The sequence below is a fragment of the Clostridium sp. HCP1S3_C6 genome, assembly GCF_052066735.1.
GTDB lineage: Bacteria > Bacillota > Clostridia > Clostridiales > Clostridiaceae > Clostridium.
Genome location: NZ_JBQHRN010000001.1, coordinates 115,344 through 173,014, shown reverse-complemented (window position 1 = coordinate 173,014; position 57,671 = coordinate 115,344). Strand labels below are relative to the sequence as shown.

Below are 57,671 nucleotides of genomic sequence, written 5' to 3'. Positions count from 1 at the left end.
ATATTATCTTAACATTATCGCCTCCTTTTTGAATGATTATTGTATTATGTAACCTTAGGTGTTTTAGTTGTAACATTAACTCCATCTTGATTATTTAATTTTATTTCTCCTTTGTTTTTGTTTCTGCCTTGCTGATTAGCTCCGAAGCAGAAACATCTAATCCTTTTGCTATTTTTTGAATTGTTTCTATCGTTGGATTAAGATTATTCCCATTAACAATCTCACTTAATGTTGTTTGTGCTATACCACCATTTTTAGAAATTCTGTAAAACGATATTTTCTTTTTCTTTGCAATTTCTTTTATTGCTTTATTTAATGCCATTTCATCACCTCCATTTTTTCGTATCGCTCCGACAAAAAATACTATACTATTTCGTATTAATTAAGTAAACCTTAGTAATACGACAAAATTTAATATTATATGTCGAATACTTCATTTTACTTTAGTATTCTTAACTTATCTTTACTTTTCAACTTTTTCGTGGTATACTTCGATATATAGAAGTAATAGATATAAAAAAGATGGTGATTGGTATGTTTGATAGGCATAGAATTATTAAAATAATGGAATATAAAGGCTTGACTAAATATGGTCTTTCAAAGCTTTCAGGAATATCTCAAACAACAATTGGAGATATACTTGGTGGTAAGAAAGTAAGCCCTAAAGTCGATACTTTAGAGCGTATTGCGAAAGCTTTAGATGTGCCAGTAACATCGTTTTTTGTAGAAGACAACATGCAAGAAATAGAAGATACATTTAAAGAACTTTCTGATGAAAACAGAATATTTTTTAGTGAATATGAAAAATTAAACCCAAAAGCAAAAAAACAAATGTACCAAATTTTAAAAACCTTTAATGAAGAAACCGAAGAATAAATAGTAAAGAAGGTATGTTTATGGGGGAAGAATTGAAATATGCCACTATGTTGGTACACTGTGGAGAATTACGAATTGAATATATAGATATGGATACCAGTTTTACTGGTTCACTTACAGAAAAAAATGACCAATATGTAATGATTTTGAATAGCAGATTGTCGGCAGAATACAATTTTAAAAAATTACTACATGAAATTAAACATTTAAAACACATAAAAAGTAAATTAAACAATCACTTATGTGAAGAAGAAGCTAAAAACTTTGAAAGTTACCCAGTTGATTATAGCCAGCTGGTTAATTTTATAGATTGATTAGAACATATGTTTGTAAAGGAGGTTTTTTATTATGGCAGTAAAGACAAATTACAAAATGAACGGTAAAGAATATTACCGAATATCTGCAAGCTTTGGTAGAAATGCAGAAGGTAAATTAATTCGTAAATATTTCTATGGGAAAAACAAAAAAGAAGCCGAGCAAAAATTAGAAGAATATAAAAAAAGCATAGAGAGTGGAATAAAACCCATTAAAAATTTATTTCTAGCCCCTACAATGCACACTTGGTTGTTTGAAGTAGTAAATATATCTAATAAGATAAAACCCTCTACATTTGAACGATATGAAGGTTTATATCGTAACTATATAAAAACTTCTAGTTTAGCTAGAGTAAATATAAAAGATATTACTTCCCTACAGATACAGAAATATTATAATAATTTATTTAAAAAAGAAAATAAAACTACAAGTCAAATAAATAGTGTAAATAAATTATTAAAACATTTTTTCTTTTACTGCATCAAGGAAGATTACATTTTAAAAAATCCATGTTCTAATGTAGAGATACCAGGCAAAACGGAATATAAAGAAAAAGAAATTGATGTATTTAATGATGATGAAATAAAAGCTATTGTATGCTCTACAGAAAAGAAATTAATACGATATATAGCAACTGTATGTGTTTGTACTGGCTTAAGGCGTGGAGAGTGTCTAGGGCTTAAATGGAGTGATTTAAATTATAATACTATGGAGATATGTGTTAATAGAAGTGTTAAAACCGTGGGTAAATTTAAAGATAACGGGGATAAGTATTATGAAACAATAGTACAGTTCCCAAAAACAAAAAATTCTGTTAGAACAATTCCACTTCCAGCAAGTTTAATAAATACATTTAAAGAACTGAAAGTACTTCAAAATGAAAATATTTTAAAAGCTGGAGATAGTTATAATAAATCTAATAAGGATTTTATTTTTTTATCTGCAGATGGGAATTTAATAGATAATTCTAATTTAAGTAGAGCATGGAAAAGATTTTTGAAAAGATTAAATATTAAATATATAAAATTCCATGCATTAAGACACACTTATGCTACAAAACAATTTGAAGCAGGATTACCTCTCAAAACTGTATCAGTTCTTTTAGGACACTCTGACATAAGCGTAACTGCAAATATATACACTCATGTTATGAAAAAAGAAAAGGAAAAAAGTATTGATATAATTACTAATGTGTTAAAAATGTGTTAAAACTCTTAGGAAAGTATAAATACAAATTTATTAACCTTAGATATACCAATACTTTTTGGTGCTCCTAGAGGGATTTGAACCCACTACTTCAGGATTCGAAGTCCTGCACTCTATCCAAATGAGTTATAGGAGCATATTCTTTTAATCAATATATAACTTTCTCATTAATTATATATTATAAACAAGAGTACTTCAATATTTTACAATTAATAAACAATAGATTGTTTCTCATTTAAATGTTATAATTAATCAAAAACTAAAAAAGAATTGATTTTTATGACGTATATACAATTATACAATTCGCCACTTGGAATAATTTATATAAAAAGTGATGGCAAAGTTGCTACTTATAATGATATTGCTAAAAAAATAGCTGAATATAGAGGAATAAAAAAAATGTCAGCTCAAGCTGTAGGCGGTGCTGTAGGTTGGAATCCTATTTGCATCATTATTCCTTGTCACAGAGTTATTGGTTCAAATGGAAATTTAATAGGTTATGGTGGAGGTCTAAAAAATAAAGAAAAGCTTTTGCAACTAGAAAAAATTTATTAACAAAATTATTTTATATAAAATTATATAAAACAAAAACTCATAAACTTTTTAAAGTTTATGAGTCAATCTTGTATGGAGCAGGTAGTGGGAATCGAACCCACCTTTCCAGCTTGGAAGGCTGGAGTATTACCGATATACGATACCTGCTTAAATGGTGCAGATGAAGGGAATCGAACCCCCATGCCCGAAGGCGCTAGATCCTAAGTCTAGTGCGTCTGCCTAGTTCCGCCACATCTGCTTGTGGTGGCTTACCGGGGAATCGAACCCCGGACACCTTGATTAAAAGTCAAGTGCTCTACCGACTGAGCTAGTAAACCATATAAATGGCAGGGATAGCAGGATTCGAACCTACGAATGCTAGAATCAAAATCTAGTGCCTTACCGCTTGGCGATACCCCTGCGTGGGGTGAGTAATGGGACTCGAACCCATGACAACCAGAACCACAATCTGGCGCTCTACCAACTGAACTATACTCACCATGGTGCGTGTTAAGGGATTCGAACCCCTGGCCCACGCCTTAGAAGGGCGTTGCTCTATCCAGCTGAGCTAAACACGCTTAGATTATTATTAAATAATCTTTATGGAGCAGGTAGTGGGAATCGAACCCACCTTTCCAGCTTGGAAGGCTGGAGTATTACCGATATACGATACCTGCTTATTTGGAGCGGAAGACGGGACTCGAACCCGCAACATCCACCTTGGCAAGGTGGCGCTCTACCATTGAGCCACTTCCGCATAAATAAAATATATATGGTGCAGATGAAGGGAGTCGAACCCCCACGCCTAAGGCGCTAGATCCTAAGTCTAGTGCGTCTGCCAATTCCGCCACATCTGCATATATATTTTGGTGGCTTACCGGGGAATCGAACCCCGGACACCTTGATTAAAAGTCAAGTGCTCTACCGACTGAGCTAGTAAACCATGTAAATGGCAGGGATAGCAGGATTCGAACCTACGAATGCTAGAATCAAAATCTAGTGCCTTACCGCTTGGCGATACCCCTGCGTGGGGTGAGTAATGGGACTCGAACCCATGACAACCAGAACCACAATCTGGCGCTCTACCAACTGAACTATACTCACCAAAAGAATGGTGCGCCATCACAGGTTCGAACTGTGGACACCCTGATTAAGAGTCAGGTGCTCTACCAACTGAGCTAATAGCGCATATGGTGCGTGTTAAGGGATTCGAACCCCTGGCCCACGCCTTAGAAGGGCGTTGCTCTATCCAGCTGAGCTAAACACGCTTAGATTATTATTAATAATCTTTTGGAGCAGGTAGTGGGAATCGAACCCACCTTTCCAGCTTGGAAGGCTGGAGTATTACCGATATACGATACCTGCTTATTTTCTTTTAATTAATAATAATATTTGGAGCAGGTAGTGGGAATCGAACCCACCTTTCCAGCTTGGAAGGCTGGAGTATTACCGATATACGATACCTGCTTACTTGGAGCGGAAGACGGGACTCGAACCCGCAACATCCACCTTGGCAAGGTGGCGCTCTACCATTGAGCCACTTCCGCAATTAAACAAAAAAAACACATTGTTTAATTATTATGGTCGGGGTGACAGGTCTCGAACCTGCGACCTCATGGTCCCAAACCATGCGCGCTACCATCTGCGCCACACCCCGATATTTGGTGCGTGTTAAGAGATTCGAACTCCTGGCCCACGCCTTAGAAGGGCGTTGCTCTATCCAGCTGAGCTAAACACGCATACTCTTAACATTGACAACATTTGTTCTTTTCGATGAGAACGAATATTATTTTAATACACTTCTTTTTCATTGTCAAGACTTTTTTTGAAAAAATCTTGTATTGGTCGGGGTGACAGGTCTCGAACCTGCGACCTCATGGTCCCAAACCATGCGCGCTACCATCTGCGCCACACCCCGAAAACTTACATACGTCCTAACAACAATGACTATTCTACCGTATGTAAATTAATTCGTCAATACTTTTTTTATATTTTTTTTATTATTTTATTTCTTTTAGATAAACACTAGGTTTTCTGCCTTCTTCTACTTCTATAAAACCTATTGATCTTTGACTATTTCTAGGTAATGAAGCACTGCCAGGATTCATTAATATCATATTTTCTTCTTCTAAAATAATACTTTCATGAGTATGTCCAAATAAAACTATATCCGCCATAACCTCCTTACCTTTGTAAAATATATTAGTTAAAGAACTCTTTACGCTATAATTATGCCCATGTGTAATAAATATAGTTTTTTCATCTAATCTTATTATTTCTTCATTAGGATATTTAGTTGAAAAATCACAGTTACCTCTAACTACGTATACTTTCCCCTTAAACCCTTTAGATATATATTCAGCGTCATCTACATTATCGCCTAAATGTATTAAGATATCAGCCTTCTTTATCATTTCTTTAACCTTATCTATATATATTTGTATCCTATGTGTATCACTAACAACAGCTATTAACATAAAATCACCTATCCTATGTTCAATATATTTAGATATATTAGATATATCTTTTTATAATTATCTTAAGTTTATCTAATGCAGCCCCTCTATGACTTACAGAATTTTTTTCTTCCATTGACAACTCTGCAAAAGTCTTTTTTAATGGTTCATAATAAAATAATGGATCATATCCAAAACCATCAATGCCATTTAATTTATTTAAAATTATTCCTTGTGCTTCTCCCCTTATACTTTCATATTTACCACTACAATCAATAATTGATATTTGACAGACAAACTTTGCCTTTCTTTTTTCTAAAGGTACACCTTTTAATTCTTCTAATAACTTTTCATTGTTTTTCCTATCATCACCGTGAACTCCAGAATATCTTGCAGAATATACACCTGGAGCTCCTTTTAAATATTCTACTTCAAGTCCAGAATCATCAGCCATTATTATAAAATTATCCTTTCCTTGTTTTTTTAAATATTTAAAAATTTCTTGAGCCTTTTTCTTTGAATTTTCTTCAAATGTTTTTCCATCTTCTTCTACATCTATAAATATATTTTCTTCTTTTAATGACTTTATATCAATATTAATATCCTTTAATATGTTTTTTATCTCTAAAATTTTATGCTCATTATTACTAGCAATTATAAGCTTTTTCATTTTATTCATCCTCTCCAGTTCCTATCCATAATCCATCCATTTTCAATGAATCTTTTTGAATTTGTATCATTTGTCTGATACCTTTTTCTCCCAAATCAATAAGCTCATTTAATTCTTCCCTGCTAAATGGATTTTCTTCCCCTGTACCTTGAATTTCAACAAACTTTCCCTCTTCAGTCATAACTATATTCATATCAACTTTTGCATTTGAATCTTCAACATAACACAAGTCTAATATTTTTTCATCTTTAAGAATTCCAACACTAGTTGCAGCTAAGTATGTTCTTATAGGATATATTTTAAAATTTTTTTTCTTATGAAGCTTATTTACAGCATCAACCATTGCAATAAATGCCCCACAAATAGACGTAGTTCTTGTACCACCATCTGCCTGTATAACATCGCAATCAACCCATAACGTTCTTTCACCTAATGCTTTTAAATTTACTATTGATCTAAGTGCTCTTCCTATTAGTCTTTGGATCTCCATATTTCTTCCATCTATCTTGAGTCTTGCAATGTCTCTTACTTTTCTAGTTCCTGTAGCTCTTGGAAGCATATTGTATTCTGCAGTAATCCATCCAGATCCACTACCTTTTAAAAATGGCGGTACCTTTTCCTCAACTGAAACATTACATAATACTTTTGTATCTCCAACTTCAATAAAAACAGAACCTTCTGCATATTTTGTATAATGTCTAGTAATTTTAACATGTCTTATTTGATCATTTTTTCTTCCATCGACTCTCACATTTATCACACTCCAAAATAATAATTACCTTGTTTATAGTATTATATTCTTATTTATTATCAAATAATATATACCATTTAATCTTTTACTTTTATGAATTATTTTGTTATTTAAAAATATAATTATATAAGCAATATTTATGAGGTGAATACTATTTGAAATATATTGGTCCATACTTTAGAATGAATAACCTTTCTAAAGATAATATTAAAAGTCAACTTTTTTTTCTATCAAAAGAATCCTTAAAAACAATACTATTAAACTCAAAATGTGGCATTGAACTAGATAAAAAAGCTAACCTTACAAATGATATTAACATACAAAATAAAATTTATCCACTTGCATGCATATATAGGAAATCCTCCCCAACACTTATTAATACTAAATCCTCAAAATCTTTTGATCAATCTACAATAAAGAAAGAAATAATCCCTCAATCAAATGCACTAATGACTTTATGTACTCTTGAATTAAGCACATATTATAAATTTTATGAAGATAATGACAGAAAAAATTCTTCTCTTAAAAATTTATATATTTCCTTATGTAAAGATCAACTTGATTTTTACTATAATAATTTAAGGAATGATGAAGGATTATTTATTTCAAAAAAAAATTCTATTGATGCTAATGTTAATTCTTATTCATTAATAAATTTAAATGATAATTTTAAATTTTCTGACCAAGCTTTTATGATGGTTACTTACTATTTGTATTCTAAAATAGGGAATGATAAGGAATCAGACGATTATAAGAATTTTTCCCTTGAAATATTTAATATGTTTGTAAACTATAAATATGAACTTTATAGTTTATCCTTTGATGAATGTGTAAAAATACTTTTTTGTTTTAATTTAATGTATAATTATTCTTCTATAAATGAATGCACAGATATGATAATTGATTTATGTGATTTATGTATTGAAAAATTTAATTCAAAAAATCATTATGCATCGTGTATTGATTATACAGCTTTACTTGCTATATGCTTAAATGATTCTTATAAAATAACAAAAATAGATTCATTTCTTGAAGTAAGCAAAAGCATACTTCAAGAATTTAAAAAGATGTATGATGAAAAGAATAATATTTTTATAAAACCACCTAAAAATGAAGCAAAAAAGAACAAAAAAGAAATTAAGTACTCCTGTACTGAAATAGCTTTGTATTTTTTAGCTGTTCTCATTTTAGACGAAGACATGGGAAACAACATTTTTAATAAAATTACCCTTTCTAATATGTATAAAAAGATTATCATAGATTCATCAATAATATGTAGCTTTCCTGAAGCACCAACTTTAGATGAAATAGAAAGATATAGAAAACTTTCACTTTTGTCTGATGATATGCTCGAAGAGATAAGTTTCAGAATGCCACGATGCAATTCTCCAAAACATACTTCTCTTGCTCCTGTCTTTATTAAAAGTATAACTTACAACAGAAAAAAAGGCACTTTCTCTGTTAAACATAAAGTATTTGATAGTAATAAAAATTTTCTGATTTTCTTTTTGATTATTTACTATTTAAAAGATAATATTATATCTCAAATGAACTTTACTTAAATATGATTTTATTGAGGCTTATATAAAACATTTATATAGGCCTCAAATTCAATGCTTTTGCATATTTAGAAAATCAAAAGCGCCATAAAAATCTAGTTTAAAGTTGGTTATTTTTCTAGAAACTGCAATATTATTATTATAAAAAAATAAGGGTCTTATAAGACAATTGTTGAACAATTCATCATTATTACTTTCACTTTCTAAAAACAAGTCTTCAGAATACATATAAATATCATATCTTTTTATTAATTCATTATCATTCATTTCTTCAGAAGTTCCTAAATAATAATTAACCACAATGTTATACTTATCCTCAAAATATTTTTTTATATATTCAATCCAATATCTATTTTCAGGATTATCCTCTGCTAAAATGCTTATTTTGTTTATATCATTATTATAATCAATACTATTCATAATTACTTTTCTGCTTTGTATTATATTTATATTATTTTTTTCTTGAATGTTATAAGAACATTCAGCTGGCTCTATATAGTACATATTTTCATTAACGTAATTAGTAATACTTGTATATAACATCTTATATATATTGCATCTTTTATTAAATTCTAATGTATTATTGAATTGTGTAATCATCACTCTATTTGAAATATTAGTAAACAATTCATTTTTATCTTTTAAAGACGCTAAATAATCTTTTGGAGGTTCTATAATTATATCCCTTTTGCCTATTTGATAATCTGCCATGGCAAATTCACTAGACTCATCTTTTTTTAATATAATACATTCTATATTATTTTTAGAATTAGAATACTTATTTTTATATATAATCATCTCATTATTATCTGCATAATCAATAGAATACTCACCTGAAAATAATATTTTTTTATTATTCAAAGTAATATTCTCCCATAGATTTAATGATTTTCTTAGTTTGTATTGAATTTTTGTTAATTCATCTAAAAAATTATTATTAGGAACATTAAGTCGTATTTTTAGTATATTATTTTCATATGTAATCCCTGTATTTTCAAAAGTACATTTTTTATTTCTATAATCAGTTATTCCAAAAACATCAAGTAATGCTTTTATATTTTGTTCTTCTTCATAATCTGATAACTCCTTAAAAAAATCAACAAAATCCTTTGCAGATATTTTACTGCCATTACTAAAATAGCAATCATCTTTTATCTTAATAAGATATTCAATGCCATTATCCTTTATTTCATAACTTTCAGCTAAATCAGGTATAATATTTCCTTCATAATCCTTTAAAAAAAGTCCTCTTGATGTAGCACAAATAATATTATTATCGTGTATAGTAAAATTGTCTACACATTTTAAATTCACCTTTATATCACTTACAGAATAAACTATACTTTCATCCTTAAATTCAGAATCAGCATCTCTTATTTCAACATGATTTGTTACAAAATATATACCTACCAAAATGCATACTATAATAAATATTATATAAATAACAACCTTCTTCATAAATATCTCCAATTATTTTTACTAATAATTCTTTCCAATTCAAAAATTTATATTCATATGATATAATAACTTTTATATATAATAATTTTATGGAGGTATAATATGTCTATTTTGTTAGGTGCAACTTGCATTATTGCTATGATATTTATGACCGTTTTCACATTTATAGGAATATGGTTATTTATAGTAGCTCTAAAAGCATTTAATCAACTTAAATATAAAAATTATATTTTAGAAAAAATGTATGAAAAAATGGATTTTCAAAAAGAAACAAATGAAAAAATGACTTTTGATGAATTTAAATATTACCTTGATATGACTAAAGAAAATGAAGAAAATAAAATTCAATATAATTCAGGAAAAATAAATAATATAAAAGACTTTGAGAAAATAAGATAGGGTTGCTATTAAAATAGTAACCCTAAAAAAATGCATTTTAGTATAAAAAATGGAGATAATAATCAATTTATTACTTAACGTAATACAAAATTTATTACTTAACGTAATACAAAATTTATTACTTAACGTAATAAATTGAATATATAATTATAAAGCAAAATAAAGCACTAAATAAAAAATATAATAACCTTCTCTTTCCTTTTTCAAAAAGCAAAAAACGTATTGCAAGTAAAGCCATTGTAACAGAAAGGCTTACTTGTATAGGAAGATATGAATTAAATATCATATCCACATACAAAAACTGATATGATGTTAAAAAAGTACATATTATCATAATACATGTTATCCATGCAGCAATGTTGGTTAATATATTAATTATTTTTTTCACTTTACTCACCTTTTATCTTTTCAAAATCTTCTTCTGAAAGTACTGTTATTCCTAAATCCAATGCTTTTGTAAGTTTTGAACCAGCTTCAGCGCCAGCTATAACGTAATCAGTTTTTTTACTTACACTTCCAGAAACCTTTGCTCCAAGTAATTCCAATGTTTCTTTAATTGAAGTTCTTGAATAGTTCTCAAGTGTTCCTGTAACAACAACAGTTTTACCTGAAAATTTACTTTCTTCTATTTGAGCCTCTTCATAATGAGGTTTTACTCCAAGTTCTAATAACTCTTTAATTATACTTAAAACTTTATCTTCTTTAAAAAATTCCATTATAGATTTTGCTACTATATCACCTATATCTGAAACCTTAGTTAAATCATCAATATTTGCTTCTTTTAAGGCATCTAATGATTTAAATTCTTTTGCTAAATCCTTTGCTGTTTTTACACCTACATTTGGTATCCCAAGAGCATAAATAAATGCATGTAATTCAGGAGCCTTACTATTTTCTATTGCATCAAGAAGATTTTGGGCTTTCTTCTCACCAAACTTTTCTAATGTTAATAAATCTTCTTTTTTCAATTTGTATAAATCTGATATAGATTTAATGTTAAGTTTTTCAAACAACTGTTCAGCTGTTTTTTCAGAAAATCCTGCAATATTCATTGCTTCTCTTGATGCATAATGTACTATGCTTTTTACCATTTGTGGTTTACACGAAAGAGTATTTTCACAAAAATAATGTGCTCCATCTAATATAACATGACTGCCACAGGCTGGACATAAAACAGGTGGTTTTATTTCCTTTGAACCCCTTAAAGTATCTTTTACTACTCCCATAATTTCAGGTATAACATCATTAGAACGACGTACAAATACATCTGCACCTATTCTTACACCTTTTCTAATTATATCATCCATATTATTTAAAGTAGCTCTCTTTACTGTAACACCTGCAAGCTCTACTGGTTCTAATATTGCAACTGGTGCAACTCTTCCGCTTCTTCCTATATTCCATTCTACATCTAAAAGCTTTGTTGTAGCTTCTTGTGCCTCAAATTTATATGCAATTGCCCATTTAGGAAATTTTATAGTATAGCCTAATAATTCTCTTGTTCTAATATCATCAATTGCTATTACAAGTCCATCTATATCATAATTCAAGTCAAATCTTATACTTTTTATATAATCTATTTCTTTTTCAATTTCCTGAACATTTTTACAGACTTTTAAATAATCGTCTACTATAAAACCTTTTTCTTTTATAAATTTCATCATTTCTAAATATGATTTAAATGGTGTACCTTCATTATATCCTATATCATAGAAAAAAGCTGAAAGATTTCTTCTTGCTGTTTCCTTTACATTTAAATTTCTAAGAGCACCTGCTGCTCCATTTCGTAAATTTTTAAGAGGTTCTTTTGCTGTTTTATTATATTTTTCAAAGGCTTCTGTAGTCATAACAGCTTCTCCATGTACTTCAATTACATAGTCATTATTTATTTTTAATGGTACTGATTTAATAGTTTTTACTTGAGGAGTAACCTCTTCTCCTATTTCTCCAGTGCCCCTTGTAGCTGCAACTTCAAGAATTCCTTTTTCATTATATGTTAAATTTATTGTAAGTCCATCAAATTTTTTAGTAAGAACATATTTAAGATCTGGTAAATTTTCTCCCTTTGCCCTCATTTCTTCTACAAATTTTATATTTCTATTATGCCATGCCTTTATTTCTTCAAGACTTTGAGCCTTATCCATACTCCAAAGTCTTCCTTGATGCTTATATTTTTTAAATCCTTCTAAAACTGTATCTCCAACTCTTAATGTAGGTGAATAATCAAGTACATAATTTTCTTTTTCTTCTAATTCCTTTAACTCATCATATTTTTTATCATATTCTTTATCAGTTACAGATGGATTATCTAATGAATAATATTCATAAGAATACTTATTTAATTCATCTACTAATTCATGAATTCTTTTTATATTTTTATTGTCGTTCACCTTTGTGCCTCCTAAATTAAATATATTTTATTATACCATTTTTAGCTTTGCAAAGGATAGCATAAGAGTTTTTACACCTTGCCTGTCAAATGCAATTGTTAATTTTTTATCCTTTCCTGCTGGCACTACTGATACAACAGTCCCTATTCCAAATTTATCATGTTTTACCTTCATACCCATTGTCACCTTATCTGATGTAAGAACTTCAGAATCATCTAAATTACTGCTAGAATTTACATTACTACTTAATTTTTCTGTATAAAGATATCCTGCAGCTGACCTTTGATTTCTAAGACTATGCGGATTGTTATATGCAGAAGGTTTTCTAAAACTACTATTTGAAGTATTGTTTTCCATAGATCTTTCATTTATATATTCACGTAATTTCAAATCTATTTCAGATATAAATTGAGATTGACTATAGCTTACAGTTCTACCAAATACTCTTCTAACTTCTGCTGATGTAATATAAAGCTTCTCCTTTGCTCTTGTAATAGCAACATAACATAATCTTCTTGCTTCTTCCATCTGACTTTCACTTTGTAAATCTGAAAGACTTGGAAATAATCCATCCTCCATTCCAACCATAAATACAATAGGAAATTCAAGTCCTTTTGCACTATGAACTGTCATAAGCACAACAGAACCTTCTCCCTCTTCCTCTTCTTCTAGCTTATCAGTGTCTTGAACTAGTGAGACTTTTTCAAGATATGCAGATAAAGATTTATCTTCACTAGTTTTTTCAAAATCAACAGCATCAGAAACTAATTCTTTTAAGTTTTCAATTCTGCTTTTGTCTTCTATTTCTTTTGAATTTTCAAGTTCATGCATGTAGCCTGTATCTTCTAATATTGTTTCAATAAGCTGTGATACTGGTATTGTTTCTGATAAATCAATAAAATTATCCATAAGTTCAGTAAATTTAGATAAAGTTGATGTATTTCTTGATGTTAATGTAGGAATATTACCAGCCTCTACTAAACCATCCCATAAATTTAACCCATACTCATCTACAAAATCTTGAACCTTTGTAACTGTAGCATTTCCAATACTTCTTTTGGGTACATTAATAATTCTTTTTAAACTTATATCATCCTGAGGATTTAAAATAACCTTTAAATAACATAAAATATCTTTTATTTCTTTTCTATCGTAGAATTTTGTACCTCCTACTATTTTATATGCTATACCTCTTCTTCTAAGAGATTCTTCAAATATACGTGATTGAGCATTTGTTCTGTAAAGAATAGCAAAATCATCATATTTTCTTTTTTCTTTTAATTTTAAATCTGCTATAACCTTTGAAACAAAATCTCCTTCTGATTTATCATCAAAAGCTCTATAAATTTTAATTTTATCTCCTGACTCCTGTTCAGTTCTAAGGACCTTGCTTTTTCTATTGGCATTATTCTTTATTACTGTATTTGCTGCCTGCAAAATATTATCCTTAGATCTATAATTTTGCTCAAGCTTTATTACCTTTGCATTAGGATAATCTTTTTCAAAATCAAGTATATTAGATACATCCGCTCCTCGCCACATATATATACATTGATCATCATCTCCTACAACACAAAGATTTTTATACTTTGCTGCAAGAAGTTTTACAAGTTCATATTGTGCTCCATTTGTATCTTGATACTCATCAACCATGATATATTGAAATTTTCTTTGATAAAATTCAAGTATATCTGAATTTTTCTTAAAAAGCTCTACTGTTTTTGAAATTAAATCATCAAAATCCATGGCATTATTTTCTTTTAATTTCTTTTGATACATTAAATATACATCTGCAATTTTATTTTCTCTAAAGTTACTTTCAAATTCCCTTTTAAAACTTTCTGGACCTTGCATTTTATCCTTTGCTCTACTGATTTTACCCATAACTTCTCTAGGATTTATATCTTTATCATTAATATCTAGTGATTTCATACATTCTGTTATTAATGTTTTTTGATCTGAAGAATCATATATAGTAAAATTTTTCTTATATCCTAAGTGTTCTATTTCTCTTCTTAATATTCTTACACATGTAGAGTGAAAAGTTGATATCCACATATCTTCCGCCTTATCACCTACCAATTTTTTTACTCTGTCTTTCATTTCTTTAGCAGCTTTATTAGTAAATGTAATTGCCAAAATTTTGTATGGATATATTCCTAAATCTTCAATCATATGAGCCATTCTATATGTAAGAACTCTTGTTTTTCCTGATCCTGCACCAGCTAATATTAATACCTGCCCATCTATAGTAGTTGCACCTTCATACTGTTCTTTATTTAATAGTAATTTTAAATCCAATTTAACTCATTCCTCCACAAATATAATGAATATTATTATAACACATTTATATATTTTTTATTTTACCATAATTAAATTCCATTTTTTCTTTATTTTTTTCTAATATTAGATTAAAATTAATAGTATTAGTAAAATGTACAGCATTGCTGTTTTTATATTTAAAATAATTAAGAGAGGTTGAAGTTATGACAACAGAAATTAATTCTTCAAATTTTATAAAAAACATAATTAAAGAAGACTTAGAAAACGGAAAAGTAAAAGAAGTTATTACTCGTTTTCCACCAGAACCAAATGGCTACTTACATATTGGCCATGCAAAATCAATATGCCTTAATTTCCAAGTAGCAGATGATTTTAATGGCAAAACAAATTTAAGATTTGATGATACTAACCCAATTAAAGAAGACACAGAATATATAGAATCTATAAAAGAAGATGTAAAATGGTTAGGCTTTGAATGGGATAATTTATTTTATGCATCAAATTACTTTGATACAATGTATGAAAAGGCACTACTACTTATTAAAAAAGGAAAAGCTTATGTATGTGATTTAACTCCTGAAGAAATGAAAGAATACAGAGGTACATTAACAAAGCCAGGAAAAGAAAGTCCTTACAGAAATAGAACTGTAGAAGAAAATTTAAAATTATTCCAAGAAATGAAAGATGGAAAATATAAAGATGGTGAAAAAGTTCTTAGAGCAAAAATAGATATGGCTTCTCCTAACATAAATATGAGAGATCCTATAATTTACAGAATTGCTCACATTACTCATCATAATACTGGTGATAAATGGTGCATATATCCTATGTATGATTTTGCCCATCCTTTAGAAGATGCTATAGAAGGTATTACTCATTCTATTTGTACATTAGAATTTGAAGATCATAGACCTCTATATGACTGGATAATTAATGAATGTGAAATGGAAAATATTCCTCACCAATATGAATTTGCAAGACTTAACATTACAAACACAGTAATGAGTAAAAGAAAATTAAAAGCATTAGTAGATAACAACATAGTAGATGGTTGGGACGATCCTAGAATGCCTACTATATCAGGACTTAGAAGAAAAGGATATACTCCTGAATCAATAAGAAATTTCTGTAGTGCTATAGGCGTTGCAAAAAATTCTTCAACTGTAGATGAACAAATGCTTGAATATTTTATAAGAGAAGATTTAGATCCAAAGGTTCCAAGAGCTATGGCTGTTTTAGATCCACTAAAACTTGTTATTACAAATTATCCAGAAGGACAAAGTGAACTTCTTCCAATAGAAAACAATCCAAAGGATGAAAATGCAGGCGTTAGACAAGTTTCTTTTTCTAGAGAACTTTATATAGAAAGAGAAGACTTTATGGAAGAACCTCCAAAGAAATACTTTAGATTATTTCCTGGAAATGAAGTAAGACTTAAAGGTGCTTACTTTGTAAAATGTACTGATTTTATTAAAGACGAAAATGGAAAAGTAATTGAAGTTCACTGCACATATGATCCGGAAACAAAAAGTGGTAGTGGTTTTACAGGAAGAAAAGTAAAAGGAACTCTTCACTGGGTAGATGCAAATTCTGCACTTAATGCAACATTTAAGTTATTCGAACCATTAATTTTAGATGATGTTCCAGAAAATGAAGGCAAGGATTTCTTAGATCAAATTAATCCAAATTCATTAACTGTATTAAAAGGATTTATTGAACCTTCTGTTAAAAATGCTAAAGGTAATGATAAATACCAATTATTTAGACATGGATATTTTAATGTAGATCCTAAAGACTCAACAGAAGATAACTTAGTATTTAATAGAATTGTTTCACTTAAAAGTTCATTCAAACTTAAATAATAAAAATAGCTATGCATTAAAATTTCTAATGCATAGCTTTATTTTTATTAAAAATCTACTTTAGTTCCATAATAAGTGCAATTATATAATTTTTCCATAGTTTCATCATCTATTTTTCTAGGATTAGATCCTGTACATGCATCTAAAACAGCATTATGAGCCATAAATTTAACTTGAGCTTTAAATTCCTCTTCATCTATACCATATTCTTTTACTGTATGAGGTATATTTAATTTTGTATTTAAATCATTAATTAAATTAATTAGTGAATCTGTTAATTCTTTATTATTATTTCCCTCTAATTTAAGATCCTTTGCAATTTGTCCATACCTTTCTTCACATTCTACCCTATTATAATTAATTACAAAAGGTAAAAACATTGCATTAGCACATCCATGAGGTATATGAAATACTGCTCCTATTTTATGAGCCATTGAATGAACTATTCCAAGTAATGCATTACTAAATGCCATACCAGCCAAACATTGAGCATCATGCATACTACATCTAGCTTCTTCATCTCCATTAAACGAATTAATTATATTTTCTCTTACCATTTCAATAGCTTTTATTGCAAGAGGGTCAGTAAAATTAGAACTGCATGTTGAAGTATATGCTTCAATAGCATGAGTTAATGCATCCATTCCAGTATGAGCTACTAACTTAGGTGGCATTGTTTGAGCTAAATCTGAATCTACAATTGCTATATCTGGTGTTAAATTAAAATCAGCTAATGGGTATTTTATATGTGCCTTATTATCTGTAATAACTGAAAATGCAGTTACTTCTGTAGCTGTTCCACTAGTAGATGGAATTGCTATGAATTTTGCTTTTTGTCTAAGCTCTGGAAGTCCAAATGGAACTACTGCTTTTTCAAATGTAAAGTCTGGGTATTCATAAAATATCCACATTGCTTTTGCAGCATCAATAGGAGAACCTCCACCCATTGCAACTATCCAGTCAGGCTGAAATTCTTGCATTTCTTTTGCACCTTTCATTACTGTTTCAACTGATGGATCTGGTTCAACACCTTCAAAAAGATATGTTTCTATGTTGGCTTCTTTTAAATAATCTTGTACCCTTTTTAAAAAGCCAAATTTTTTCATTGAGCCACCACCAACTACTATAAACGCCTTTTTACCTTTAATGTTTTTAAGTTCTTCTAATGTACCCTTTCCATAATAAATATCCCTTGGTAATGTAAATCTTGCCATAATAATCCCTCCATTTCTCAATAAATTCCAAACGCTTTTATAACGTTTACGTGACGTTATAAATTTAAGAAAAAAATTTCCTTAAGGAACATTCCTTAAGGAAATTATATCATAAATGTCTGCTAAATCCTATGATAAATATCGTATTATCTTACAAATTGTTCAAATCTTTCTTTTACCTTGTTTTCTCCTAAAATAGTCATTATTGTATGAAGATCTGGAGTATTAGATCTATGTGTAATAGCAGCTCTTACTGCACCTGCCACATCAGATACCATTCCTTTATATTCTTCTGGATTTTTCTTGAACTTCTTTCTATCAGTAGCATATCCAAGTTCTACTGCTATTTCTTTAAGTTTTGAGAACCATTCATCATTATCTTTTCCAATTTCAAATTTTTCTTTATAAATTGATATTATTCTCTTAGCTTCTTCCATATCAATATTCTTTGGAATTTCTACATTTTCATCTTTTTCAAATAAAGAATCAAAGAAATAGAATATTTTTTCTCTTACATCATCCCATTTAGCAAAATCTTTTCTTGGTTTTGGTCCTTCCTTATCAATATTAAATACTTCTTTCATCATAGATTCATTTGATGAAACTAATTTATACATTTCTTCATCATATTCTTTTGCCCATTCAATGTATTTTTCATATACGTCTTCAGCCTTTATTTTTGATATAACATTTTTACTTACATCATTAAGCTTTAATATATCAAATAAAGCACCACTTTTACTCATTTTTTCTAAAGCAATATTAAATTCATGATAATCTTTAGTTGGATTTTCTTCTCTCCATTCTTCATAACTTGAATTTATTATATTAAGTAAATATTCTATAACTGATTCAACAGGATAACCTTGCTCCTTATAATAACTTACAGCACTTTCAGGATCCTTTCTCTTACTTAACTTTCTTTTAGAACCATTATCCATCTTCATGATTGTAGGAATATGTGCATAATTTGGCACATCAAAACCTAAAATTTCAAATAATTGAACGTGTATTGGTAATGATGATAACCACTCTTCACCTCTAATAACATGCGTAGTTCCCATTAATGCATCATCTATAGCATGAGCAAAGTGATATGTTGGTAATCCATCAGATTTTATTATAACTATATCTTGATCATTTTCAGGAAAAGATATATTTCCTTTTATTAAATCATGGAATTTAACCTTATTATCAAAATTTCCAGGTGATTTTAATCTTATTATGTATTCTTCACCATTTTCTATTTTTTTGATAGCTTCGTCAGCAGATAAATTTCTGCATGTAGCATATTTACCATAGTAACCTGGAGTAACTTTTTCTGCTTTTTGATTTTCTCTAACTTCATTTAATTTTTCAGCACTACAGAAACATGGATATGCAAGACCTTTTTCTATTAAGCTCTTTGCAAATGTACTATATATTTCTTTTCTTAAACTTTGTCTATATGGTCCGTAATTTCCTTTTTCAGAAGTTTCTCCTGTCATACCTTCTGTAAAATTCATTCCAAAGTTATTCATTGTTTTAATTGTGTCTGAAATAGCTCCTGGGACTTCTCTCTTTTGATCTGTATCTTCTATTCTTAAATAAAATACTCCATCTGTTTGACTTGCTAATCTTTCATTTATAAGTGCAGCAAAAACTCCTCCTATATGTTGGAAACCAGTTGGACTTGGTGCATATCTTGTTACAACCGCACCTTCTTTTAAATTTCTTTTTGGATATTTTTCTAAATAATATTCTGGTGTTTTATCTACATCAGGGAATATTAAATTAGCTAACTTTTCTAAACTCATTTATTCACCATTCCTTAAATAATATATTTTTATATTATGTAGTCACATACCTTATATTATATATTTTTTAGTAGCTTTTTAAAAGGGCAATTTCAGAATCTGTAAGTTCTCTATATTCTCCTTCTTCTAAATCTAGATCAAGCTCTATGCCACCAAAACTTATTCTTTGAAGATATATTACACTTTTTCCCACAGCTTCAAACATTCTTTTTACTTGATGGAACTTACCTTCCTGTATTGTAATATTTACTTCAGACGTGCCATCATCCAAAATATTTAAAATTTCAAGTTTAGCTTCCTTACACTTATAACCATCATCTAAGGTAATTCCATTTTTAAATTTTTCTATATCATCCTCATTTACTTCTTTATCAATTTTAGCAAAATATACTTTATCCACATGATGCCTTGGAGATATTAATCTATGGTTAAGTTCACCATCATTTGTTAAAAATAAAAGTCCTACTGTATCTTTATCTAACCTTCCAACTGGAAAAGGTTCAAATACCTGATGATCTGGTTCTAATAAATCAATTACAGTTTCATCTCTATTATCGTATGTTGCAGAAATAACACCAGCAGGTTTATTCATTAAAAGATATATATACTTTCTATAAAAAATTTCTTCACCATTTATTTTTATTACAGATTTTTCAGGATCAATATTTAAGCTGCTATCTTTTACAATTTCACCATCAACTTCTATCATTCCTTTTCTGGCCATCTGCTTTACTTCTTTTCTTGTACCATATCCTAAATTTGCAATAATTTTATCTAATCTTTCCAAGAAATCACCTCCAAATTATTTTTTAATTTCTATGTCTTTTATAATTTTAGCATAAAAAAACTGTATTACACAAATGCACAATACAGTTTATATAAATAATTATTTAGTTATTATTAGCATAACTATTATAGTAACTTAAAACACTAGGCACATAATTTTGTGTTTCTTTAGGCATTTTATAAAGCTCACTTGCAGATGATACCCCTCTATTTTGAACAGTTCCAATTCCTGCATTATATCCCATTAATGCCATGCTTACATCACCATTATAATAATTTAAAAGCCATTTTAACTGTTTAACTCCACCTTTAATATTGTCATCAATATCATAAGGATTTGAGACTCCGTCTTCTTCACAATTTTCAGGCATAAGCTGCATAAGCCCCATAGCTCCAGCATACGATGTAACACTTGGATCAAAATCTGATTCTTGCTTTATTACCGCAAGCACTAAATTAGGATCAACACCATATTCAGAAGCATATTTATTAACAGAGCTATAAATTTTCTTCATTGTTTCACTGCTGCTTTCTGTTGTAACATTTCCAGTAAAACCACCCTTAACTCCTGAAATTAAATTAAGAATATTAGAATTATTAATCTTAAGAGGAATTTTTTGAAGGTTAGTCCCTTCTCCTAATATTTCTGAACCTGTTGAAATTGCATTTTTTACATTATCCTTTGATAATGCATTTAAAATATTTTTTGTATTATCATCTTTAGTTGAATTTTGAAGTGAATTTAAAAGTGATTGATATACAATTTCAAATTCCATTCCATCTCCTAAACTTTCCTGTAATACATTTTTCATCATACTAAGTTGCAAAAGTTCATTTGCATCCTTAATCCCATTAATCTCCATTTCTTAACCTCTCCATATTTTTTCTTATGAAACTTCAAAAATCATTTCATCATAATCTTCATAATTAACATTTTTATAAAAACTCTTTGCCATAGCCATAACTCTATGCTCACCCTTTACAAATGGAATAAAAGTATAATAATTTTTTCTACTATAATCCTGTACCTTCATCCAATTACCATTTTCCATAACATAAAATTCATAACATACATCTTTGCCACCAGATGAAGTTACATAAAAAGAAACCTCTTTATTTACTTTTATTTCATTTATATTATAACTTATTTTAGTATTAATTACAGGCTTATTTTCATAAACATATACACTTATTTCTTTTTTATCATCATATTTTTCGTCACTTTTTACATTCTTACAGTATACAGTAAAAGAATATTTTCCTGCACACTTTGGAATAATCTCTATATTTTTTTCCCTTTGATAATTAATTGTATCTACTTCTCTTCCATTAATCTTCATTGTATACTTCATAAGTGTATTTTCTGTATTTTGAACTATAGATTTAATGCTAATAGTATCTCCTACAACATAACTTTTTCTATTCTGAAGTAGAATATAATCGATTTTGGCAGCTATAAAATCTGTTGCTTTTATTTTTACAATACAGCTATTATCAAATTCTTTATCAGAAAATTTATCCTTGACTCTTACTTCGATTTCATAATTTCCCTTTTCTTCAGGAATAAAATCTACCCAATTAGATGGACCATAATCTATTCTTTCTTTTTCTATTTTATCCTTATATACAATAAAAGCATATTTAAGATCTAGGCCACCTTCAGCAATAATTTTGATATTTGTTTTTTCTCCAACTAATATGCATTTCTTTTCAGATATAATTTGCGAAATTCTAATAGGAATACTAGAACAATTATCAACATTATATGAAATACTCTTTTTATCTTCATACTCATCATTACATGAAGAATCTTTAACTAAAACAGTAATATTGTACTTTCCCACTAATTTTGTAGTCCATAAATATTCATTTGATCTTATAAAACCTGTATCTTCTTTAACTTTGCCCTCAATTATATACCTATATAATAATTGTCGGCCGCCAATTGCATCAACTTTAATATTTACTTTACTTCCATTTAATTCTGTTGATAATACATCAGTACTTATTTCATTTAATATAACTTTATCATACTTCTTTACATCGTATATCATAATTGCTCTATCATCAAATTCATTGTTTGATAACATATCACGTGCAAGACATAATAATTTATATTTTCCAGCTGTATTTTCTGAAAAACTTACACTTTGACTAGAAGAATAATCCTGAATACATATTTTCTCCCCAAAATTATTAATTTTAATAAATTTGTATAATATTGTTCTTTCATTATCTAAATTTGTTTGAACTTTAAATGACAATTCATTTCCTACTATACGTTTTTTAGTTAAACAATTAAATTTTACTATTGTTACCTTCTTTTCCTTTTCATAAACTTCAAAATTAACTGTTGCAAAATCATCAAATTTTTCTAATGATTTTTCATTTTTACATTCAATTAATATTTCATATTTCCCCTTAAATGTAGGAGTAAAAATAAATGTACTTTCTTTTGAATAATCTCTAAGTGCTTCCCAACCACGCTTACCATTTAACCAAAATCTATACATAAGATTATCACAAAATCCACAAACATTAATATTTATTTTTTCACCAATAATTAATTTATCCTTACTTATTTGAACATTTTTAATATATTTATTTTCTATACTCTTATTATCTATATTTTTAATATTATCATGGCATTTGTTTTCGAAACTATCATTACATTTTATGTTTAATATATTATCTTCTTCATTTTCTAATTCTTTAACCACTACTTCGCCTTTTGTCATAAAATCAAATGGCTTTTTAGAATTAATTTTCTTTGCTTGAACCATTACTATATATTTTCCCTGCCAATTAGGAATCCATGTACACTCATTTTTTTCTGAATAATCTTGAATAGTTTTCCATATTCCATCTATGCCAACAATAAATTTATACAAAACATCCTTATCAATAGGTTGTACTTTTATTATTTTTTCTTTATTTACACATGCTACATTTAATTCTGTGTCAAATAATATTTGTAATTCACTCACCCTAATCACCTCTCCAAAGCTCTTTTCTATTTTATCATAATTAACAAATATTGGAAATAGTTTTTTAAAAAAATAAACTGTACCCTATTATGTACAGCTTACTCATTTATATTACTCATATCCATTTACCACTACATTAATTTCACCTGTTTCTGGTGACATAACAAGTCCATGAACTGCAATATCCTTTGGAATTAAAGGATGATCTTTTATAGTTTTTACATTTTCTTTTATAGATTCTTCCACAGAATTAAATCCTCTAAGCCAATCTTTTAAATCATGTCCTGAATATTCTAAAACATCAATTACTTCTTGAGATATACCTCTTTCTTTTATCTTTTCCATTAATTCATTTACATTAACATTACACATACCACAACCACTATGGCCTATAACAAGTATCTCCTCTATATTAAATTCATATATTGCAACTATTATACTTTTCATTACACTTCCAAAATGACTTGTTATCTCAGCGCCAGCATTTTTAACTATCTTTACATCACCATTTTTAATATTTAGTGCCTTTGGTAAAAGTTCTGTAAGTCTAGTGTCCATACATGAAAAAATTAAAATTTTCTTATCTGGTGTTTTTGATGTAGCAAACTCCTCATATTGCTTATTTTTTACAAAATTCTTATTGTATTCTATCATTTCATCTAATCTTCTCATAAATTCCTCCTTAATTATTTTAATAAACCTTTTAAATTTTTTAATAATCTTTTATCATCTTCACTTGTACGTTTTCTTGGATTTGACGTTTTTCCTCCACCACGTCTTATTTTTTGGCTTGTATGTCTCTTTTCTAATAAATTATCTATATTATCTTCTGTATACATATGACCACTTGGATTTAATATGCCCTTTGCCTTAGATAAACACATGGCAGCAACTCCATAATCTTGAGTTATTACAATATCTCCCTTTTCTAAATTATTAACAATATACATATCAACACTTTGAAAACCACTATCTACTACCCTTACTTCTGAATAATCACTTGTGATATAGTGATTTATATCACAAAATATAATAACTTTTACTTGAAATTCTTTAGCTTTAGATTCAATTAAAGGGATGCTTGGACAAGCATCCCCATCAATTATAATTTTCATATGTTTATAAAAATATTAAAGTCTCTTTTCAAGTTCTTCTTTCATATCTTCGTATCCTGGTTTTCCAAGTAAAGCAAACATATTCTTCTTGTAAGCTTCAACACCTGGTTGGTTAAATGGATTAATTCCTAGTAAATATCCACTTATTCCACAAGCCTTTTCAAAGAAGTAAACTAATTGACCAAAATAATATGGTGAAATTTCTGGTACATTTAATACTAAATTAGGAACTCCTCCATCATTATGTGCAAGTAAAGTACCTTCAAAAGCTTTATGGTTAACATAATCCATTTCTTTTCCTGCAAGGAAGTTTAATCCATCAAGGTTTTCATCATTTGCTTCAATAACAACTTTCTTCTTTGGAGTTTCAACATTTATTACTGTTTCAAAAAGATCTCTTCTACCTTCTTGGATATATTGACCCATTGAGTGTAAATCTGTTGTAAAGCTAACTCCTGCTGGGAATAATCCCTTGTTATCTTTACCTTCTGATTCTCCATAAAGTTGTTTCCACCATTCATTGAAATAAACTAATGCTGGTTCATAGTTAACAAGTATTTCAATTTCCTTACCCTTGTTATATAATGCATTTCTTACTGCTGCATACTTATATGCATCATTTTCCTTTAATGAAGGATTAGCATATTCTTCTCTTGCATCAGCTGCACCTTTCATTATTTCATCTATATCAATTCCTGCTGCAGCTATTGGAAGTAATCCTACTGCTGTTAATACTGAGAATCTTCCTCCAACATCATCTGGTACTACAAAAGTTTCATATCCTTCTGCATCTGCTAAAGTTTTTAATGCTCCTTTAGCTTTATCAGTTGTTGCATATATTCTCTTCTTAGCTTCTTCTTTTCCATATTTCTTTTCAAGTAAATCTTTAAATATTCTAAAAGCTATTGCTGGTTCTGTAGTAGTTCCTGATTTAGAAATTACATTTACAGAAATATCTTTTCCTTCTACTGCTTCTAAAAGATCTGCCATATATGTTGAGCTTATGTTATTTCCAACATAGAATATTTTAGGTGCTTTTCTCTTATCCTTATCTAAAGCATTGTGGAAAGTATTTGTAAGCATTTCAATTGCTGCTCTAGCGCCTAAATAAGAACCACCAATTCCTATTACTATTAATGCATCAGAATCAGATTTGATTTTTTCTGCTGCTTTTTTAATTCTTTCAAATTCATCTTTATCATAATTAACTGGAAGGTCAATCCATCCTAAAAAGTCATTTCCAGCTCCACTTTTATTATGTAATTTATCATGAGCTGCTTTTACTGCTTCCTCCATGTATTCTATTTCATAGTCATTAAGAAATGCAGTTGTTTTACTTAGATCTAAACTTAATTTTTTCACAATTATTACCTCCGGAAATTATTATCTTTACTTACCATTTTTTATTATAACACATTTTTTAGTAATTTATATTTTATTTTTTTAAAAAAAGAGCCCCAAAAGGGAGCCCTAAAAGAAATAAATATGAGCACTAAACACTTAATCCAAAGTTACCACATAAAGCAGCAAGACCACCTTGGAATCCACTACCAATAGCGTTAAATTTCCATTCGCCATTGTTTCTGTAAATTTCAGCTACTACTATAGCAGTTTCAATTGAAAAATCTTCTCCTAAATCATACTTAATTAATTCTTCGTTTGTATCTGCATTTAATACTCTAACATATGCATTAGAAACTTGTCCGAAATTTTGTTTTCTAGCTTCTGCATCATTTATTGTTACTGTAAAATCTACTTTTTCTATTTCTTGTGGTACCATACTTAAGTCTATTTTAATTTGTTCATCATCACCATCACCATCACCAGTTAAATTATCACCTAAATGTTGAATTGCACCTGATGGATGAGTTAAATTATTATAGAAAACCATATCTGTATCTTTTGCACACTTTCCATTTCCTGCACAACAAAAAGCAGATGCATCTAAATCAAATTCTGATCCTCCATCATATTTATTAGTATCCCATCCAAGACCTACTATAATGTTTTTAAGTCCTTTATTACCCTTTGTCAAGTCAACTTTTTGACCTTTTGTTAATGATATTGCCATTTTAAATCCTCCAATTTTTTCTTAAATATTTATACTAATTATTGTTTTTACAATATTGATATCTTTTACATATACTATTTTATCAAAATATTATTTATATTCCAATATTTTTCTATATATTTAATAATTCCTTAATAATTTCTTCAGTACCTTCAAAGCCTTCATTTTTGCTTATAAAATCTGTAGTATTTTTCATTTCATGTTCTATTGCAGATTTTGCTGGTACAAATGCTCTATTAGATTTTTTTAGCATATTTAAATCCATTGAAGAATCCCCCATAGCACAAAATTCTTTTTCATTTAAATAATTCATCAAAAAGTCTATTGCATTTTCTTTAGTTAATATTTTAGGTAAAAAATATATTTTTCTCCCACTTATGTAAAAATTCCAATTAAAAGCTTCTAATTCCTTTTTAAACGTCTCTATCTTTCTTAAATCAAACCTTTCAAGGTCCACAACTAAATAAAAAAACATTTCATCTACACTTCTAACCTTTAAAATTCCTTCTAATTCCCCATACTTTTCATTAAAAAAACTCATTGTAGATAACAAGCTATTACATTCTTTTAATCTCTTCTTTACAATATTACTCCATATTTCAAGAGGCTTTCCATTATATAAAATAACACCACCATTAGTAGTTATACTATATTGAAAATTTATACCATGTTCATTAAATTTAATTCTTGAAAATTGTTCTATACTTCTTGTAGTAGTTGGTATAAACTTATTGTCTTTTGAAATTTCTTTAAGAAGCTTTACAGTATTCTTTGAAATATACGATATTTCTTTTCCATCTAAAACCTCAATACAATATAGCTTGTCTCTATCTTTTATGAATTTTTTTGAATAAATTAATGTTCTATCTAAATCACTAAAAAAAAGCATACTTTCCCTTCCTAAACATATATTTTTTTACTAAACATCTTTTAAATTTTTGATTATTCCACAACATTTATATGATTTTAATGGATACACCTCTACTGGAACATTTTTCTCTTTTGCAAGTACAAATATATGATTAAGTCTTTCATCATCTAAACTATCAACTAGTATTTTATATGGAATTCTTCTAAGTAAGACTCTTGTTGTTTCACCAATTCCAGGTTTTATAAAATTTATGTCTTTAACATCAAACGCTTCTCTAATCATTTCTACATCTTCTGCACCAAGTTTTGTAATATCATCCTTTTCCCAATCTTTCATAGTCTCATTAATCTTTTCAAATTGACTTTCAAATTCAGCTGATATTGTATCTATATATTTATTTGACTCATCAAATTCTTTAAGTTCTTTGTAATATTTTGCTCCATGGAAATCTTCCTCATGAATTAAATCCCTTCTAAGCACAGTTCTACTTACAAGACCAGATACTGTTGAATTTAAACATGCACTTGGTATTAAAAAATCTTCCCTTACGCCATAACTTTTAGAATATCCCGCTGGGTCTGCTAGTACCGCAAGGGCATCATCTAATTGTATATTATATTTTTTATAATAGTCATCACATGCCTTTTTTAATACATTGCAAATTGTACCTTTTCCAGTCCATCCATCTATAAATTGAATTTTCATATCTTTATGATGATCTAAAATATATTTTATAGCATTTTCATCAATACCTCTATCTCTTATGATTGAAATAGTATAATGTGGAAGATTTATATTATATTTTTTCTTTATATATCTTTTGGCAAGTATACCTATTGGAGTACCAGCTCTTGCAAGAGATACTAAAACTACATTTTTACCATTTCTTTTTATAATTTTCTCAGACATTACACCTGCTGCAAATGCTAATTTCTTTTTGTACTTTTCAAGCTTTTCTCTATATAAATTTAAATAAGTATCACTTACTTGATATTCTATAGGAAGCATTTCTGAATAATGGCGTCCACTTTGAATAGCCTTTTCTCTCTCCCTATTACCTTGCTCAATTTTAGCATCTGAAATATCCTTAAGTAAAAATATAACATCATCTTTTGAATATGTTCCAAATTCTTTATTTTCTGAATTCATATAATATTACTCCTTAAAAAATCTAACTATATTAATTTTCTTTATTCCAGCAAATTCTAGTATTTTTATAAACTCATTAACTTTAGAAGGCTCTTTGAAAACTTCCATAAATAAAAAACATTCATCATATTTATTTACTCTTAAATTATAAATATAATTTATGTTTTTATTATAAAAACTTTCAAAAGTATATTTTTCCTTTATAGGATATTCACTATCATTTATAGCTATAATAGGGCTTCTTGTTGTAGAATGATAATAAACATTTCCCTTAATTTTCTTTGAAAGCATCATTGGAATATACATAAATTCTTCAATTCCAAGGCAAAGTATATTAGAATTTTCATCATTTGGAATAAGTTTTTTAGATTCTCTATCTATTATATGTAGTAGCTTTTCTTGCATTTTTCTACTTATTCCAAATCTACCTGTATAAAGACTATATTTTCTCTCTCCAAAATATTCTTCAAAATCTAGATATATATCATTAATTACAGCATTAAAATTGGTACTTTCCTCCACTTTAACAATGCTATCTTCTAATTCATTTTCCATAGAAAATTCAAAATTCCCATTAAATAAATATACAAATTCTATAGAGCATCCCAAACTACTTGCAACCTTTTGAATTTCTTTATTTCTTTCTTCATCAATCCAATTAAGAACAGATGCAATTACAAATTTTTTAACCTTAAATGTTTCTTGAATTTTTGAAATCATATTAAGACATGTTTTAGCTGTAGTTATTTCATCATCAACAAGAATAACTTCACTTACATCATTAATATTATTCAAATTATCTATATATAGATTTTGCTCCATTGCATGAGAATGTTCCTCTAAAAATTCTAATTTTTTTAAAGCTTTAACCTCTTCCCTTGTAGTATGAATAAAATATTCTGCACTTTCTAAATAATTAAAAAATGAATGAGAAAGACAAGTTGCAGTTTCTGCAAAACCTATTACAAGTTGTCTTTCATTTTTATAATTTTCATGTTTCATCTTGTAACTTTTAGCAAGAAGTAATCCTAATTTATCAACCTTATTAGGATTTATAGGAAGGTGCTTACCTAAAGTTTTTGACACAAATAAAAATTTACGTTTTTTATTATTTCTAAGGGCAACAGATAAATAATCATTTATATCTAAATTAAGAGGATTATCTTTGATATTTATTTTGCAATTAAAATTCAAGTAACTCATTATAATCTACTCCTTCATTAAATACTCCATAAACTTTTGAAAGTTTTATTATTCTTTTAGCCCAATTTAAATGGGGATTTACCTCATTCATTCTATCCTTGTGAAGTCCAGCACTTACACCATATTTGCTATTTACATTTCCAAGTATATTAGAGGCATCAACATAATCTTCAAAAGACACTACATTCATAGCTTCACATACGTAAAGTTGATATGGATGAATTACTGTTTTTCCAACAAATCCATTCATTTTATCAAGTTCTAATTCCTTAATATAAGATTCTAATATATCTTCCTTTTTCATATTATAAAATTCAGATACACCACCGCTTATAACAATATCATTACTATTACTTGATCCTAAAAAACTCATTAAATCAGCTAAGAAACTTCGAAACACAATATTATCATATATTGTATACTTCTTATTTCTTCTAAGACTATATGCTCCAAGAATATCTGTTACTCCTATTCTTACATTTAAAACTCTAGATATATTTTTTCTAACAACATTTTTTAATTTACATAAGGCCTCTTCCTTTGTATCTATAGATGTAAATTCAGTTGTTTCAATTATTGGCATAATATATAAACTTGAACACCCTTCCCTATCTAATATTTCTAAAAATTCTTCAACAGTTTCAGAATTTGCCTTTGGTATAACTATTCCTGTTAATATGTCAAGATTTTCCCTTAAAATATCAGTAAATTTCTCCATTTGAGCAGCATTTTTAGGACGTATAAATATTAATGGAGACTTATGCTTCATTATTTCCATTCTTCTTATATATCCCATAACTTCTCTAATATTTTCTATTGCCTCATCTTCACCAGTATCTCCTACAGAATCCTCAAGACACATAACTACAGATGTTGCACCTTTTATGTTGCCACTAAAAAATTTATATAACTTATCCTTATTTATAGCAGGAATATATAGTAATGCACCAACACTATATTTTAATAAATTCAATTCAGTATTTTTATCTATATTTTCTGGTAACTTATAAAAAAGTTCCTCTTCAATTTCACTTTTTAAGTAGTCAAAATGTCTCATTTAAAACTTCCTTTTTTAATATTTAATATTTTTATATAAATAAATTGTTTTAGAAAACTGTCTAAAACAATTTATTTATAATATATTAACATTCAAATTTATCTAAACAAGTTATTTATCATGCCGCCAATGCCACTTGCTGTGTCTCCAATATTGCCCATAGCACCGCCAAAAGTTTGATTTTGTTGAACATCTGGAGTATAGTCTTTATCATCAATTCCTATCTTTAATCCTGATTTTCTTTCACTTGGTTGAACAATAACTTGGCCACCTGGGCGTTCAAATTTAAATGCATAACTTTCTCCTGAAGCTTGTCCTATTAAATTTTTCCATCCAAGGTCTAAATGTAATCCTGGATCTGGGCCAGTCCATGCAACAATAGCATCTGGGTCTACAAAGCAAGGTGTTGGAAGAACTATTGGGTTACCATCTGTTAATACAGCTACTTGAGCCCCAGGTCCCTTAGCTGATAAAACTGAAGTAAATAACCCTTTTTGAGATATTGTACCTTGTGCTAAGAATTTGAAACTATAATTACAAGTATCAGTAAAAGCTAAAAGATTTTCACTTTCTACTTTTAATTCCATTCCTGGTTCTAAATTTATTATTGTAACATGTTGAGAAAGATTTGCATAAAATGATACAGCACCTGCAGCTGCTCTAACCTTCATTAATGGCATATTTTCACCAGTTAATCTACGTCCTATTTGACCAAGTAATGCCTGTGCTGGATTACCTTGTGGTCCAAGTAATACCTTTTCAAATTTGCAGTTATTGCTATAAGCTATCATAGCACCTGCCTTAGTAAATAAAGCTCCTTGTCCATCTACACATGTAGCTCTACAAGCTAATTCGTTAAGTGTTTCTAATTTAAACATTAATTTTCCCCCTTAAAATAAATATATTTATCCTGCAACATTTACTCCATATCTTTGACACAGTCCTAATAAATCATCATTAGTACCATTACCAATAGGATTAAATCTCCATTCGTTATTTTTCTTGTAAAGTTCTCCAACCATCATTGATGTAACTTCTTTATAATATTCTGTTAAATTAAATCTTACAAGTTCTCTATTTTGTGCTTTATCTACAACTCTTATAAATGCATTAGATACTCCTGCAAAATTCAAATTTCTTTGTTTTGCTTCGTTTATTGTTACAACAAAAACAATTTTTTCAACCTGTGGATTTACTTGTGAAAGCTTTATACTTATTATTTCATCATCGCCATCACCAGCTCCTGTTGTATTATCACCAGAATGTCTTACTGAACCATCAGGACTACATGTTTGATTATAAAATACAAACCAATCATCACCAATAACTCTTTCATTAGGTCCAAGTAGAAATGCTTCTGAATCTAAATCATATGCATTAGTGCTTACATCCCATCCAAGACATATATCTACTAAATCTAAATTTGGATTCATCTTAGATAAGCTTATCTTTTGACCTTTTGATAAAATAACTCCACCACCACTATTTTGATTCATATTAGGTGATTGATTATTAAAATTAGCTCCATTATTAAAATTATTATTTGACTGCATATTGTTAAAATTATTCTGGCCATTATTAAAATTATTTTGCTGCATATTTATATTATTATTTGGTGCATTATAATTATTATTCATATTTGGATTGTAATTGTTTTGATTATTATTAAAAGCTTGCTGATTATTGTAATTATTCATGTCAGAATTATTAAATCCATTAGAATTGCCATATTGATTTTCATTATTATAACTATTCATGTTCATGCCTTGATTATTAAATGCTGATGTATTTGATACATTCATATTTCCTGGCGAACCTAAATCTAAAGCACCTTTTACCTTATTAGGTACATTAATCATTTATTATACCCCTCCCCTCAAAATATAAAATGAGTATTATTTATAATATCATATTTTAAGATTACGATATTTTTAAATAATACTCAATAGTTATTTTACAATATTTATATTTTTTTAATATAAATTACACTTTTTTACATTTTGTTTTCAAATAATTAACAAATTATACTGCATACTGACTATTAAAAAGTTCATAATAGAATCCCTTTTTATCTAAAAGTTCATCGTGATTTCCTTGCTCTATAATATGTCCGTCTTTCATAACAAGTATTATATCTGCATTTTGAATAGTTGATAATCTATGAGCAACAATAAAACTAGTTTTTCCTTCCATAAGCTTATTAAATGCATCTTGAATTTTCATCTCTGTTCTTGTATCAATAGAAGAGGTAGCTTCATCAAGTATAAGCATATCTGGATCGCATAACATAACTCTTGTTATACATAAAAGTTGTTTTTGTCCTTGAGAAAGTACTCCCCCATCTTCCCCAATTATAGTATCATATCCTTTAGGCAGTCTTTTTATAAAGCCATGTGAATTAGCACTTTTAGCTGCAGCTATAATTTCTTCATCTGTTGCATTTGGTTTTCCCATAGTTAAGTTATCTCTTATAGTTGCGTTTTTAAGCCATGTTTCTTGAAGCACCATTCCATAACTCAATCTTAAACTTTTTCTAGATACATCCCTAATATCAATTCCATCAACCTTTATACTACCACTATTAACATCATAAAATCGCATTAATAAATTTATTAAAGTAGTTTTGCCACATCCTGTTGGACCAACTATTGCAATTTTTTGACCACTTTTAACATTAAGATTAAAATCTGTAATTAGCTTTTTATCAGTTACATATGAGAAATATACATTCTCACAATTAACTCTTCCTTTAACATTTTTTAGTTCATTAGCTTTTTCTGCTTCTTCTGGTTCTTGATCTATTATTTCAAATATTCTTGCAGCACATGCTATTGCATTTTGAAGTTCTGTAACTACACCTGATATTTCATTGAAAGGTTTTGTATACTGATTTGCATAGCTTAAAAAGCATGAAAGAGATCCTACTGTTAATCTTCCTGAAAGCACTACAATTGCTCCAACCACTGCTACAATGGCATAGATAAGCCCATTTACAAATCTTGTTGCAGGATTTGTTATAGATGAAAAAAAGGTTGCCCTAAGAGAATAATTTTGAAGTTTTTTATTCATATTATCAAATTTCTTAATAGCCTCTTCTTCATGACCATAAGCCTTTACTACTTTTTCATTACCAATAATTTCATTTATAAAGGATGTTTGTTCGCCTCTTGTTTCTGATTGAAGTTTAAACATTGAATAAGTTTTACTTGAAATAAATTTAGCTACAAAAAGAGAAATTGGTGTAAGTATAACTACTCCTATAGTAATTTCTATATTTATTGAAAGCATAAATAAAAGTGTACCTAGTATTGTAACTATGCCTGTAAAAAATTGTGTGAATCCCATTAAAAGTCCATCAGCAAATTGATCTACATCTGCTACAACTCTACTAACTATATCACCAGAGGAATGAGCATCAATATACTTAAGTGGAAGCCTTTCAATATTTGTGAAAGCATCTTTTCTTATATCAGCTACTACATTATATGTTACCTTATTATTTATAATATTCATAATCCATTGACCTATTGAAGTTATTAAAACTACAACAATTACCTCTATTAAAATTTTAAGAATAAATTCAAATTGAACATTTCCATATATAATTCCATCTATAGCTTTACCTATTAAAATAGGTACATATAATGTTAATGCAACAGTTAAGGCTGCAAGAATAATTGAAGTTATTATAAAAGCCATATATTTTTTTATGTATTTAAGTATTTTTATTATGGTGTCTTTTTGATTTTTAATTTTAGACATTATTCTTACGCCTCCTTCTTTGTTTGTGAATAATAAATTTCTTTATAAACCTCTGAATTTTTAAGAAGTTCACTATGAGTTCCTATTGCTTCTATCTTGCCATAATCTAAAACAACTATTTTATCAGCATATTGAATTGATGATGCTCTTTGTGAAACAATAAAAACTGTAACATTATATTTTAAATTTTTTATTGCCTTTCTAAGACGTGCATCTGTTGCAAAATCAAGGGCTGAAGCACTATCATCAAGTATTAATATTTCAGATTTCTTAATAAGTGCTCTTGCTATAGTCATTCTTTGTCTTTGACCACCAGAAAGATTTTTACCTCCTTCTGATATTTTATAATTTAAGCCGCCTTTTTTGTTAATAATATCTTCTGCTTGAGCTACTTTAATTGCTTCATTCATATCATTTAAGGTAGCATCTTTTTTACCCCATTTAAGATTTTCTTCTATTGTCCCCTTAAATAAGACCGCCTTTTGCATTACAATTGAAACTTTTTTTTGAAGTTCTTTTAATGGATAATCCTTAACATTTACTCCATTTATAAGAACTTCTCCTGAAGTTACATCATAAAATCTTGGTATTAAATTTACAAGAGAACTTTTACCAGACCCAGTACCACCTATTATTCCTATAGTTTCTCCTGGTTTTACTGAAAAATTAATATCTGTAAGTGATTCTTCTTTAGAATCACCATAAGCTAATGAAACATGTTTAAATTCTACTGAATTTTCTAAAGAATTATTATATACATTATTTAATTTATCAACATAATTCATAGATGACTTTATAAAAAATACATCTGCAATACGATTGCCACAAGCAATAGACTTATTTACTGTAACAATTAAATTAGCAAGTTTAATAAGTTCTACTAGTATTTGTGACATGTAATTGTATAAAGCAATTACTTGACCTTGAGTTAAAAATCCATTATTTACTTGAATTGCTCCAACCCATATAAGTCTTGCTATTGCAATATTTATAACAACATATGTAAGTGGGTTCATTAAAGCTGAAATACTTCCTGATTTTTTTTGTTTATGTGCTAAATCATTAATTTTATTGTTATAATTTTTTATTTCTCTATCTTCTATACAAAAAGCTCTAATAACACGTACTCCTGTTAAATTTTCTCTTGTACTTTGAAGTACACTATCAAGGCTCTTTTGAACATCCTTAAGCATAGGAATATTAAGACTCATTATTCCAAAAATAATTATTGAAAGAATAATTATTGCCATAACGAATATAAGAGCAGAATTAAAATCAATAGTAAATGCCATAATCATAGCACCAAATACAATAAATGGAGAACGTAAGAAAAGACGAAGCACCATATTTACTCCTGTCTGAGTTTGATTTACATCACTAGTCATTCTTGTAATCATAGTAGATGTACCAAGTGTATCTATTTCGGAAAATGAAAGACCAAGTAAATGTTTAAAAAGATAATGACGGAGGTTAGTTGCAAAACCTACAGCTGCTTTTGCAGAAAAATATTGTGCTGTTATTGATGAAACAAGGCCTATTATGCCAAGTAAAATAAGCAGCAAACACATTTTTATAATGTATGTCTTATTATCATTTGCAATACCAACATCTATGATAGATGCTACTACAAGAGGCACTATAAGTTCAAAGGAAGCTTCAAGCATCTTAAAAAGTGGTGCTAAAACACATTCTTTTTTATAATCCCTTAAATAAATAAGTAATTTTTTCACGAAATCCAATCTCCTTTAATTTATTTATATAAAATACTTGAATATTTTATGTAATTTCTAATATATTATACTACCTAATGAAAATTTTTCATAATAAAAATAGCAACTACAAAGGTAATTGCTATCTAGCTTTTCTGTTAATAAATAATGTTTTATATTTTGAATATACTATTGTTTGGTCATTATATAATCCATAATAACCAGAAAGAAGATAACTTATAGATGCAGCTATTAAAAAGTATGGAACAGCCTCAAAACCAAATAATTCAAAGCTAATAAGAATTGAAGTAATAGGACAATTAGTTACTCCACAAAAAACAGAAATCATTCCAACTGCAGCACAAAGAGATGGAGATAATCCTATCAGATTACCAAATACACATCCAAATGTTGCACCAATAAAAAATGATGGAACTATTTCTCCTCCCTTAAAGCCTGCTTCAATAGTGATAGCTGTTAATATCATTTTTGCTATAAAAGCATAAGGTACAGCTTCTCCCTTCATTGCTTTTTCTATAACTTCTACTCCAGCACCATTGTAATCTGTAGTTTGAAGTATTAATGTAGCAAGAACTATTATAACACCTGCAAAAAATATTCTATAATAAGGATTTTTTATATATTTTCTATATAAATCTCCAAACTTGTGAAGAATAATACAAAATATCACGCTAAGCCCTGCACATAGTATTGATAACAGAAGAATTTCACTACCAGAAAGTATAGATAATTCTGGTATATTGTTTATAGTAAAAGTATCAGAACTTATTCCCATATTACTTGCAAATTTTGAAGCAATAAGTACAGAAAATACACATGGTACAAGAGCTGCATAATACATAACCCCTACACTTACTACTTCCATAGCAAATATTGCTGCTGCCATAGGAGTTCCAAATACAGCTGCAAAAGCTGCACTCATACCACACATTACAATTACTCTTTTATCTCTATCATCAAGTTTTAATATTTTTCCAAGAAAGTTCCCAATGCTGCCTCCAAGTTGCAAAGCAGCGCCTTCTCTGCCTGCAGAACCTCCAAAAAGATGAGTAATTACTGTAGATATAAATATTAAAGGTGCCATTTTAGTTGGAACTTCTGCCTGTGCATGTATTGTAGATAATACAAGGTTTGTTCCCTTATCATTTTTATAATCAAATATCCTATATAAAAATACAATAAAAAGTCCTGCAACTGGCAAAAGAAAAATTATATTAGGATTTTCCATTCTAAAGGCAGTTACTTTGTTCATTGAATGTGCAAAAAGTGTACTAAAGCCTCCAACAACAACTCCTACTATACATGCAAAGAAAATCCACCTAATACATAAAAGCAAATGTTCGCTTACATGCTTTGTATAATATACAACCATCTTAGGTTTGCTTTTTATTTTTTTATTTATCTTTTTCATTTTATCTTTATCTATTGTATCTCTATTAATTCTAGATTTATTGTCTTGAATTTCATCATCCATATTAATTTTCACTACTCTTTCAATTATATTGTTAATTATAACATTACTAATAGCATATAACTTAAACTTTTATTCTGTCAAATACTTCTATAGCAATGAATAATTATCCTCCGGCTTAGCCGGAGGTTTTGAATTTTCGGGCGTAGCCCTTTTCCACTAGCCACGCCTAAAGGCGTATGTACGATCTGGCACATGCGACTTTTTACTTGCTACCCTTAAAAGGGTCTATATCATCAATTGTTAATTGTTCTGCCATCTTATCTTCCTGCAATTGATTTGCTATATATTCTTTTATTTTTTAGTATTTTTTCCAACAGTGTCAACATAATATCCCCTACACCAAAATTCTCTATTTCTATATTTATATCTCATATTTCCCCATTTTTCATATATCATCAAGCTACTTTTTCCTTTTAAAAATCCCATAAATCCTGATACGCTCATCTTTGGTGGAATTTCTATTAGCATATGTATATGATCAATACAAACTTCTGCTTCTAATATATTTACACCTTTCCATCTACATAATTCTCTTAATATTGCTCCTATATCTAATCTCTTCTCTTCATAAAATACTTTTCTTCTATACTTTGGTGCAAATACTACATGATATTTGCAGTTCCATTTAGTATGTGATAAACTGTGTACGTCATTCATTTTGAATGTCCTCCTTCTGATTTTTTTATGCAGTTGCCAGACCGCATTTATATTATATCAGAAGGAGTTTTTCTATTATGTACCATAGCTATAAGCTTTACTGAACCCCACGTCTAACGCGGGGTTTTCTAAATACAAAAAAGGCGCCGCACTATTTTTTTAGTGCGACAGCCCCTTGTATGTTACATCATTTTTAAAAAAGGCTCTGCTAAGCCATAAACATTATACTTTTTATAGTTTTCTTCGTCTTCAGAATTTTTATATATAACTTCCTCATTATCATCTTTTTTAATTTTAAATAAACACCTTAACATCCCCTCAATTAATTGATTAATCATTCTAAGCAGATAATCTTGTTTAATCATATAAATCACTCCTTTATATTAAAAATAAATTTTAATATAAAATCAATTATCCATTCTAACCTTTAAGGAAATTAGACAATGTTCTCCATTTATATAAAACAAGTGATAAAAATATGTTATAAACCGTTTATATATAAAATTAAAAATAATTGAAAACTATATTGAACTATTTTTAAATACTTATCTTCTTTTATTTCATCTGCATTATTTTTTATATTTAATTTGTTAAATCCTAAACACCTAACTATATCGCTTTCATATGTTGTTTCAATAGCGTCAGCAAATATATCATATATAAAACTAGATGAACCCGAAGAAGCAAAAATGCTAGCAAAAATAATAGCAATTAATAATACTTTTTTAGATATTACTTTTTTATTAATCATTTTTCTTCATCCTAACTTTCCCTGTTAAAACTTTTACCTTAAGCTTGTACACAGTAGTTCTTAGCATTACATATTTAATGTATCATGTCTCCTTTTAATCATATATATATTATACTTTATTTTAATATATATATGTGATTATTTTTACATATATTTGATATAATAGTAATGTAAATTAAAAAATAGGAGAATAAATAATGCCCACAACATATGCACATTATAGATTTGGTAAAGATGTATTAAATATTTTACCAAGTGAGATTCAAAAAATAATTAATGAGAATATTGAGTTATATAATATTGGTTTGCATGGACCTGATATTTTATTTTATTCTAAACCACTTAATAAAAATAAAATTAATAACTTAGGAACTCTTTTACATGAAAATAAAGCAAAAAATTTTTTTGAAAATTCAATTAATATTATAAATTCAATTAATGATGAAAAAATAAAAAATGCATCAATATCATATATTTATGGTTTTATATGTCACTTTACACTAGATTGTTCTTCACATAATTATATAAATAAAGAAACATCACAAAAAAATATAAGTCATTCAGAAATTGAAGCAGAATTTGATAGACTTTTACTTGTTATGGATAACTTAAATCCTATAAAAACAAAATTAACAAAACACATTAATCCAAATAAACATAATGCCAATGTAATACATCAATTTTTTAACAATATTTCATGTGATGAAATTCAATCTACATTAAAATCAATGAAATTTTTCTTAAACGCCTTAGTTGCACCATCAAAAATAAAACGTAATATTATATATTCATTACTAACTATTGCAGGCAAATATGATGATATGCATGGACTTATAATAAATTATAAACCTAACCCAGATTGCCTTGTTAGTAATAATATGCTACTAGAAATTTATAAAAAAAGAATTAAAAAGGCTAAAGATTTAATAATATCCTACAAAAAATCATTAAATGAAATTATAGTACTAGATGAAGAATTCGACAGAAATTTTGAAGCATAGCTTACCATAATCTATGCTTCTATCTTTATAATCAAATATTTTGTTCAATGTACTCTGCTGCTTTTGTAACTCCTCCAGAATTATGCAATGTTTCACTTATTTTTTCAACACTTTTACTAACATAATCATCTTCTAATAGTTTAGATACACTTTTTTTCAATATATCACATGAAATATTATCTTTTAATAATTTATACCCAAGCTTAAGCTCTTCTACTCTATTAGCCACTGCAAATTGATCTACATCCATTGGAATTACTAAACATTTATTGTGATAATATAATCCCTCATTTACACTATTCATTCCACCATGAGTTATAAATATTTGTGATCTTTCAAGTACCTCAAGCTGTGGTACAAAGTTATAAACATAGAAATTAGCAGGGATTTCTCCTAATTCTTTAATATCTATTTTCTTGCCAATTGACATTATTACTGAAAAATCACTATCCCTAAAGGCTTCTATACACTTTTTGTAAAAAGTCATATTTTCATTTTGAAGTGTACCTAATGAAATATATATAATTAAATTTTTCATATCATCATAAGGTATCTTTATATCACTTTTTCTTTTTATAATAGCTGGTCCAACAAAACAATATCTATCATTATCAAATTCTTCATTATTTATCTGAAATTCTTTTGATGTATAAACTATATTATAATCTACTAGAGAATTTGATATTTCAGTAAGTATATTATGTGTACAAATTTTAATTTTTCCACATACTACTTTAGTCAACATTTTTAATAAAAATTTATTTTTTAACAAATTAATTTCTTTATTTTCACTAACTAATATAGAATTAATATTATTATCATTTAATGCAAATGTACTAAATTGTCTTACAGCTTTAATACCCAATTTTTTGGCAGCTGCAAGTGCTGTAAAGGTGAAAAATTCATACACTATTACATCATACTCTTTCCCTACAGAAATAATAGTATTATAAGCATATCTCCATACTTTACATGCATTTAATACATTAGTAGGATGTCCATTTTTAAATTTCAATTCATAATCATTATGATTTATATAGGGAATAAATTTTGCTCCTGTTTCTTCTATTTTATCTTTCCATTCATTATTTAATATATATGAAACTTCATGGCCCCTGCTTACTAATTCTCTTGCCAATACTAATGTAGGATTAGTATGTCCACTAAATGGTATGTTAACCATTAATATTTTCATTTAAATTTCCTTTACTTTCTTAAGAGCTTCATCATAAGATGTAACTTTTATTACTTTAAAATATTTTATAAACTCCTTAGTCCAAAGATCCATTTCTTCTTCTATTTCATTTACTTCATTTAGTATAAACACCACACACTTGCAATCTGTTTTAGCCATTGCAGGAAGAAGTTTTTCAAAGCCCCATTTAACATCTGCTTTATCATCTTCAAACCCATTTCTTGCATCTACTATATAATTACTATTCTTATAATTATTAAGTAGTTCATATGCAAACCATGTGGGCTGCCTATAATTATCAAAACAAGCAAACTTTTTCCACTTTAAAAATACAATATTATCTTCTTTTATATATTTTACACTACAATAATCTGAATTAAATTCATCCTTCATTAAAATACACATCCTTAAAAAAATTATATAAATTATACCACAAATTCAATTATTTTTCATATAATAATTAATTTATTCACATAAAATTAAGACAAAAAAAGACATACATTAATAAACAATATATCTATTAATGTATATCTATCATTCTTATTTAATTATTACATATCTTAATTAAATTTTCTATATCATTATGCTGAATAAAAGGAATAACTTGAGCTATTTTTTCATTACTTAAGTTCCACCATTTTAACTTTATAAGTTTTTCTATTGTTTCATTATCAAATCTTTTTCTAATTTCTCTTGCTGGAACACCACCTACTATGCTATAAGGCTCTACATCCTTTGTAACTACTGCCTTTGCACCTATTATTGCTCCATCACCTATCTTAACTCCTGATAAGATAACAGCATTATATCCTATCCATACATCATTTCCTATTATAATATCACCTTTATTATCCCATGCTTCACTTACTTGTAAGTCACATCCCCACTCTTCTGTAAATAATGGGAAAGTATAAGTAGATAATGAGTTCAATGAGTGATTTGCACTGTTCATTATAAATTTTGCACCACATGCAATAGAACAAAACTTTCCTATAATAAGCTTATCTTTATTAATTGGGTAATGGTACAATACATTATTTTTTTCAAAATCCACAGGATCATTTACATAATCATTATAGATAGTAAAATCACCCACCTGTATGCTATGATTTTTTATAACATTTTTTAAATACACTATCTCTTTATCATTTGTTCTTGGATAAATTTTATTACCATCTGGAATAACCATATTTTAAATCTCCTTTACTATAAAATTTTAGATTATTCCAGTAAATACAATGCACATTTTCATAATAAGCACCCCCACTATACTTAAATTTTAATAGTGTAAATAAATATATTCAAGTGCTAGTCAATTATAATTTAGTATAATTATAACATTTAATAATTTTAATTAATACTTTTTAAAGATATTATTTCACCTAAAAGCATACACAATGACATTCCAATTGATAAATAACCTATAGCACTACCAATTGCTATTCCAAAGCCCATACCTAATACCATATATGAAGTATTGTTTTTTGATTTGTTAGCGCAAGCTATTGCTATACTTAATCCTATTAGAATAAATGGTAATGCTGCTAAGATAAACTCTATAATACTATCCATAAGAATTCCCCCTTAAAGTATTATTAATATAATTTACTATAATATATTTTTAAAATTAATTTTACAAGAATACTAAATATAAATGTAGCTAATAATGTAAAAAATACCGTTATACTAAAATATCCTGAAGTAACTGTAGCTAATCCTAATCCGATTATAATAAAATTAACTGCCTTGCCACCAATTTTTTGTTCAATAAATTTTGTACGTTCATCATGTTCTGTTATATAAAGTTTTTTAAGTTCAGTTTCATCTTTTAAAGCTCTAATATATTGTCCTAAGTAATAAGCCATAACTATTTGTATTCCTACACAAATTCCCATATTAAATCCTGAAATATAATTACCTGCACTACTGTCAGAATCTACTACCATGTGAAATATTCCAAATAACAGTAAGATAAGTACTATAAAGTTATAAACACTGGCAAATGCTATTCGCCTTTTTAATACTTTTTTAAAATCTTCCATTTAAATCCCCTCCACATCTGAAAAATCAAATACATCTTCTATTGATAAATTAAAATATTTTGCAATTTTATAAGCTAAAACAAGAGATGCAGTATATTTTTCACATTCTAGTGAAGTAATTGTCTGTCTTGTTACTCCTACTGCCATTGCCAGTTCTTCTTGAGATATTTTATTTTTTTTTCTTAATTCTGCTATTCTTGTTTTCAAAAATAACACCTCCAAAATGCAATGTTCACTTTGCATTTTCAGTATAGTATACTTTGCAAAAAATGTCAAGTTTGCTTTGCATAAAAGCAAAAAAATAAGACCCCTTTTAGAGTCTTATTTATTCTTTAATTAAGCATTGTAAATTTCTTCTGCAAGCTTTTCTATATCATTAATTGTATCATCATTAACAGCAGCATGAACAGTTACTACTTTATCTACAAATTTAATATCTTTACTTTTTTCAAATCTAGATTTCATAGCTTTTGCAGCTGTTGGAGCCCATGAACCATTTTCTATTAAACCTATTGTACGGTTTTGATAATTTCTTTCTGTAAGGTGATCTATAAAGTCTCTCATAAATGGGAACACATCACCGTTATATGTTGGTGTAGCAAGTACAAGCTTACCATATCTAAATGCATCTGCCACTGCCTTTGACATATCGCATCTTGCAAGATCATTAACAACTACATTTGCACCTAACTTTTTCAAGTTTTGTTCAAGTAATTCTACTGCTTTTTTTGTATTTCCATATACAGATGTATATGCTAAAACAACACCTTCTGTCTCTACGCCATATGATGACCATGTATTATAAAGATCTAAGTAATATCCAAGATTTTCAGTAAGAATAGGTCCATGAAGTGGACAAATAATTTTAATATCAAGTGTTGCAGCTTTTTTTAGTAAATTTTGAACTGGAACACCATATTTACCTACTATGCCGATAAAATATCTTCTTGCTTCATCAACCCATTGTTCTTTTGCATCAAAACTTCCAAATTTACCAAATCCATCTGCCGAAAATAATACTTTATCAAAACTATCATATGTTACCATTACTTCTGGCCAATGAACCATTGGTGCAAACACAAATGTGAATGTATGTTTACCAGTATTTAATGATTCACCATCCTTAACAACTACTCTTCTGTCTTCAAATTCAGTTCCAAAGAATTGCTTCATCATAACAAAAGTTTTTGCATTAGCTACTATTAAAGCATCTGGATATTTTTTCGCAAAGTTAAATATATTTGCTGAATGATCTGGTTCCATATGTTGAACAACTAAATAATCTGGTTTTCTGTTATTAAGAGCCTTATCTAAATTTTCAAGCCATTTATCATTAAAGTTTGCATCAACAGTATCAAATACTGTTACCTTTTCATCCATTACAACGTAAGAATTATAGCACATACCATTTGGTACCTTGTATTGCCCTTCAAATAAATCTACTTCAAAATCATTTACTCCAACATAAATAATATCATTAGTTATATTTTTCATTTTTTCCTCCTTACAACCAAAAACAAATCTTAATTACTATTTTTATAATATCATACTTTTTTTAATAAATAAAGATTATCCAGAAATAAATTTTATTAATTAAAACGCAATATTTATTATACCAATAATTGCTCCAATTAGTATTGACATAACAACCTTTAGTATATTCATTTTTCATCTCCATAATTGTTACTTATATAAATTTATTATAGCTTCTACACATTTATTATATCCAAGTTTACTTGCATTAAGACATATATCATAATCTTCCATATTTCCCAATTTAGTATTTGTAAAGAATTGTTGATACTGCTTTCTTGTTTTATCTTTTTTATTAACAAAAACATGTGCAAGATGTTCTGATAACCCCTCTTTTTCCATTGCATATTTTACACGTGTATCAATATCTGCATAAATGTAAACATTAAGGAAATCAACATTTTCATTTTCAAGAATCTTATCTGCACATCTTCCTATAAATACACAAGGTTCTTTAATTGCAGCTTCTCTTACAGCATTTGAAATAGCTCCAAACAATTTATATGGATATTGAGCTACTTCTGGATTCATATAAAAAGATGTTGCTAATGTGTACATTTTATTTTGAATTAACTTTTCATCAAAATCTTTCATAATTCCATAATTTAACCCTGCTTTTTCTGCTGCTTCTTCATATATTCTACTATCATAAAATGACATATTAAGTTTTTCTGCTAAAATCTTTCCTATTTCTCTACCACCACTTCCATATTGTCTATTTATTACTATACTCTTCATAAAAATCACTCCCTTATACTTATAAAAATGTTAAATTTGATTTATTTAATATATTATAAATCTTTTTGCAAAAAAAAAACACTATATTACTTTAATAGTCAGACCTGAAAGGTAAATTTTTTTATCTGACCATTTTTTTCTGTAAATTTAACTTTTTTATTTTAATTCACATTTTTGCTATGTTTTTATGAAATTATCCACAATTATATGGTTTAGATTACCAATTTTTATTTTTGTGGATTATTTAGTTAAATTTACTCTTGCCAGACATCACTTCCTTTGGTATAGTTAAGTTAGTTGTATGCCACGGTATGCATATCAATTGTTGATATATCTTTTGCTGTTAGTTGCCTGCTAATGCTAGCTAACAAGTCAGAAGATATATTTTTTTGTTTCTTTTTTATCTCGTTTTTATTTAAGAAAAAGTATTCATAAAGCTGCTTTATAAAATCCGCTATCTGTTCCATTAAATAGTGGCATTTTTGAGCATTAGCATTATATTCTTGTGCTATACTTGATGCTGAGCCTTCTTTGTAACGAATTATATAGTCCCAGTTATATTCTTTGCATCTATTAATTACTTTTTCAGACACATAAAGTCCATCTGCAAGTATACAAATAGGAAGTCTAGGATATGCCTTTTTTAACTTTTGTGAAAGGCGTAAAAATGCTTTGCTTTCGCAATCTTGTTTTATTTCCTCATCACTAAGTTTTTTTGTTGAATACTCAGCATCATTTTCAATAGGTTCAGTTGCTATGCTTGCTATAAGACTATTTCCAAAATATATTTTCGCTTCTAAAACGCTTCTATGATTCTTGTATATTCCTCAGCTGTTCCACGATTATAGCACCTTTCAAGATAATTATCATTTTTCTTTTGAAGACCTTCATCGAGCTCTGTTCCATCAACTATAACAAGCCATTTTTTAAATACTTTTGCATCATTAAATGTCTTTCTTCGAATCATTCGGTACACTATATCATGCTGAATATTTTCAAGTTCTTTAGGATTTAATCGTTCTAAATATTCATTTAGCGTTACATAATGAGGCAGATACTCCTTTTCTTTATCTCCAAGAATATTATAAATATTTGAAACTACTTCATCTTTATTAAAATAACTAGTCATACTTTGCATAGATGAAACTGAACATATTGATTTAAAATATAATGTTCCTAACATAACACGATTTGAATAATCAATATAGCTTGAATTACGTGGATCGGCTACCTCATTAAATCTATTAAAATTTACTTTTTCTAAAGCGAACCAAAGCAAAAGTAAATTTCCGTATGATTACCTTAATTTAACCTCAAATTTGACCATAATGCACTCATACACATATTCAAAAGCTTTGTAAATAAATCGAACATACCTACCCCTCTTTATAATCATTAATCATTTTTTGTATTTCATCAGCTTCTTTTTTACTTAATTTTTTTTGCGAAATAAATGCTGCAATAAAAGCAGGTAATGAACCATCAAAAGTTTCTTCAATAAAAAAGAGCAGTGCAATAATTTATGAATACACTGCTCTCAAAAGACTAATTAATAATTCTCTTTTCTTACTTCAAAATAAGCCTGTGGATGATTACATACCGGACAAACCTCTGGTGCCTCAAGTCCTACAACTACATGCCCACAGTTTCGGCATTCCCACATAGTTACTCCACTCTTTTTAAATACCTCCATTGCTTCTACATTCTTAAGCAATGCACGGTATCTCTCTTCATGAAGTTTTTCAATTGCTCCAACACCTCTAAACTGTGCTGCTAACTCAGTGAATCCTTCTTCCTCTGCATCCTTAGCCATTCTCTCGTACATGTCTGTCCACTCAGCATTCTCACCCTCAGCTGCATGTAAAAGATTTTCTGCTGTATCCCCCAGCTCTCCTAGCGCCTTAAACCAAAGCTTGGCATGCTCTTTCTCATTCTCAGCTGTCTGTAAGAATAATGCTGCAATCTGCTCATATCCGGACTTCTTTGCTACAGAAGCAAAGTATGTATATTTATTTCTGGCCTGTGACTCTCCTGCAAATGCTTCCCAGAGATTCTTCTCTGTCTTTGTTCCTGCATATTGGCTCTTTGATGATACTGCATCCTCTTTCTTAAATGCCGATGCCGGCTGCTTACATACTGGACACTGCTCCGGTGGCTGCTCTCCTTCATGTACATATCCACATACACTACATACCCATTTAACCATTTCTTTATCTCCTTTTCTATTTAATATTTCGCTCTTGTCTTCATATGAAGTGTGTAACATTTTTTCAGCCAGCTCACTTAATGGCTCCCCATAGAATTCTTCATATACTCTTTTAATATCAGGATTCTCATGACTCTTTCTGATAATCATTGCCTCATCCTTCGTGTACAGGCTTTGAATCCTTGCTTTTCTGACTTCATCCTTGTCCTTCATAACATTCTTTGGCTGTCCACCGCCTCCGATACAGCCTCCCGGACACGTCATAACTTCAACAAAATGATACTGTTTATTTCCGTTCTTTATTTCTTCAATTACTTTTCCCGCATTAGCAGTTCCATAAATGACAGCTATACTTACATCCAGCTCTCCAATTTTTACAGTTGCCTCTTTAACACCATCATAACCTCTTACAGGTGTAAAATTCAAAAGCTGTTCTGGAGATTTCTCTTTTGTAATATATTCGTATGCTGTTCTCAGCGCTGCTTCCATAACACCACCGGTATTGCCGAAAATAACAGCAGCTCCAGAAGCTTCGCCCATGAAATCATCATAATCACTATCTAAAAGACTGGCAAAATCAATATTTTCTTCCTTGGCCCATTTTGCCAGTTCTCTTGTAGTGATAACATAATCCATGTCACGCATGTCATCAATTCCAAGATATTTCGCTGCAGCGTTCATTTCATTTCTGCGAATTTCAAACTTCTTTGCCGTACATGGTGTAAGTGCAACATTAACAATATTCTCTGGATTAATTCCCTTCTTCTTAGCAAAAAATGTCTTAATTGTTGGTCCCTGCATTCCAATTGGACTTTTTGCTGTTGAGAGATTAGGAATCATCTCAGGATAGTATGTCTCTACATACTTTATCCAGGCTGGACAACAGCTGGTAAACTGTGGCAAAGGTGCGGTGTTCTTAGTAACTCTCTCTATTAACTCGCTTGCCTCCTCCATAATTGTCAAATCGGCTGCAAAGTTTGTATCAAGAACAAAATTAACTCCAAGCTTTCTGAGTAAAGCCACCATCTTACCCTGTACAAAGCTGCCATCTGGCATACCGAACTCTTCGCCAAGTGCTGCTCTTACTGAAGGGGATGTGCTGACTATTACAACCTTATCCGGGTCTTTGATTGCCTCTTTTACATAATTATATTCATATTTTTCCGTTATACTGTCTACCGGGCACACATTGGCACACTGCCCACAATTGATGCATACTGCCTCCCCACAGGTCTGCTCTAATGTGTATGTTCCGTGCACACCAATCTGGCTGGTACATATATCCTTACACATACCACATTTTATGCACTTTTCTTCCATACGAATAATGCTGGGATTATCTTCCTCGATTGGGACACGAATGTTTAATGGTAAATGACTCAAGCTACGCTCCTCCTTTTGCTTATATATGTATAAACCTTAACCTAGATTTATTTCAACATTATACCATATATAGTACAAAATTTCTACGAGAAATTCAGAATGCTTTTTTTAATAAATACAACTTATCTATTGACCACACTTGTTATCTCATCCCAGTTATCGAGTACATCTATACCCACAATCGGGTCATACATCTTCCCCAGATTCTTCTCTATTTCCTCATAACAGTAATCAAAATTATGTGCTTTACGATAACCTGACCTACGGACAGTTATTATCCAATTAATTGAAAATATCTATTTAAATAAAAAATTATGTTGAATACTCAGCATCATTTTCAATAGGTTCAGTTGCTATGCTTGCTATAAGACTGTTTCCAAAATATATTTTCGCTTCTAAAACGCTTCGGTGATATCTTGTATATTCCTCAGCTGTTCCACGATTATAGCACCTTTCAAGATAATTATCATTTTTCTTTTGAAGACCTTCATCGAGCAATGTTCCTAACATAACACGATTTGAATAATCAATATAGCTTGAATTACGTGGATCAGCTACCTCATTAAATTTATTAAATAGTCTTGGATAAAACTTTTTTTGAATACTAAGACATTCTTTTATTGGATTTTTTTCTAACTTATTTTTAATTCTTTGTTCTTTCCTTCCCATAAGCCCTCCTGTGAGACAAAGTTTTTCTTTTATTTTACTTCATCACACGGGAAATGCGTAGATTTCTATACAATTTAATGAGAATTTTTTTACCTTTCAGTTCTGAGTATTTGTTGCAAGTTTGTAATGTTTTCTTTCATTTCATCTCACCTTTTTCAAAAAATATATTGACTTTTATTGCTTTTTGTGTTATAATATAAAAATAGAGCCATAATTTAATATTATAGCTCTATTTTTATAAATTTTCAAATTTAATTTTTATGTAAATCAGAATCCCCCACATTTATATACTTCAAAAGTAATATTCCCTTTATTATTAATAACAAAAACGCTACAGTTATAGCATAGGCTTCCCTTGTCAATGCCAAAAATAAAACTGTTAAAATACTACTCACCATTGAAATGCTAGTGATAACTTTATGTCCTTTTTCAATCTTAAATTGTGTTAACATAATCTTTACAATTCCAATAACAATAAGGACACTAAATAAGATCCAATAAGTCAATAAATTAAAGGATGTTGTTTGTGCATATGCAAACAAATTTACTGAAAAAATATATCCATCAGTTTGTTTTGGATAAAGGGGCAAAACTACAAGTATAAAGGAAAATAAATCTACAATTCCAAATAATAAATCACATATACCTCTGATACTAGATTTATTTTCTTTTTCAGCAATAGAAAGTAATTTATCCCCTGATAACAAATCATCAATTGTTACTGAAAAATAATTTGATATTTCCTTTAATGAGTCAATACTTGGGTATCCCCTTCCTGACTCCCATTTTGAAATGGCAGTTCTAGATACATATAAAGCTTCTGCTAATTCTTCCTGGGTAAGTCCTCTACTTTTTCTTAATTGCTGAAGTTTTTCATTAAATTCCATATAATAATAACCTCCAAATTACTTCTTTTCTTTGTAACATAACCAAACAGCCCCTTTATAAATATTAAATAAACCTGCACTTAACACAACTGAGCCTACAATATCAGTAAACCAATGAACTCCTGAAACCAGTCTTCCTATTACCATAAATAAAGAAAATGTAATTACAAAAATACTAATAATCTTTTTTACTGCAACATTTTTTAATCTGTAATTAACTTGATAAATAAGCGTTGGCATAACACTTAATACAAGAAGAGTTGTTGACGATGGATATGAAGCTTCCATAAATCCTTCAATAAGTATTGGTCTGTAATTAATGGGAATAGCCTCAAAAATAAGGTAACTAAATATCACTATAATGTAATATATTCCTAAAAATATAATATCATAATCCACTTTAAAAAGACTCTTTCTTTTAATTAATTGAACAAATCCAATTCCACCAAACACTATACAAACAAATAATGGTACAAGCCCCAACCAGTCAGTAATGATATAAATTGTCATACTTACACCTGTTAATTTATGAAACCAATAGTTAAATGTTGCAAAACCTACATTAGTTCCATTTTGTCCAATAGACTGCACATCTACTATCTGAATTAATAATGTCCAAATAGCAAATGCTATAACTAACACACTTCCTAAAATTAATAATCTTTTTCCATTCTTTTTCATTTTTTTATCTCCTTTCTCTTTTGCCTTAGCTAATTTGAAAGTAGCAAAAAAACTAAAAAAGATAAAGAATCTAAGGGTCACACCCGTGACACTAATGGTGTCATCCACAAATACTGCTATTTTAAAGGGAAATCAAATAAAAATTTATTTATAAATAATTACTCTTACCATTTAATTATTATTTTCTTAAATCACTTCCTCTACTTTTCTATTGCATTTTCCTGACAAAACCACTTAAGGTAATCATTAAGGAGATTTTTATCATTACCTATAGCTTCATACCCTCCTGTGCTTTGATCCATTTTATAATCCATAAGTCCATGTACTGTCATTGCAAAACTTACTGCACTTATATCTGCATTATGAAAATGTAGTATTTTATGAACCTCCATAGCGTAAAATAGCTGTTTAGTTACAAAAATCATTCTTTCAGTTTCTTCTGCCATTATTTTGGCAGCCATTGGTTGGATACTTCGTTCCGAATAAATGATTTTATAAAAATTAAACATTTGCTCCTGCTCAGTCATTCTAATATAACCATATACCATCTGCTTTAATATTTCAAAAGCAGTTTTTCCTGCAAATAAGGAATTATAATCTATAGCTTTTATATTAGCTTTTTCTTTCGACTTATTTCTAAGACATTGATACATAGCTTCTACAATATCCTCTTTTGAAGCAAAATGTTTGTAAAGAGAAGGCTTTTTTATTCCTATCCTTTCAGCAATCATACTCATTGAAACATTTGCCAAACCATTTTCTGCAGCAAGCTCCATTGTTGCCATAACAATTTCTTCTTTTCGATTGTTACCCATTTTATTCCTCCATATATTTTATTTACTATTATTTTTAGCTACCTAGTGTTAGCTATTTTATACCATACCACCAAAATAAATGCAAGGATAATTTTTTTATAATATGTTTACTTTTTGTTATTTAGGGAATACTTTATAAAAAATAATATTTAAGGTGAAATATGAAAGAATATAACAAACCAATTGGAAATTTTGGAGAAGATCTTTGCACAAGGTATTTAATAAAAAATAATTATTTTTTAAAAGATAGAAACTATAAAAAGAAAAATGGAGAAATAGATATTATAGCTACAAAAAATAATATATTAGTTTTTGTAGAAGTAAAAACTAGATTTTCTGAAAACTTCTGTTCTACTTTAGAATGTATAAATTACAAAAAGCAACTTACAATAAAAAAAATTGCATCATACTACATATATATAAATAATCTTTATAACTATTATATAAGGTATGATGCTTGCTTTATTATATTTAATAAATTTGATAATACTTACAAATTTAATTATATAGAAGATGCTTTTAGATAATATTACTTTTCAAGTATTTTAGTTAAAAAACTCTTTCTATGTATAGGGCATATTCCTTTTTCGTGTATTGCTTTTATATGCTCACTAGACCCATAGCCTACATTAGATTCAAAATGATAATCTTTGTATTTAATAGCATACTCTTTCATTAAATTATCTCTGTACACTTTGGCAATAATAGAAGCAGCTGCAATAGCTGCTGCTTTTGTATCGCCTTTTACTACAGCTTTATTAGGAAATGTAATATTTTTAATAGGATATCCATCTGATAATACTAAATCTGGTTTTACAGATAAATTATTAACACTATCTAAAAAAACTTTGTTGTTACAATACCCTATGCCATACTTATCTATTTCATCATTTGTACATAAAGATATTTTATAAGATATAGCTTTTTCTTTTATTTTTTCTGCCAATTCTTCTCTATGCTTTTCTGATATTTTTTTAGAATCATTTAAGCCTAAAATCATATTTTCATCTAAGGAATTATGATTAAGTATAACAGCAGCAGCTACAATAGGACCAGCTAAAGGACCTCTTCCTACCTCATCAACTCCTGCCACATACTTATATTCTCCAAATCCTTCTTCAAATTCGTAAAGTTTCTTTACTCTTTTTATTTCTTCTATGATCTTATTTTTAGATTTTAATAACCTATCTCCTAAAGAATTTACATTTTTCCTTTTATCACTTTTAAGTATTTCTACAATTTTTAAAAATTCTTCACTATTATATTCTTTATCTATGTTTATTAATGATACTCTTTCTTTAATTTTTGCAAAACTCATATCTTGTATGTTATTAAAATCCACCTTTAAAAGCCTCCATTATTTTAAAATATTTTTTTCTCTAGCAGCTTTAAGCCACATAGGAAATTCATTTAATAGTTTTTCATATAACTCTTCGTCTGATAAAGCATTTATGTTATCTATAGAAAAGAAATTAGCATTATCAACTGTTCTGCCATCAATTACATCAAGTTCTTGTAATATACCATAATTTCTTCCACCAATTCCAACAAACTGCCAAAATATAGGATAATCTGAAGCTTCACGCAAAAGTTTTTTAATTTTAGCACTTTCAGATACTCCTCCATCACTAATAAAAACTATATATGTTGGTATACTATTATCTTTATATGTTTTTATAATTTCTTTCATAACAACAGGTTCATTATTCCATCTTCCCTCAATCCACTTTCTCCAACCCTTTCCTTCATTGTTAAGATAATCATCAATATTATCTAATGTAATTTCTGATAGTCGCTTACACTTACTTGCAAAAGCCCAGCAATCTAAAACACCATCATCATCAAACATAAGCGCAACTGGAAGTAACTTATCTAAAGCTCTTTGAACATCACCATTTTTATATTGCCAATCCATAGACCCTGAATTGTCAAGAACAAGAACAACAGATGCTAAAACATTATCAATATGCTTTTTTTCTAAAACTACAGTAGCCTTTTTGGTCAAATCAATAAGCCTAGGTGCTTTTTCCAAAACAACTTTTTTTATCTTTTCTTTCTTTTCTAAAACTACCTTTTTTTCATTATCTTTAGTTGATAAAGGTAAATTATTACTCATATTATTATTATTATTTTCTTCTGCTACTTCCCCACCATAATTTTTTAATATATCAGAAAGACCTCCAAAGAAACCACTGGCAATTAAGTTAAGCCTCCACAAATTATCTTTTATATATATTTCACATAAAATAATTGATTTTTCACTAGAGTAATCTTTAGCTGTAACATTAAAAGTTCCAATTTTAGAATTATCATCATAAAAATCTACAAATCCATTATTTATATTACTCATTGTATTAATATTACTATCTATAGAAACACATAAAACTACTTTTTTAATGTCTTGTGGAATTTTTGAAAAATCAATATAAAAAGTATCCTTATTGCTTTCTTTTCTTATAGCATCATAAGGAGATAACAATTGATTATAAAAAACAAAATATCTATCATCACTTATATTATCATTTTCATCTACTCCAAAAAGACATACATCCATATCTTCCTTAAAATTTCCAGTAATATTACAATTAATTTTTAAAATATTCCCCTTTAATATATCCTTAAGTTTTACTCTCTGCCCTTTTATAAATTCCATAATTACCTCCTATATTCTTACAACTGTTGTATTTTCAACATTTATTACATTAACATCTGATACCTTGTCCATTTCACTTTGTATTTCTTTGTCTAATTCCTTCATTATTGCTTTATGTAGAAAATTAATACCTATTTTACATGATTTAAATATACCTGCTGACATTCTTGTATTTATCTCTAAAAGATAAATTTCATTATCTTTCATTTTAAATTGAACATTAAATAAATTATCTAATTTTAGTTCTTTTGTTATTTCTTCTACTTGCTTATTTAAAGTTTTATCTATTTTAACAGTCTGGACAAATCTGCTACTTTTAATTCTTGTTACAGCATCAATAAGCTTTCCTTTACAGGCTAAACAATCTACTGATAATTCATTACCTGGCAAAACTCCTGAAAGTAACATTTCAGGGAAATTATTTTCTGATTTTAATATGTACTTTAAATGCTCTAAAGATATTTTATAACCTGAAAAAGCCAATTCATCTAAGGGATTTGTATTTTCTTTTATAACCTTAAAACCTTCAGCCCCTATTCCCACTATGGGCTTAATACATACATCAAATCCATTATCTTTTATATATTTATATCCTTCTACAAATTCATTATAAGTACTTATAACCTTAAAAGGTGGCACTTTTATAATTGAAGAATTCTTGTATTTTTCATAAACTTTACCCTTATTATTTAAAAGGTCATATATTTTATTATTACCTATAAAAAGAACTTTTATATTATTTTTCAAAAAATCGTCTTTATAAAGTACAAGTTCCTCAACTCTATATCTAGGAACAAATATATCTATATTGTGTTCTATGCAAAAACTTATACAATACTTTGCATAATCAGAGGATTTTTCAAAAACTGGTTCTATTTCATAATAATCAGCTACTGCTTCTAATCTTTTATTTTCTACTGGATGTGAAATAAAAATTTTATAGTTTATATTATCTTTATTATTTACTATTTCTTCAATAACTTTAGATGTATCTGTAAAACATCTGTTAAAATATACATTTACATTTTCCATATTATCATCTCTTTTATAAATTTTACATATTTTATATTATATCATATATATTTTTTTTATTTATGTAAATTGAAAAAGTAAGTTCCGCTTTTTAATCAAAACGGAAGTTAGTCCTGCAAAGAGTTTGATATAATTAATTTGATATTTGTCCTAAACATGTTAGGAGGAATAATTATGTCAAATTTATGCAAAGGAAAACATCTTAGAATCGAGGATAGACTTATTATAGAATATGGACTCGATGAAAATTATGCATTAAAAGAAATTGCTGAAAGAGTTGGAAAAGATCCAACAACTGTTTCTAAAGAAATTAAGAGAAATAGGTTCTTGAAAACAAGCAAACGAAAGGAACACGATATTAAGCCGTGTATGCATCGAAGAAATTGTACTAAAATGAATCTATGTAACAACAACTGCAGTAAACAATGTAAAAAATGTACCTTTATAAATTGCTACAGAGTATGTAAAGATTATTCTATCCAGCAATGTTCTAAGCTTAGCCGCTATCCATACGTTTGTAACGGATGTAACAAAGTCACTACGTGTACGGCAGAAAAGAGTTATTATAAGGCCAAAGTTGCAGAATCAAAATATAAAGAAATCCTTGTATCATCAAGAGAAGGACTTAACATAACATCTAGAGATTTAAAGAAAATAGATGACATTATTTCCCCACTTATATTTAAAGGGCAATCAATATCTCATATTTTTACACATCATAAACATGAACTTAATTGTTCTGAAAGAACATTATATTATTATTTTGACAAAAATGTTTTTACAGCTAGAAATATTGATTTACCAAGGAAAGTAAAATATAAGCCAAGAAAAAAAACTTCATTTTTTACAATTAAAAATGCAACAGATAAAGTAAATAGAACCTTCAATGATTTTGTAAAATATATTGAAGAAAATCCCGGTGTACAAGTTGTTGAAATGGATACTGTTCACGGCACACGAAGTGGAAAGGTGCTTTTAACCTTCCAATTTAGAAGTTGTTCATTAATGCTTGCATTTATAATAGATAGCTGTAGTCAAGTAGCTGTAAAAGAAGCAGTAGATAAACTATATGCAATATTAGGTCATGAAACTTTTTCTCAATCTTTTCCTGTTATATTAACAGATAACGGATCAGAATTTACTAACCCGCTAGCTCTAGAATTGAATTCAAATGGAGTACAAAGAACTAAAATATTTTATTGTAATCCGATGGCTTCTTATCAGAAGCCACACGTAGAAAAGAATCATGAATATATAAGATATATATTACCTAAAGGAAGATCTTTCAATGATCTTACTCAAGAAGAAATAACATTAATGATGAATCATATTAACAGCACAGCAAGGGCTAGTTTAAATGGAAATACACCATTCAAACTAGCCCAAATGCTATTAGATAATTCATTGCTAGAAAAACTTTCACTTAAACATATTCCAGCAGATGAAGTGCATTT

At 28.4% G+C, this 57,671-nt stretch carries 55 protein-coding genes, 21 tRNA genes and 2 pseudogenes (1 of these 78 only partly in view); 10 read left to right on the top strand and 68 right to left on the bottom strand.

Translation table 11 applies throughout. The annotated features are described in order from the left end of the window. Window positions 1–100 precede the first annotated feature (100 nt). On the bottom strand, window positions 101–322 hold the full coding sequence (locus ACTNAO_RS00940) for a helix-turn-helix domain-containing protein (RefSeq protein ID WP_441046253.1): 222 nt from the start codon (window positions 320–322) through the stop codon (window positions 101–103). Between the two features lie 212 nt (window positions 323–534). On the opposite strand from ACTNAO_RS00940, the gene ACTNAO_RS00935 reads away from it, so the two are divergent. The 3 genes from ACTNAO_RS00935 to ACTNAO_RS00925 are packed head-to-tail and all read left to right on the top strand — an operon-like array spanning window position 535 to window position 2,400. Further along, window positions 535–876, top strand: coding sequence for a helix-turn-helix domain-containing protein (locus ACTNAO_RS00935; protein ID WP_441046255.1), 342 nt, complete (start codon window positions 535–537; stop codon window positions 874–876). 32 nt (window positions 877–908) lie between these two features. Continuing rightward, on the top strand, window positions 909–1,190 hold the full coding sequence (locus ACTNAO_RS00930) for a hypothetical protein (RefSeq protein WP_441046256.1): 282 nt from the start codon (window positions 909–911) through the stop codon (window positions 1,188–1,190). 34 nt (window positions 1,191–1,224) lie between these two features. Further along, window positions 1,225–2,400 carry a tyrosine-type recombinase/integrase gene (locus ACTNAO_RS00925; protein WP_441046258.1) on the top strand — a complete coding sequence of 392 codons (1,176 nt, stop codon included), beginning with the start codon at window positions 1,225–1,227 and terminating at the stop codon, window positions 2,398–2,400. A 56-nt stretch (window positions 2,401–2,456) separates the two neighbouring features. Here the strand turns inward: ACTNAO_RS00925 and ACTNAO_RS00920 are convergent. Continuing rightward, a tRNA-Arg gene (locus ACTNAO_RS00920) sits at window positions 2,457–2,533 on the bottom strand. Between the two features lie 200 nt (window positions 2,534–2,733). On the opposite strand from ACTNAO_RS00920, the pseudogene ACTNAO_RS00915 reads away from it, so the two are divergent. After that, window positions 2,734–2,952, top strand: a pseudogene (locus ACTNAO_RS00915) (methylated-DNA--[protein]-cysteine S-methyltransferase); the annotation flags it as partial. 73 nt (window positions 2,953–3,025) lie between these two features. Here ACTNAO_RS00915 and ACTNAO_RS00910 read toward each other — a convergent pair. The 23 genes from ACTNAO_RS00910 to rph form a co-directional block, all read right to left on the bottom strand. Further along, window positions 3,026–3,099, bottom strand: a tRNA-Gly gene (locus tag ACTNAO_RS00910). Window positions 3,100–3,104: 5 nt separating this feature from the next. Beyond that, window positions 3,105–3,190: transfer RNA gene (locus tag ACTNAO_RS00905), tRNA-Leu, on the bottom strand. A 3-nt stretch (window positions 3,191–3,193) separates the two neighbouring features. Beyond that, window positions 3,194–3,269, bottom strand: a tRNA-Lys gene (locus ACTNAO_RS00900). Window positions 3,270–3,276: 7 nt separating this feature from the next. Beyond that, window positions 3,277–3,351 (bottom strand) — tRNA-Gln (locus ACTNAO_RS00895). A gap of 3 nt (window positions 3,352–3,354) precedes the next feature. Further along, window positions 3,355–3,430 (bottom strand) — tRNA-His (locus tag ACTNAO_RS00890). Between the two features lie 2 nt (window positions 3,431–3,432). Then, window positions 3,433–3,509: transfer RNA gene (locus tag ACTNAO_RS00885), tRNA-Arg, on the bottom strand. Between the two features lie 25 nt (window positions 3,510–3,534). Continuing rightward, window positions 3,535–3,608: transfer RNA gene (locus ACTNAO_RS00880), tRNA-Gly, on the bottom strand. A gap of 5 nt (window positions 3,609–3,613) precedes the next feature. After that, window positions 3,614–3,688, bottom strand: a tRNA-Gly gene (locus ACTNAO_RS00875). Window positions 3,689–3,704: 16 nt separating this feature from the next. Beyond that, a tRNA-Leu gene (locus ACTNAO_RS00870) sits at window positions 3,705–3,788 on the bottom strand. 10 nt (window positions 3,789–3,798) lie between these two features. After that, window positions 3,799–3,874: transfer RNA gene (locus ACTNAO_RS00865), tRNA-Lys, on the bottom strand. A 7-nt stretch (window positions 3,875–3,881) separates the two neighbouring features. After that, a tRNA-Gln gene (locus tag ACTNAO_RS00860) sits at window positions 3,882–3,956 on the bottom strand. Window positions 3,957–3,959: 3 nt separating this feature from the next. Continuing rightward, window positions 3,960–4,035 (bottom strand) — tRNA-His (locus tag ACTNAO_RS00855). An 8-nt stretch (window positions 4,036–4,043) separates the two neighbouring features. After that, window positions 4,044–4,119: transfer RNA gene (locus ACTNAO_RS00850), tRNA-Lys, on the bottom strand. A 3-nt stretch (window positions 4,120–4,122) separates the two neighbouring features. Then, window positions 4,123–4,199: transfer RNA gene (locus tag ACTNAO_RS00845), tRNA-Arg, on the bottom strand. Window positions 4,200–4,222: 23 nt separating this feature from the next. Beyond that, a tRNA-Gly gene (locus ACTNAO_RS00840) sits at window positions 4,223–4,296 on the bottom strand. A gap of 28 nt (window positions 4,297–4,324) precedes the next feature. Then, window positions 4,325–4,398, bottom strand: a tRNA-Gly gene (locus ACTNAO_RS00835). A gap of 5 nt (window positions 4,399–4,403) precedes the next feature. Further along, window positions 4,404–4,478: transfer RNA gene (locus tag ACTNAO_RS00830), tRNA-Gly, on the bottom strand. Between the two features lie 34 nt (window positions 4,479–4,512). Then, a tRNA-Pro gene (locus tag ACTNAO_RS00825) sits at window positions 4,513–4,588 on the bottom strand. A 5-nt stretch (window positions 4,589–4,593) separates the two neighbouring features. Continuing rightward, window positions 4,594–4,670 (bottom strand) — tRNA-Arg (locus ACTNAO_RS00820). Window positions 4,671–4,773: 103 nt separating this feature from the next. Then, window positions 4,774–4,849, bottom strand: a tRNA-Pro gene (locus ACTNAO_RS00815). Window positions 4,850–4,931: 82 nt separating this feature from the next. Continuing rightward, window positions 4,932–5,408 carry a metallophosphoesterase gene (locus tag ACTNAO_RS00810; RefSeq protein WP_441027452.1) on the bottom strand — a complete coding sequence of 159 codons (477 nt, stop codon included), beginning with the start codon at window positions 5,406–5,408 and terminating at the stop codon, window positions 4,932–4,934. Window positions 5,409–5,445: 37 nt separating this feature from the next. Next, complete coding sequence (locus ACTNAO_RS00805; protein ID WP_441027453.1) at window positions 5,446–6,057, bottom strand: XTP/dITP diphosphatase; 612 nt, start codon at window positions 6,055–6,057, stop codon at window positions 5,446–5,448. 1 nt (window position 6,058) lies between these two features. After that, window positions 6,059–6,808 (bottom strand): ribonuclease PH, encoded by a 750-nt coding sequence (gene rph, locus ACTNAO_RS00800; protein WP_441027454.1) that lies wholly within the window; start codon window positions 6,806–6,808, stop codon window positions 6,059–6,061. A 155-nt stretch (window positions 6,809–6,963) separates the two neighbouring features. Between rph and ACTNAO_RS00795 the strand changes: the two genes are divergently transcribed. Further along, window positions 6,964–8,370 carry a hypothetical protein gene (locus ACTNAO_RS00795; protein WP_441027455.1) on the top strand — a complete coding sequence of 469 codons (1,407 nt, stop codon included), beginning with the start codon at window positions 6,964–6,966 and terminating at the stop codon, window positions 8,368–8,370. A gap of 48 nt (window positions 8,371–8,418) precedes the next feature. Here ACTNAO_RS00795 and ACTNAO_RS00790 read toward each other — a convergent pair whose 3' ends face one another. After that, window positions 8,419–9,825: an ABC transporter substrate-binding protein gene (locus tag ACTNAO_RS00790; protein WP_441027456.1), complete on the bottom strand. Its 1,407-nt coding sequence runs from the start codon at window positions 9,823–9,825 to the stop codon at window positions 8,419–8,421. A gap of 102 nt (window positions 9,826–9,927) precedes the next feature. On the opposite strand from ACTNAO_RS00790, the gene ACTNAO_RS00785 reads away from it, so the two are divergent. Continuing rightward, the gene (locus tag ACTNAO_RS00785; RefSeq protein WP_441027457.1) at window positions 9,928–10,224 is read left to right on the top strand and encodes a hypothetical protein; all 297 of its coding nucleotides are present in this window, start codon (window positions 9,928–9,930) and stop codon (window positions 10,222–10,224) included. Window positions 10,225–10,613: 389 nt separating this feature from the next. Here the strand turns inward: ACTNAO_RS00785 and ligA are convergent, their stop codons facing one another. Together ligA and pcrA are read right to left on the bottom strand one after the other, a co-directional pair. Next, complete coding sequence (ligA, locus tag ACTNAO_RS00780) at window positions 10,614–12,614, bottom strand: NAD-dependent DNA ligase LigA (protein WP_441027458.1); 2,001 nt, start codon at window positions 12,612–12,614, stop codon at window positions 10,614–10,616. A gap of 30 nt (window positions 12,615–12,644) precedes the next feature. Then, the gene (pcrA, locus tag ACTNAO_RS00775) at window positions 12,645–14,915 is read right to left on the bottom strand and encodes a DNA helicase PcrA (protein WP_441027459.1); all 2,271 of its coding nucleotides are present in this window, start codon (window positions 14,913–14,915) and stop codon (window positions 12,645–12,647) included. 185 nt (window positions 14,916–15,100) lie between these two features. Here pcrA and ACTNAO_RS00770 point away from each other — a divergent pair, with 185 nt between their 5' ends. Beyond that, window positions 15,101–16,759 (top strand): glutamine--tRNA ligase/YqeY domain fusion protein, encoded by a 1,659-nt coding sequence (locus ACTNAO_RS00770; RefSeq protein WP_441027460.1) that lies wholly within the window; start codon window positions 15,101–15,103, stop codon window positions 16,757–16,759. A 47-nt stretch (window positions 16,760–16,806) separates the two neighbouring features. Here the strand turns inward: ACTNAO_RS00770 and ACTNAO_RS00765 are convergent, their stop codons facing one another. From ACTNAO_RS00765 to ACTNAO_RS00665, 21 genes and pseudogenes are all read right to left on the bottom strand, one after another. Continuing rightward, window positions 16,807–17,973: an iron-containing alcohol dehydrogenase gene (locus ACTNAO_RS00765; RefSeq protein WP_441027461.1), complete on the bottom strand. Its 1,167-nt coding sequence runs from the start codon at window positions 17,971–17,973 to the stop codon at window positions 16,807–16,809. A 146-nt stretch (window positions 17,974–18,119) separates the two neighbouring features. Beyond that, entirely contained in the window at window positions 18,120–19,769 is a 1,650-nt protein-coding gene (gene gltX, locus ACTNAO_RS00760) for a glutamate--tRNA ligase (RefSeq protein ID WP_441027462.1), read from the bottom strand. Between the two features lie 67 nt (window positions 19,770–19,836). After that, window positions 19,837–20,556 (bottom strand): pseudouridine synthase, encoded by a 720-nt coding sequence (locus ACTNAO_RS00755; RefSeq protein ID WP_441027463.1) that lies wholly within the window; start codon window positions 20,554–20,556, stop codon window positions 19,837–19,839. 103 nt (window positions 20,557–20,659) lie between these two features. After that, the gene (locus ACTNAO_RS00750) at window positions 20,660–21,418 is read right to left on the bottom strand and encodes a lytic transglycosylase domain-containing protein (RefSeq protein WP_441027464.1); all 759 of its coding nucleotides are present in this window, start codon (window positions 21,416–21,418) and stop codon (window positions 20,660–20,662) included. Between the two features lie 24 nt (window positions 21,419–21,442). Next, entirely contained in the window at window positions 21,443–23,542 is a 2,100-nt protein-coding gene (locus ACTNAO_RS00745; RefSeq protein ID WP_441027465.1) for a triple tyrosine motif-containing protein, read from the bottom strand. 111 nt (window positions 23,543–23,653) lie between these two features. Then, window positions 23,654–24,214 carry a beta-class carbonic anhydrase gene (locus tag ACTNAO_RS00740; protein ID WP_441027466.1) on the bottom strand — a complete coding sequence of 187 codons (561 nt, stop codon included), beginning with the start codon at window positions 24,212–24,214 and terminating at the stop codon, window positions 23,654–23,656. A 14-nt stretch (window positions 24,215–24,228) separates the two neighbouring features. After that, a complete protein-coding gene (locus tag ACTNAO_RS00735) occupies window positions 24,229–24,657 on the bottom strand; it encodes a YaiI/YqxD family protein (RefSeq protein ID WP_441027467.1) in 429 nt (142 codons plus the stop codon). Between the two features lie 15 nt (window positions 24,658–24,672). After that, window positions 24,673–26,022: a glucose-6-phosphate isomerase gene (locus ACTNAO_RS00730; protein ID WP_441027522.1), complete on the bottom strand. Its 1,350-nt coding sequence runs from the start codon at window positions 26,020–26,022 to the stop codon at window positions 24,673–24,675. Window positions 26,023–26,149: 127 nt separating this feature from the next. After that, the gene (locus ACTNAO_RS00725) at window positions 26,150–26,728 is read right to left on the bottom strand and encodes a TerD family protein (protein WP_441027468.1); all 579 of its coding nucleotides are present in this window, start codon (window positions 26,726–26,728) and stop codon (window positions 26,150–26,152) included. A gap of 112 nt (window positions 26,729–26,840) precedes the next feature. Beyond that, window positions 26,841–27,617 (bottom strand): HAD hydrolase family protein, encoded by a 777-nt coding sequence (locus ACTNAO_RS00720; protein WP_441027469.1) that lies wholly within the window; start codon window positions 27,615–27,617, stop codon window positions 26,841–26,843. Window positions 27,618–27,647: 30 nt separating this feature from the next. Then, window positions 27,648–28,748 carry a cysteine protease StiP family protein gene (locus ACTNAO_RS00715; RefSeq protein ID WP_441027470.1) on the bottom strand — a complete coding sequence of 367 codons (1,101 nt, stop codon included), beginning with the start codon at window positions 28,746–28,748 and terminating at the stop codon, window positions 27,648–27,650. 6 nt (window positions 28,749–28,754) lie between these two features. Continuing rightward, window positions 28,755–29,951, bottom strand: a complete 1,197-nt coding sequence (locus ACTNAO_RS00710) for a phosphoribosyltransferase family protein (RefSeq protein ID WP_441027471.1) — start codon at window positions 29,949–29,951, stop codon at window positions 28,755–28,757. Then, window positions 29,932–31,008 (bottom strand): HpcH/HpaI aldolase/citrate lyase family protein, encoded by a 1,077-nt coding sequence (locus tag ACTNAO_RS00705; protein WP_441027472.1) that lies wholly within the window; start codon window positions 31,006–31,008, stop codon window positions 29,932–29,934. The genes ACTNAO_RS00710 and ACTNAO_RS00705 overlap by 20 nt, the downstream gene beginning before the upstream one ends. 98 nt (window positions 31,009–31,106) lie before the next feature. Then, complete coding sequence (locus ACTNAO_RS00700; RefSeq protein WP_441027473.1) at window positions 31,107–31,886, bottom strand: AIM24 family protein; 780 nt, start codon at window positions 31,884–31,886, stop codon at window positions 31,107–31,109. Between the two features lie 27 nt (window positions 31,887–31,913). Next, window positions 31,914–32,867, bottom strand: a complete 954-nt coding sequence (locus ACTNAO_RS00695) for a TerD family protein (protein ID WP_441027474.1) — start codon at window positions 32,865–32,867, stop codon at window positions 31,914–31,916. 163 nt (window positions 32,868–33,030) lie between these two features. Next, window positions 33,031–34,770 carry an ABC transporter ATP-binding protein gene (locus tag ACTNAO_RS00690; RefSeq protein ID WP_441027475.1) on the bottom strand — a complete coding sequence of 580 codons (1,740 nt, stop codon included), beginning with the start codon at window positions 34,768–34,770 and terminating at the stop codon, window positions 33,031–33,033. 5 nt (window positions 34,771–34,775) lie between these two features. Continuing rightward, entirely contained in the window at window positions 34,776–36,500 is a 1,725-nt protein-coding gene (locus tag ACTNAO_RS00685) for an ABC transporter ATP-binding protein (RefSeq protein ID WP_441027476.1), read from the bottom strand. A 121-nt stretch (window positions 36,501–36,621) separates the two neighbouring features. Further along, on the bottom strand, window positions 36,622–37,974 hold the full coding sequence (locus tag ACTNAO_RS00680; protein WP_441048038.1) for a chloride channel protein: 1,353 nt from the start codon (window positions 37,972–37,974) through the stop codon (window positions 36,622–36,624). Window positions 37,975–38,176: 202 nt separating this feature from the next. Then, window positions 38,177–38,631, bottom strand: a pseudogene (gene tnpA, locus ACTNAO_RS00675) (IS200/IS605 family transposase). Between the two features lie 182 nt (window positions 38,632–38,813). Next, the gene (locus ACTNAO_RS00670; protein WP_441027478.1) at window positions 38,814–38,996 is read right to left on the bottom strand and encodes a DUF6483 family protein; all 183 of its coding nucleotides are present in this window, start codon (window positions 38,994–38,996) and stop codon (window positions 38,814–38,816) included. Between the two features lie 116 nt (window positions 38,997–39,112). Beyond that, window positions 39,113–39,382 carry a hypothetical protein gene (locus tag ACTNAO_RS00665; RefSeq protein WP_441027479.1) on the bottom strand — a complete coding sequence of 90 codons (270 nt, stop codon included), beginning with the start codon at window positions 39,380–39,382 and terminating at the stop codon, window positions 39,113–39,115. A gap of 197 nt (window positions 39,383–39,579) precedes the next feature. Between ACTNAO_RS00665 and ACTNAO_RS00660 the strand changes: the two genes are divergently transcribed. After that, window positions 39,580–40,383, top strand: coding sequence for a zinc dependent phospholipase C family protein (locus tag ACTNAO_RS00660; RefSeq protein ID WP_441027480.1), 804 nt, complete (start codon window positions 39,580–39,582; stop codon window positions 40,381–40,383). Window positions 40,384–40,414: 31 nt separating this feature from the next. On the opposite strand, the gene ACTNAO_RS00655 is transcribed toward ACTNAO_RS00660, so the two are convergent. From ACTNAO_RS00655 to ACTNAO_RS00580, 16 genes are all read right to left on the bottom strand, one after another. Further along, window positions 40,415–41,578, bottom strand: a complete 1,164-nt coding sequence (locus ACTNAO_RS00655) for a macrolide family glycosyltransferase (RefSeq protein WP_441027481.1) — start codon at window positions 41,576–41,578, stop codon at window positions 40,415–40,417. Beyond that, a complete protein-coding gene (locus tag ACTNAO_RS00650; RefSeq protein ID WP_441027482.1) occupies window positions 41,579–41,971 on the bottom strand; it encodes a hypothetical protein in 393 nt (130 codons plus the stop codon). Window positions 41,972–42,122: 151 nt separating this feature from the next. Continuing rightward, entirely contained in the window at window positions 42,123–42,767 is a 645-nt protein-coding gene (locus ACTNAO_RS00645; protein ID WP_441027483.1) for a CatB-related O-acetyltransferase, read from the bottom strand. A 161-nt stretch (window positions 42,768–42,928) separates the two neighbouring features. After that, window positions 42,929–43,150 (bottom strand): hypothetical protein, encoded by a 222-nt coding sequence (locus tag ACTNAO_RS00640; protein ID WP_441027484.1) that lies wholly within the window; start codon window positions 43,148–43,150, stop codon window positions 42,929–42,931. Window positions 43,151–43,173: 23 nt separating this feature from the next. Next, entirely contained in the window at window positions 43,174–43,620 is a 447-nt protein-coding gene (locus ACTNAO_RS00635; RefSeq protein ID WP_441027485.1) for a hypothetical protein, read from the bottom strand. Then, a complete protein-coding gene (locus ACTNAO_RS00630) occupies window positions 43,621–43,827 on the bottom strand; it encodes a helix-turn-helix transcriptional regulator (RefSeq protein ID WP_441027486.1) in 207 nt (68 codons plus the stop codon). 129 nt (window positions 43,828–43,956) lie between these two features. Then, window positions 43,957–45,114: an FprA family A-type flavoprotein gene (locus tag ACTNAO_RS00625; RefSeq protein WP_441027487.1), complete on the bottom strand. Its 1,158-nt coding sequence runs from the start codon at window positions 45,112–45,114 to the stop codon at window positions 43,957–43,959. Between the two features lie 189 nt (window positions 45,115–45,303). After that, window positions 45,304–45,891: an AAA family ATPase gene (locus tag ACTNAO_RS00620; protein WP_441027488.1), complete on the bottom strand. Its 588-nt coding sequence runs from the start codon at window positions 45,889–45,891 to the stop codon at window positions 45,304–45,306. Window positions 45,892–46,184: 293 nt separating this feature from the next. Beyond that, a complete protein-coding gene (locus ACTNAO_RS00615; protein ID WP_441048037.1) occupies window positions 46,185–46,484 on the bottom strand; it encodes a hypothetical protein in 300 nt (99 codons plus the stop codon). Between the two features lie 203 nt (window positions 46,485–46,687). Then, entirely contained in the window at window positions 46,688–47,170 is a 483-nt protein-coding gene (locus ACTNAO_RS00610) for a transposase family protein (protein WP_441048036.1), read from the bottom strand. Window positions 47,171–47,267: 97 nt separating this feature from the next. Then, window positions 47,268–47,390: a BlaI/MecI/CopY family transcriptional regulator gene (locus tag ACTNAO_RS00605; protein ID WP_367334746.1), complete on the bottom strand. Its 123-nt coding sequence runs from the start codon at window positions 47,388–47,390 to the stop codon at window positions 47,268–47,270. A gap of 50 nt (window positions 47,391–47,440) precedes the next feature. Further along, window positions 47,441–49,417: a rubrerythrin gene (gene rbr / locus ACTNAO_RS00600; protein ID WP_441027524.1), complete on the bottom strand. Its 1,977-nt coding sequence runs from the start codon at window positions 49,415–49,417 to the stop codon at window positions 47,441–47,443. Between the two features lie 375 nt (window positions 49,418–49,792). Next, the gene (locus ACTNAO_RS00595; RefSeq protein ID WP_441027490.1) at window positions 49,793–50,149 is read right to left on the bottom strand and encodes a hypothetical protein; all 357 of its coding nucleotides are present in this window, start codon (window positions 50,147–50,149) and stop codon (window positions 49,793–49,795) included. A gap of 251 nt (window positions 50,150–50,400) precedes the next feature. After that, window positions 50,401–51,036, bottom strand: a complete 636-nt coding sequence (locus tag ACTNAO_RS00590; RefSeq protein WP_441027491.1) for a helix-turn-helix domain-containing protein — start codon at window positions 51,034–51,036, stop codon at window positions 50,401–50,403. 18 nt (window positions 51,037–51,054) lie between these two features. Beyond that, window positions 51,055–51,717, bottom strand: a complete 663-nt coding sequence (locus ACTNAO_RS00585; RefSeq protein WP_441027492.1) for a phosphatase PAP2 family protein — start codon at window positions 51,715–51,717, stop codon at window positions 51,055–51,057. 200 nt (window positions 51,718–51,917) lie between these two features. Further along, window positions 51,918–52,532 carry a TetR/AcrR family transcriptional regulator gene (locus ACTNAO_RS00580; RefSeq protein WP_441027493.1) on the bottom strand — a complete coding sequence of 205 codons (615 nt, stop codon included), beginning with the start codon at window positions 52,530–52,532 and terminating at the stop codon, window positions 51,918–51,920. A 161-nt stretch (window positions 52,533–52,693) separates the two neighbouring features. On the opposite strand from ACTNAO_RS00580, the gene ACTNAO_RS00575 reads away from it, so the two are divergent. Beyond that, on the top strand, window positions 52,694–53,059 hold the full coding sequence (locus ACTNAO_RS00575) for a YraN family protein (RefSeq protein ID WP_441027494.1): 366 nt from the start codon (window positions 52,694–52,696) through the stop codon (window positions 53,057–53,059). 2 nt (window positions 53,060–53,061) lie between these two features. Here the strand turns inward: ACTNAO_RS00575 and ACTNAO_RS00570 are convergent, their stop codons facing one another. From ACTNAO_RS00570 to ACTNAO_RS00560, 3 genes are read right to left on the bottom strand one after another with little or no spacing between them, the layout of a single operon-like run. Then, on the bottom strand, window positions 53,062–53,850 hold the full coding sequence (locus tag ACTNAO_RS00570) for a ribonuclease HII (protein WP_441027525.1): 789 nt from the start codon (window positions 53,848–53,850) through the stop codon (window positions 53,062–53,064). Between the two features lie 39 nt (window positions 53,851–53,889). Next, window positions 53,890–55,185, bottom strand: a complete 1,296-nt coding sequence (locus ACTNAO_RS00565; RefSeq protein WP_441027495.1) for a vWA domain-containing protein — start codon at window positions 55,183–55,185, stop codon at window positions 53,890–53,892. A 9-nt stretch (window positions 55,186–55,194) separates the two neighbouring features. Continuing rightward, window positions 55,195–56,217, bottom strand: coding sequence for an ATP-grasp domain-containing protein (locus ACTNAO_RS00560; RefSeq protein WP_441027496.1), 1,023 nt, complete (start codon window positions 56,215–56,217; stop codon window positions 55,195–55,197). A 174-nt stretch (window positions 56,218–56,391) separates the two neighbouring features. On the opposite strand from ACTNAO_RS00560, the gene ACTNAO_RS00555 reads away from it, so the two are divergent. Next, a protein-coding gene (locus ACTNAO_RS00555; RefSeq protein WP_441027497.1) for an IS30 family transposase crosses the window boundary here: on the top strand, window positions 56,392–57,671 show its 5' portion. The gene runs 25 nt beyond the window's last position; only the first 1,280 of its 1,305 coding nucleotides appear in the window; its start codon is at window positions 56,392–56,394; its stop codon lies beyond the right edge, outside the window.

What these genes read in the sequence shown, in the direction of transcription:
- ACTNAO_RS00940 (WP_441046253.1), bottom strand. Translation starts at nt 322, where the DNA reads ATGGCATTAAATAAAGCAATAAAAGAAATTGCAAAGAAAAAGAAAATA.
- ACTNAO_RS00935 (WP_441046255.1), top strand. Translation starts at nt 535, where the DNA reads ATGTTTGATAGGCATAGAATTATTAAAATAATGGAATATAAAGGCTTG.
- ACTNAO_RS00925 (WP_441046258.1), top strand. Translation starts at nt 1,225, where the DNA reads ATGGCAGTAAAGACAAATTACAAAATGAACGGTAAAGAATATTACCGA.
- ACTNAO_RS00810 (WP_441027452.1), bottom strand. Translation starts at nt 5,408, where the DNA reads ATGTTAATAGCTGTTGTTAGTGATACACATAGGATACAAATATATATA.
- ACTNAO_RS00805 (WP_441027453.1), bottom strand. Translation starts at nt 6,057, where the DNA reads ATGAAAAAGCTTATAATTGCTAGTAATAATGAGCATAAAATTTTAGAG.
- ACTNAO_RS00790 (WP_441027456.1), bottom strand. Translation starts at nt 9,825, where the DNA reads ATGAAGAAGGTTGTTATTTATATAATATTTATTATAGTATGCATTTTG.
- ACTNAO_RS00785 (WP_441027457.1), top strand. Translation starts at nt 9,928, where the DNA reads ATGTCTATTTTGTTAGGTGCAACTTGCATTATTGCTATGATATTTATG.
- ACTNAO_RS00770 (WP_441027460.1), top strand. Translation starts at nt 15,101, where the DNA reads ATGACAACAGAAATTAATTCTTCAAATTTTATAAAAAACATAATTAAA.
- ACTNAO_RS00765 (WP_441027461.1), bottom strand. Translation starts at nt 17,973, where the DNA reads ATGGCAAGATTTACATTACCAAGGGATATTTATTATGGAAAGGGTACA.
- gltX (WP_441027462.1), bottom strand. Translation starts at nt 19,769, where the DNA reads ATGAGTTTAGAAAAGTTAGCTAATTTAATATTCCCTGATGTAGATAAA.
- ACTNAO_RS00750 (WP_441027464.1), bottom strand. Translation starts at nt 21,418, where the DNA reads ATGGAGATTAATGGGATTAAGGATGCAAATGAACTTTTGCAACTTAGT.
- ACTNAO_RS00740 (WP_441027466.1), bottom strand. Translation starts at nt 24,214, where the DNA reads ATGAGAAGATTAGATGAAATGATAGAATACAATAAGAATTTTGTAAAA.
- ACTNAO_RS00735 (WP_441027467.1), bottom strand. Translation starts at nt 24,657, where the DNA reads ATGAAAATTATAATTGATGGGGATGCTTGTCCAAGCATCCCTTTAATT.
- ACTNAO_RS00725 (WP_441027468.1), bottom strand. Translation starts at nt 26,728, where the DNA reads ATGGCAATATCATTAACAAAAGGTCAAAAAGTTGACTTGACAAAGGGT.
- ACTNAO_RS00720 (WP_441027469.1), bottom strand. Translation starts at nt 27,617, where the DNA reads ATGCTTTTTTTTAGTGATTTAGATAGAACATTAATTTATTCAAAAAAA.
- ACTNAO_RS00715 (WP_441027470.1), bottom strand. Translation starts at nt 28,748, where the DNA reads ATGAATTCAGAAAATAAAGAATTTGGAACATATTCAAAAGATGATGTT.
- ACTNAO_RS00710 (WP_441027471.1), bottom strand. Translation starts at nt 29,951, where the DNA reads ATGAGTTACTTGAATTTTAATTGCAAAATAAATATCAAAGATAATCCT.
- ACTNAO_RS00705 (WP_441027472.1), bottom strand. Translation starts at nt 31,008, where the DNA reads ATGAGACATTTTGACTACTTAAAAAGTGAAATTGAAGAGGAACTTTTT.
- ACTNAO_RS00700 (WP_441027473.1), bottom strand. Translation starts at nt 31,886, where the DNA reads ATGTTTAAATTAGAAACACTTAACGAATTAGCTTGTAGAGCTACATGT.
- ACTNAO_RS00695 (WP_441027474.1), bottom strand. Translation starts at nt 32,867, where the DNA reads ATGATTAATGTACCTAATAAGGTAAAAGGTGCTTTAGATTTAGGTTCG.
- ACTNAO_RS00690 (WP_441027475.1), bottom strand. Translation starts at nt 34,770, where the DNA reads ATGTCTAAAATTAAAAATCAAAAAGACACCATAATAAAAATACTTAAA.
- ACTNAO_RS00680 (WP_441048038.1), bottom strand. Translation starts at nt 37,974, where the DNA reads ATGGATGATGAAATTCAAGACAATAAATCTAGAATTAATAGAGATACA.
- ACTNAO_RS00670 (WP_441027478.1), bottom strand. Translation starts at nt 38,996, where the DNA reads ATGATTAAACAAGATTATCTGCTTAGAATGATTAATCAATTAATTGAG.
- ACTNAO_RS00665 (WP_441027479.1), bottom strand. Translation starts at nt 39,382, where the DNA reads ATGATTAATAAAAAAGTAATATCTAAAAAAGTATTATTAATTGCTATT.
- ACTNAO_RS00660 (WP_441027480.1), top strand. Translation starts at nt 39,580, where the DNA reads ATGCCCACAACATATGCACATTATAGATTTGGTAAAGATGTATTAAAT.
- ACTNAO_RS00655 (WP_441027481.1), bottom strand. Translation starts at nt 41,578, where the DNA reads ATGAAAATATTAATGGTTAACATACCATTTAGTGGACATACTAATCCT.
- ACTNAO_RS00650 (WP_441027482.1), bottom strand. Translation starts at nt 41,971, where the DNA reads ATGAAGGATGAATTTAATTCAGATTATTGTAGTGTAAAATATATAAAA.
- ACTNAO_RS00645 (WP_441027483.1), bottom strand. Translation starts at nt 42,767, where the DNA reads ATGGTTATTCCAGATGGTAATAAAATTTATCCAAGAACAAATGATAAA.
- ACTNAO_RS00640 (WP_441027484.1), bottom strand. Translation starts at nt 43,150, where the DNA reads ATGGATAGTATTATAGAGTTTATCTTAGCAGCATTACCATTTATTCTA.
- ACTNAO_RS00635 (WP_441027485.1), bottom strand. Translation starts at nt 43,620, where the DNA reads ATGGAAGATTTTAAAAAAGTATTAAAAAGGCGAATAGCATTTGCCAGT.
- ACTNAO_RS00625 (WP_441027487.1), bottom strand. Translation starts at nt 45,114, where the DNA reads ATGAAAAATATAACTAATGATATTATTTATGTTGGAGTAAATGATTTT.
- ACTNAO_RS00620 (WP_441027488.1), bottom strand. Translation starts at nt 45,891, where the DNA reads ATGAAGAGTATAGTAATAAATAGACAATATGGAAGTGGTGGTAGAGAA.
- rbr (WP_441027524.1), bottom strand. Translation starts at nt 49,417, where the DNA reads ATGGAAGAAAAGTGCATAAAATGTGGTATGTGTAAGGATATATGTACC.
- ACTNAO_RS00595 (WP_441027490.1), bottom strand. Translation starts at nt 50,149, where the DNA reads ATGGGAAGGAAAGAACAAAGAATTAAAAATAAGTTAGAAAAAAATCCA.
- ACTNAO_RS00590 (WP_441027491.1), bottom strand. Translation starts at nt 51,036, where the DNA reads ATGGAATTTAATGAAAAACTTCAGCAATTAAGAAAAAGTAGAGGACTT.
- ACTNAO_RS00585 (WP_441027492.1), bottom strand. Translation starts at nt 51,717, where the DNA reads ATGAAAAAGAATGGAAAAAGATTATTAATTTTAGGAAGTGTGTTAGTT.
- ACTNAO_RS00580 (WP_441027493.1), bottom strand. Translation starts at nt 52,532, where the DNA reads ATGGGTAACAATCGAAAAGAAGAAATTGTTATGGCAACAATGGAGCTT.
- ACTNAO_RS00575 (WP_441027494.1), top strand. Translation starts at nt 52,694, where the DNA reads ATGAAAGAATATAACAAACCAATTGGAAATTTTGGAGAAGATCTTTGC.
- ACTNAO_RS00570 (WP_441027525.1), bottom strand. Translation starts at nt 53,850, where the DNA reads ATGAGTTTTGCAAAAATTAAAGAAAGAGTATCATTAATAAACATAGAT.
- ACTNAO_RS00565 (WP_441027495.1), bottom strand. Translation starts at nt 55,185, where the DNA reads ATGGAATTTATAAAAGGGCAGAGAGTAAAACTTAAGGATATATTAAAG.
- ACTNAO_RS00560 (WP_441027496.1), bottom strand. Translation starts at nt 56,217, where the DNA reads ATGGAAAATGTAAATGTATATTTTAACAGATGTTTTACAGATACATCT.